The sequence below is a fragment of the Pseudomonas sp. LTJR-52 genome, from assembly GCF_003691465.1.
GTDB lineage: Bacteria > Pseudomonadota > Gammaproteobacteria > Pseudomonadales > Pseudomonadaceae > Chryseomonas > Chryseomonas luteola.
In genome coordinates this window covers 3941814-3998104 of record NZ_CP033105.1, presented here as the reverse complement: position 1 = coordinate 3998104, position 56291 = coordinate 3941814, and the positions used below count along the sequence as shown (strand labels likewise).

The 56291-nt window shown below is 57.2% G+C and carries 56 protein-coding genes and 1 pseudogene (2 of these 57 cut by a window edge); 27 read left to right on the top strand and 30 right to left on the bottom strand.

The genetic code is table 11. The features are described 5' to 3' along the window. From EAW52_RS18615 to EAW52_RS18595, 5 genes are all read right to left on the bottom strand, one after another. A protein-coding gene (locus EAW52_RS18615) for an acetyl-CoA hydrolase/transferase family protein (protein ID WP_122043535.1) crosses the window boundary here: on the bottom strand, positions 1-301 show its beginning. Its footprint begins 1235 nt before the window's first position; 301 of the gene's 1536 nt are visible here — the first part of the coding sequence; its start codon is at positions 299-301; its stop codon lies off the left edge, out of view. 169 nt (positions 302-470) lie between these two features. Next, positions 471-1715 (bottom strand): NADH-quinone oxidoreductase subunit F, encoded by a 1245-nt coding sequence (locus EAW52_RS18610; RefSeq protein ID WP_122043533.1) that lies wholly within the window; start codon positions 1713-1715, stop codon positions 471-473. Beyond that, on the bottom strand, positions 1712-3382 hold the full coding sequence (locus EAW52_RS18605; RefSeq protein WP_122043531.1) for an FAD-binding protein: 1671 nt from the start codon (positions 3380-3382) through the stop codon (positions 1712-1714). Before EAW52_RS18605 ends, EAW52_RS18610 begins: the two co-directional genes overlap by 4 nt. Before the next feature lie 10 nt (positions 3383-3392). Continuing rightward, positions 3393-4028 (bottom strand): 4Fe-4S dicluster domain-containing protein, encoded by a 636-nt coding sequence (locus EAW52_RS18600; RefSeq protein WP_010796963.1) that lies wholly within the window; start codon positions 4026-4028, stop codon positions 3393-3395. A 175-nt stretch (positions 4029-4203) separates the two neighbouring features. After that, complete coding sequence (locus tag EAW52_RS18595; protein WP_010796964.1) at positions 4204-5466, bottom strand: sodium:proton antiporter; 1263 nt, start codon at positions 5464-5466, stop codon at positions 4204-4206. Between the two features lie 280 nt (positions 5467-5746). Here EAW52_RS18595 and EAW52_RS18590 point away from each other — a divergent pair, with 280 nt between their 5' ends. Then, positions 5747-6133 carry an MAPEG family protein gene (locus EAW52_RS18590; protein ID WP_122043530.1) on the top strand — a complete coding sequence of 129 codons (387 nt, stop codon included), beginning with the start codon at positions 5747-5749 and terminating at the stop codon, positions 6131-6133. Between the two features lie 62 nt (positions 6134-6195). Here EAW52_RS18590 and EAW52_RS18585 read toward each other — a convergent pair whose 3' ends face one another. From EAW52_RS18585 to EAW52_RS18565, 5 genes are all read right to left on the bottom strand, one after another. Beyond that, positions 6196-7725 carry a DHA2 family efflux MFS transporter permease subunit gene (locus tag EAW52_RS18585; RefSeq protein ID WP_010796966.1) on the bottom strand — a complete coding sequence of 510 codons (1530 nt, stop codon included), beginning with the start codon at positions 7723-7725 and terminating at the stop codon, positions 6196-6198. Between the two features lie 11 nt (positions 7726-7736). Next, a complete protein-coding gene (locus EAW52_RS18580; RefSeq protein ID WP_122043528.1) occupies positions 7737-8936 on the bottom strand; it encodes an efflux RND transporter periplasmic adaptor subunit in 1200 nt (399 codons plus the stop codon). A 10-nt stretch (positions 8937-8946) separates the two neighbouring features. After that, positions 8947-10434 (bottom strand): efflux transporter outer membrane subunit, encoded by a 1488-nt coding sequence (locus EAW52_RS18575; protein ID WP_372238862.1) that lies wholly within the window; start codon positions 10432-10434, stop codon positions 8947-8949. Further along, on the bottom strand, positions 10418-10888 hold the full coding sequence (locus EAW52_RS18570; RefSeq protein ID WP_122043525.1) for a MarR family transcriptional regulator: 471 nt from the start codon (positions 10886-10888) through the stop codon (positions 10418-10420). The genes EAW52_RS18575 and EAW52_RS18570 overlap by 17 nt, the downstream gene beginning before the upstream one ends. Positions 10889-11081: 193 nt before the next feature. Next, positions 11082-11651 (bottom strand): DUF6436 domain-containing protein, encoded by a 570-nt coding sequence (locus EAW52_RS18565; RefSeq protein WP_010796970.1) that lies wholly within the window; start codon positions 11649-11651, stop codon positions 11082-11084. A 114-nt stretch (positions 11652-11765) separates the two neighbouring features. Here EAW52_RS18565 and EAW52_RS18560 point away from each other — a divergent pair, with 114 nt between their 5' ends. Further along, entirely contained in the window at positions 11766-12710 is a 945-nt protein-coding gene (locus EAW52_RS18560) for an alpha/beta hydrolase (RefSeq protein ID WP_074823245.1), read from the top strand. A 9-nt stretch (positions 12711-12719) separates the two neighbouring features. Here EAW52_RS18560 and EAW52_RS18555 read toward each other — a convergent pair whose 3' ends face one another. Beyond that, on the bottom strand, positions 12720-13451 hold the full coding sequence (locus tag EAW52_RS18555; RefSeq protein WP_122043524.1) for a DUF2059 domain-containing protein: 732 nt from the start codon (positions 13449-13451) through the stop codon (positions 12720-12722). Between the two features lie 215 nt (positions 13452-13666). On the opposite strand from EAW52_RS18555, the gene EAW52_RS18550 reads away from it, so the two are divergent. Both EAW52_RS18550 and EAW52_RS18545 read left to right on the top strand, forming a co-directional pair. Then, on the top strand, positions 13667-14305 hold the full coding sequence (locus EAW52_RS18550; protein ID WP_010796973.1) for a 2OG-Fe(II) oxygenase: 639 nt from the start codon (positions 13667-13669) through the stop codon (positions 14303-14305). After that, a complete protein-coding gene (locus EAW52_RS18545) occupies positions 14306-14797 on the top strand; it encodes a DUF523 domain-containing protein (protein ID WP_122043522.1) in 492 nt (163 codons plus the stop codon). Between the two features lie 57 nt (positions 14798-14854). Here the strand turns inward: EAW52_RS18545 and serA are convergent, their stop codons facing one another. Further along, a complete protein-coding gene (gene serA / locus EAW52_RS18540; protein ID WP_122044861.1) occupies positions 14855-16084 on the bottom strand; it encodes a phosphoglycerate dehydrogenase in 1230 nt (409 codons plus the stop codon). A gap of 153 nt (positions 16085-16237) precedes the next feature. Between serA and EAW52_RS18535 the strand changes: the two genes are divergently transcribed. The 4 genes from EAW52_RS18535 (at position 16238) to EAW52_RS18520 (ending at position 20415) form a co-directional block, all read left to right on the top strand. Then, positions 16238-17629 carry an FAD-binding oxidoreductase gene (locus tag EAW52_RS18535; protein ID WP_122043520.1) on the top strand — a complete coding sequence of 464 codons (1392 nt, stop codon included), beginning with the start codon at positions 16238-16240 and terminating at the stop codon, positions 17627-17629. A 148-nt stretch (positions 17630-17777) separates the two neighbouring features. Beyond that, positions 17778-18443 carry a fumarylacetoacetate hydrolase family protein gene (locus EAW52_RS18530; protein ID WP_122043518.1) on the top strand — a complete coding sequence of 222 codons (666 nt, stop codon included), beginning with the start codon at positions 17778-17780 and terminating at the stop codon, positions 18441-18443. 70 nt (positions 18444-18513) lie between these two features. Beyond that, positions 18514-19413, top strand: coding sequence for an SdiA-regulated domain-containing protein (locus EAW52_RS18525; protein WP_122043517.1), 900 nt, complete (start codon positions 18514-18516; stop codon positions 19411-19413). Between the two features lie 84 nt (positions 19414-19497). After that, entirely contained in the window at positions 19498-20415 is a 918-nt protein-coding gene (locus EAW52_RS18520) for an SdiA-regulated domain-containing protein (protein WP_372238929.1), read from the top strand. A 15-nt stretch (positions 20416-20430) separates the two neighbouring features. Here the strand turns inward: EAW52_RS18520 and EAW52_RS18515 are convergent, their stop codons facing one another. Both EAW52_RS18515 and rpiA read right to left on the bottom strand, forming a co-directional pair. Continuing rightward, positions 20431-22323, bottom strand: coding sequence for an autotransporter outer membrane beta-barrel domain-containing protein (locus EAW52_RS18515; protein ID WP_162997779.1), 1893 nt, complete (start codon positions 22321-22323; stop codon positions 20431-20433). Positions 22324-22595: 272 nt separating this feature from the next. Then, positions 22596-23267 carry a ribose-5-phosphate isomerase RpiA gene (gene rpiA, locus EAW52_RS18510; RefSeq protein WP_122043512.1) on the bottom strand — a complete coding sequence of 224 codons (672 nt, stop codon included), beginning with the start codon at positions 23265-23267 and terminating at the stop codon, positions 22596-22598. A gap of 136 nt (positions 23268-23403) precedes the next feature. Between rpiA and ilvA the strand changes: the two are divergent. The 4 genes and pseudogenes from ilvA to ptsP all read left to right on the top strand — a co-directional run. Beyond that, positions 23404-24936 (top strand): annotated as a pseudogene (gene ilvA / locus EAW52_RS18505) (threonine ammonia-lyase, biosynthetic); the annotation flags it as partial. Positions 24937-25048: 112 nt separating this feature from the next. Then, positions 25049-26563, top strand: coding sequence for an MFS transporter (locus EAW52_RS18500; RefSeq protein ID WP_122043510.1), 1515 nt, complete (start codon positions 25049-25051; stop codon positions 26561-26563). Between the two features lie 276 nt (positions 26564-26839). Then, entirely contained in the window at positions 26840-27313 is a 474-nt protein-coding gene (locus EAW52_RS18495) for an RNA pyrophosphohydrolase (RefSeq protein ID WP_010796984.1), read from the top strand. A 294-nt stretch (positions 27314-27607) separates the two neighbouring features. Beyond that, the gene (gene ptsP / locus EAW52_RS18490) at positions 27608-29887 is read left to right on the top strand and encodes a phosphoenolpyruvate--protein phosphotransferase (protein WP_122043509.1); all 2280 of its coding nucleotides are present in this window, start codon (positions 27608-27610) and stop codon (positions 29885-29887) included. Between the two features lie 12 nt (positions 29888-29899). Here ptsP and EAW52_RS18485 read toward each other — a convergent pair whose 3' ends face one another. Further along, positions 29900-30646, bottom strand: coding sequence for an NRDE family protein (locus EAW52_RS18485; protein WP_122043508.1), 747 nt, complete (start codon positions 30644-30646; stop codon positions 29900-29902). 94 nt (positions 30647-30740) lie between these two features. On the opposite strand from EAW52_RS18485, the gene EAW52_RS18480 reads away from it, so the two are divergent. The 3 genes from EAW52_RS18480 to EAW52_RS18470 all read left to right on the top strand — a co-directional run bounded on the left by EAW52_RS18480 (position 30741) and on the right by EAW52_RS18470 (position 32811). Further along, positions 30741-31523, top strand: coding sequence for a sulfite exporter TauE/SafE family protein (locus EAW52_RS18480; protein ID WP_122043506.1), 783 nt, complete (start codon positions 30741-30743; stop codon positions 31521-31523). Between the two features lie 24 nt (positions 31524-31547). After that, entirely contained in the window at positions 31548-32360 is an 813-nt protein-coding gene (gene lgt / locus EAW52_RS18475; protein ID WP_122043505.1) for a prolipoprotein diacylglyceryl transferase, read from the top strand. Between the two features lie 88 nt (positions 32361-32448). Continuing rightward, positions 32449-32811, top strand: coding sequence for a multidrug transporter (locus EAW52_RS18470; RefSeq protein ID WP_122043504.1), 363 nt, complete (start codon positions 32449-32451; stop codon positions 32809-32811). Between the two features lie 85 nt (positions 32812-32896). Here the strand turns inward: EAW52_RS18470 and EAW52_RS18465 are convergent, their stop codons facing one another. The 6 genes from EAW52_RS18465 to EAW52_RS18440 all read right to left on the bottom strand — a co-directional run bounded on the left by EAW52_RS18465 (position 32897) and on the right by EAW52_RS18440 (position 38395). Then, positions 32897-33148, bottom strand: a complete 252-nt coding sequence (locus tag EAW52_RS18465; protein ID WP_010796990.1) for a YfhL family 4Fe-4S dicluster ferredoxin — start codon at positions 33146-33148, stop codon at positions 32897-32899. 116 nt (positions 33149-33264) lie between these two features. Next, on the bottom strand, positions 33265-33750 hold the full coding sequence (gene coaD, locus EAW52_RS18460) for a pantetheine-phosphate adenylyltransferase (RefSeq protein ID WP_010796991.1): 486 nt from the start codon (positions 33748-33750) through the stop codon (positions 33265-33267). Positions 33751-33962: 212 nt separating this feature from the next. Then, positions 33963-34988, bottom strand: coding sequence for a hydrolase (locus EAW52_RS18455; RefSeq protein ID WP_122043502.1), 1026 nt, complete (start codon positions 34986-34988; stop codon positions 33963-33965). Positions 34989-34998: 10 nt separating this feature from the next. Further along, positions 34999-35571 carry a 16S rRNA (guanine(966)-N(2))-methyltransferase RsmD gene (gene rsmD, locus EAW52_RS18450; protein WP_074823203.1) on the bottom strand — a complete coding sequence of 191 codons (573 nt, stop codon included), beginning with the start codon at positions 35569-35571 and terminating at the stop codon, positions 34999-35001. 2 nt (positions 35572-35573) lie between these two features. Then, positions 35574-37031 carry a pitrilysin family protein gene (locus EAW52_RS18445; protein WP_122043501.1) on the bottom strand — a complete coding sequence of 486 codons (1458 nt, stop codon included), beginning with the start codon at positions 37029-37031 and terminating at the stop codon, positions 35574-35576. Continuing rightward, positions 37028-38395, bottom strand: coding sequence for a pitrilysin family protein (locus EAW52_RS18440; RefSeq protein WP_122043499.1), 1368 nt, complete (start codon positions 38393-38395; stop codon positions 37028-37030). The genes EAW52_RS18445 and EAW52_RS18440 overlap by 4 nt, the downstream gene beginning before the upstream one ends. Before the next feature lie 152 nt (positions 38396-38547). On the opposite strand from EAW52_RS18440, the gene ftsY reads away from it, so the two are divergent. The 8 genes from ftsY (at position 38548) to EAW52_RS18400 (ending at position 44544) form a co-directional block, all read left to right on the top strand. Beyond that, entirely contained in the window at positions 38548-40044 is a 1497-nt protein-coding gene (ftsY, locus tag EAW52_RS18435; protein ID WP_122043498.1) for a signal recognition particle-docking protein FtsY, read from the top strand. Continuing rightward, on the top strand, positions 40041-40712 hold the full coding sequence (ftsE, locus tag EAW52_RS18430) for a cell division ATP-binding protein FtsE (RefSeq protein WP_010796997.1): 672 nt from the start codon (positions 40041-40043) through the stop codon (positions 40710-40712). Before ftsY ends, ftsE begins: the two co-directional genes overlap by 4 nt. After that, entirely contained in the window at positions 40709-41719 is a 1011-nt protein-coding gene (ftsX, locus tag EAW52_RS18425; RefSeq protein ID WP_122043496.1) for a permease-like cell division protein FtsX, read from the top strand. The genes ftsE and ftsX overlap by 4 nt, the downstream gene beginning before the upstream one ends. A gap of 189 nt (positions 41720-41908) precedes the next feature. After that, complete coding sequence (rpoH, locus tag EAW52_RS18420; RefSeq protein ID WP_010796999.1) at positions 41909-42763, top strand: RNA polymerase sigma factor RpoH; 855 nt, start codon at positions 41909-41911, stop codon at positions 42761-42763. A gap of 113 nt (positions 42764-42876) precedes the next feature. After that, the gene (locus EAW52_RS18415) at positions 42877-43173 is read left to right on the top strand and encodes a hypothetical protein (protein ID WP_019363964.1); all 297 of its coding nucleotides are present in this window, start codon (positions 42877-42879) and stop codon (positions 43171-43173) included. Positions 43174-43211: 38 nt separating this feature from the next. Further along, a complete protein-coding gene (locus EAW52_RS18410; protein WP_122043494.1) occupies positions 43212-43469 on the top strand; it encodes a hypothetical protein in 258 nt (85 codons plus the stop codon). Next, entirely contained in the window at positions 43466-44023 is a 558-nt protein-coding gene (locus EAW52_RS18405) for a lipocalin family protein (protein ID WP_019363966.1), read from the top strand. Before EAW52_RS18410 ends, EAW52_RS18405 begins: the two co-directional genes overlap by 4 nt. Before the next feature lie 11 nt (positions 44024-44034). After that, positions 44035-44544 (top strand): YbhB/YbcL family Raf kinase inhibitor-like protein, encoded by a 510-nt coding sequence (locus EAW52_RS18400; protein ID WP_122043493.1) that lies wholly within the window; start codon positions 44035-44037, stop codon positions 44542-44544. Positions 44545-44591: 47 nt separating this feature from the next. Here the strand turns inward: EAW52_RS18400 and EAW52_RS18395 are convergent, their stop codons facing one another. Together EAW52_RS18395 and EAW52_RS18390 are read right to left on the bottom strand one after the other, a co-directional pair. Beyond that, positions 44592-45416, bottom strand: coding sequence for an isochorismatase family protein (locus EAW52_RS18395; protein ID WP_122043491.1), 825 nt, complete (start codon positions 45414-45416; stop codon positions 44592-44594). Between the two features lie 67 nt (positions 45417-45483). Beyond that, on the bottom strand, positions 45484-45909 hold the full coding sequence (locus EAW52_RS18390) for a hypothetical protein (protein WP_122043490.1): 426 nt from the start codon (positions 45907-45909) through the stop codon (positions 45484-45486). A 102-nt stretch (positions 45910-46011) separates the two neighbouring features. On the opposite strand from EAW52_RS18390, the gene pip reads away from it, so the two are divergent. From pip to mdoH, 4 genes are all read left to right on the top strand, one after another. Further along, on the top strand, positions 46012-46977 hold the full coding sequence (gene pip / locus EAW52_RS18385; RefSeq protein ID WP_122043488.1) for a prolyl aminopeptidase: 966 nt from the start codon (positions 46012-46014) through the stop codon (positions 46975-46977). Next, a complete protein-coding gene (gene dtd, locus EAW52_RS18380; protein ID WP_122043487.1) occupies positions 46974-47411 on the top strand; it encodes a D-aminoacyl-tRNA deacylase in 438 nt (145 codons plus the stop codon). The genes pip and dtd overlap by 4 nt, the downstream gene beginning before the upstream one ends. 231 nt (positions 47412-47642) lie before the next feature. Next, positions 47643-49142, top strand: a complete 1500-nt coding sequence (locus tag EAW52_RS18375) for a glucan biosynthesis protein G (RefSeq protein WP_100217696.1) — start codon at positions 47643-47645, stop codon at positions 49140-49142. Then, positions 49135-51735: a glucans biosynthesis glucosyltransferase MdoH gene (gene mdoH, locus EAW52_RS18370; protein WP_122043485.1), complete on the top strand. Its 2601-nt coding sequence runs from the start codon at positions 49135-49137 to the stop codon at positions 51733-51735. Before EAW52_RS18375 ends, mdoH begins: the two co-directional genes overlap by 8 nt. A 65-nt stretch (positions 51736-51800) precedes the next feature. On the opposite strand, the gene EAW52_RS18365 is transcribed toward mdoH, so the two are convergent. The 7 genes in view from EAW52_RS18365 to ubiB are tightly spaced (at most 55 nt apart) and all read right to left on the bottom strand, a layout consistent with a single transcriptional unit that may run on beyond the window. Continuing rightward, entirely contained in the window at positions 51801-52508 is a 708-nt protein-coding gene (locus EAW52_RS18365; RefSeq protein ID WP_019363973.1) for a 16S rRNA (uracil(1498)-N(3))-methyltransferase, read from the bottom strand. Continuing rightward, positions 52505-53296 carry a twin-arginine translocase subunit TatC gene (gene tatC / locus EAW52_RS18360; protein WP_010797011.1) on the bottom strand — a complete coding sequence of 264 codons (792 nt, stop codon included), beginning with the start codon at positions 53294-53296 and terminating at the stop codon, positions 52505-52507. Before tatC ends, EAW52_RS18365 begins: the two co-directional genes overlap by 4 nt. After that, positions 53293-53694, bottom strand: a complete 402-nt coding sequence (gene tatB / locus EAW52_RS18355) for a Sec-independent protein translocase protein TatB (RefSeq protein ID WP_122043484.1) — start codon at positions 53692-53694, stop codon at positions 53293-53295. The genes tatC and tatB overlap by 4 nt, the downstream gene beginning before the upstream one ends. A gap of 9 nt (positions 53695-53703) precedes the next feature. Further along, a complete protein-coding gene (locus EAW52_RS18350) occupies positions 53704-53946 on the bottom strand; it encodes a twin-arginine translocase TatA/TatE family subunit (protein ID WP_019363975.1) in 243 nt (80 codons plus the stop codon). 19 nt (positions 53947-53965) lie between these two features. Continuing rightward, the gene (locus EAW52_RS18345; protein WP_010797014.1) at positions 53966-54298 is read right to left on the bottom strand and encodes a phosphoribosyl-ATP diphosphatase; all 333 of its coding nucleotides are present in this window, start codon (positions 54296-54298) and stop codon (positions 53966-53968) included. Then, positions 54291-54692: a phosphoribosyl-AMP cyclohydrolase gene (gene hisI / locus EAW52_RS18340; RefSeq protein ID WP_122043480.1), complete on the bottom strand. Its 402-nt coding sequence runs from the start codon at positions 54690-54692 to the stop codon at positions 54291-54293. Before hisI ends, EAW52_RS18345 begins: the two co-directional genes overlap by 8 nt. A gap of 55 nt (positions 54693-54747) precedes the next feature. Next, positions 54748-56291, bottom strand: partial view of a ubiquinone biosynthesis regulatory protein kinase UbiB gene (gene ubiB / locus EAW52_RS18335; RefSeq protein WP_122043479.1) — the 3' portion only. Its footprint extends 55 nt past the window's final position; 1544 of the gene's 1599 nt are visible here — the last part of the coding sequence; its start codon lies beyond the right edge, outside the window; the stop codon is at positions 54748-54750.

The window sequence follows — 56291 nt, the reverse complement described above, 5'->3', positions numbered from 1 at the left end:
GGCTGCGCAGCTCGGGGTCGGACTGGAACGGTACACGCAACTCGATACCGTCGACGCGGGCCAGCGCACCGTCCAGTTCAGGTGCAGTGGATGCGCCCGTCAGGACACGAATACGAAACGGCTCGCCTCGGCCATGGGCTTCGGTGATGTGCTGGGCCAAGGCACCAGGAACGGCCTTGGGGTAACCTGCGCCGGTAAAACCGCTCATGCCAACGGTCATGCCATGGCGAATATGGCGAGCTGCCTGCTCGGCAGACATGCGTAGGGCAGCGAACGCGGGGTGGCGGATGCGATCACTCATCAGTGGAACCTCACAGCAAGGATAGAAGCATGCCCGCTTTCCAGTCTTATCATTGTCATGACGGGGCGGAGCTGCGGGCACCGTAGACCAAAACTAACGTTAGCGCCCTAATCAATAGGTCGTATTCTGCCCCATTGATAAGCGCGCTAGAGCGGCCAATTGTCGCAGATTAGTCGATCAGTTGCCGCTGATAATCTTCCCTGAACTGCATTAGTGAGCTACGCACGACTGTTACTGCGCCGTCGATCAAGCCGCAGCGCCCGCTGCTGGGCAGTAACTCGCACAAGCTTTCCAGGGCACGCAGATCACTGTGCAGGCCGCCACCGGTATCGATCCGTCGCAGCAGGCGAGACAGCTGATAAGTGCCTGTTTTACAAGGTGGACATTGCCCGCAGGAACCTGCAGCAAAGAAGTCCACATACTCGGCCACCTTGCGTACGATGCTGGTGCCTTCAGAGATCACAATCATGGCCCCGGTCCCCAGGCTGGATCCGCGTGCCTTCACAGAATCGAAATCCAGCGCTACATCAAGGTGCTGTTCGGTTAACAGTGTATTAGATGGACCGCCGGTAAAGACGGCCTTGAAGGCGCGGCCCTGCAGCATGCCGCCGCCGTGCTCGAAAATGAGCGCGCGCAGCGACGTACCCATCGGCAGTTCGTACAGCCCCGGCTTGAGCACATCGCCGGAAAGCGAGTAGAGCTTGGTACCTGCAGCGCTGCCCATACCCAGATGGCGATACCAGTCTGCACCGTGCCGCAGGATATGCGAGACGTTGGCCAGCGTCTCGGTGTTGTTGATAAGGGTAGGCTTGTTATCCACCCCGCACTCGGCCGGGTAAGGCGGCTTGCGATGGGGGAAGGGAAAGCCTCCGTCGAGGGTGGCAATAACGGCTGTTTCTTCGCCCCCAATGTACAGCCCCGAGCTTTCCACTACGCGCAGGTCAATTGGTCGACCCTGCAGAGCTGCCAGCTCCTGAAAGAGCGGCTCTGTCTGCCATTGCTGTACGGCCTGTCTCAATGACACGACGGACGCGTGCTGATGGGGGTTCACATAGAGCAGTACATGGTTGGCCCCAATGGCCGTGGCGGCAATCAGTGCACCTTCGATGACCTGATGTGGGGATTTTTCCAGCAGTACGCGATCCTTGAAGGTGCCGGGTTCATCTTCATTGCCGTTGCAGACGATGTATTTATCCAGGTATGACGGTTGCGCAGACGCAGGTGCCCATTTGCGATGGGTAGGAAAGCCGGCGCCTCCCATACCCCTTAGGCCAGCTTCTTCCAGAAGGGGGATGATGGCGTGCGGCGCGGCCAGTGCCTGACGTAATCCCTGGCCGCCGCCCTGAGCGAACCAGGCTTGCAGATTGGCTCCGACCTGGGCTGAAGGTGAGAGCAGAACAGGTGTGAAACTCATGACGGTACTCCTCTGGACGGCGTCATGCCGGCCAGCATGGCCTGAACGGCACCGGGTGCGCTGGCACGCAGGGCCACATCGCGGCGCAGATCAAAATTGCCGTAATCAGGAAACAGACAGGGGCCGCAGACATGGGTGGGCAGCCCTGCCAATGTGATTTGTCGCTGCCAGTCGTACAGGTGATACAAACCTACCTTGGGGGCGGGTTTCGGACTGGCTGTCGCGCCTGCATGCTGCCCCGCCCGGCGGCCGAACGCGATGATTTCCAGCAAGGCATTGCCCATCATGCGGTTACGGCCGTGGATGCCACCGCTGATTTCGCCTGCGCAATACAAGCCGGGTATGGCTGTCGCGCCGTGTTCGTCGATTTCCACACCGCCGTTCTGGTAGTGCAGGGTAGGCCGTACCATCATGGGCTCGACCTTGGGATCGATTCCGCAGCGATGGGCCAGATGCCCCAGACTGACCAGTCGCTCTTCCAGGATGCCCGGATGCCTGCGCTCAAGACCGGGGGTATCCAGGAAGACGCCCAGATTACCGTCACGCTCCACCCCACGGCCCTCTGCGCACTCCTTGAGAATGGCAGCGGCCACTACATCGCGTGGTTGCAGCTCATCAACAAAGCGCCTGCCTTCACCATTGATCAGCCAGGCGCCAGCAGAGCGCGCCGCCTCGGAAATCAAGCCGCCAACCAAGTGCGAAGGCCAGGCCAGGCCGGTCGGGTGGTACTGGAACGAATCCAGCTCCCGCAGTCGAGCACCCATCCGATACGCGAGCACCAGTCCGTCTGCGGTTGCACCGTAGTGGTTGGATGTTGGGAAGTCGTTCAGGTGCAGCCGTCCCGCGCCGCCTGTCGCCAGGATTACCCGGCTGGCGCGTACCAGAATGAACCCATGCCAGTCGAGGTTGTACAGCACGGCTCCTACGCATTGGCCGCTCTCGTCGGAGAGCAGCTCTACCAGCGGGCAGCGATTCCACAGCGAGATACGGTCATCCAGCTCCACGGCCTCACGCAGGACGCGCATCAGCTCAAGGCCGGTATAGTCGCGGTAGGAAAGGATGCGGGCGCATGTTGCACCGCCGGGTTTCTTGCGTAAGAGTTTGCCTCCCACTGGGCTGCCTTCGGCCAGGTCGAACAGCATGCCGCGGCTAATCAGCCAACGAATGCAATCAGGTCCCGACTCTGCCAGGCGAGCCACCAGCGTACGGTCTGCACACAGGTGGCCGGCGCGCAGGGTGTCCTCGAAGTGACGCTGCAGGCTGTCCTCTTCACCGACAGCGGCCTGGATCCCGCCCTCCGCCATGACGGTATTGCTGTCACCCAGGCGTAGCTTGGTCGCCAGGATGACGCGTCGCCCCTGTTCGGCGGCTGTCAGCGCGGCCGCACAGCCCGCACCGCCGCCTCCGATGACCAGTACTTCGGTATTGATGACCGGTGCACCTGCCAGATCGGCATCACTGATCTGCGCATTGCTCTGCAGTAGGGCGGCCAGCCGGGAGGGGCATTCATCACCGCGGTTGGCCCCGATGCTCAGGCGAGTACGAGTACCCTCCTGGTAATCCGGGTGATAGCGTTGCAACAATGGTGTTTTGTCCACTGCCGGGGGCGCCATGCCGTCGCACCGGCTCAGGTTCGCCAGGGCAAGTTCGTAGGCAATTCCGCTCATGGCCAAATCCTCAGGTGAGCTCGACGTTTGGATCGACCGGCATGACGCCCAGGTCGATCTGACGTAGTCGCAGCAGCAGGTCGGAAGGACGCAACATCACGGATGCCGTCATCCGGCGAATGTACAGCCCCAGGTGGTTGGGCGAGATGTGTTCCGGGCAGGCAATGGTGCAGAGGTTGCACATGATGCATTCATCGAACACCTTGGCTGCGCTCAAATCGCCCGACGCGGCCAGGTTTACGCCTTTCTGGACTTCAAGATGCTTGGGACAGGCACGGTCGCATCCACCGCAGTGCCGACAGTGGCTGGCTTCGGGAAAGGCGCTGTTGATGCGGTCCAGCAGGTTCCAGGTATCGTCCCAGTCGTTGGTGGTGTAGGTGTGATGGCGGTTCATCGGCAGGTGATCCAGAAAGCTGACCTGCATGCCGTCCTCCACGGCGGTTTCACAAGCCAGGGCCGTCGTGACTTCACGCGAATCCTTGCGGCGCAGCAGCACGCGGCAGGAGCCGCATACACCCTGTCCCATGCAGCCGACACCATCGGTGAGCGGCTGTCCAGAGTCGATCACCGCCTCTAGAAGCGAGCGGCTGGTTGAAGTCTCAATACTGTGGCCGTTGATGGTCACGCGGGCGCTGAGGTCTGTCATAACACCTCCCTGACAGTCAGTGCGGGCGCGGAGTACGCCTTGATTAGCGCAAGGGTAGACAGGTAGCCGTCAGTGCATACTGACCTGGCTCAATAGGCGGGAGGAATGGCTGGGTGACCGACGAAAGGCCACCCGGGCGGTGCTACGGTCAGGACGGCCGTAGCACCGGTGACGCTTAGTGCCCGTGCTGATCAGGCTCCGAGGGAGCGTTACCCGTCACGCGACGTACGACCCGACCGATGGTCAGGCCCTGCATGAGGATGGAGAACAACACCAGTATATAGGTAATGGTCAGGATCAGATCCCGTTCCGGCCCTGCCGGTAGCGATAGGGCCAGCGCCACTGAAATCCCACCCCGCAGTGCGCCCCAGGTCAGAATGCCCATGGTGCCTTTGGCCATGTGTCGCCAGTGCGGCGTCAGCATCACGACCGGTGTCACGCTGATCCAGCGGATAAGCAGGATGGCTAGGGTAAAGGCCACAGCGGCGGCCAGGTGCAGTCCTGTCACAGGCAGTAGCAAAAGCTCCATGCCGATGAGCACGAACAGCATGGCATTGAGGATCTCGTCGATCAGCTCCCAGAAGCCGTCCACATAGCGGCGTGTGGTATCGGACATCGCTTTTTCACGGCCACGATTGCCGATGAACAGGCCGGCCACGACCATCGCAATCGGACCGGATACATGCAGGTGGGGAGCCACGGCAGCGCCGCCAATAACCAGCGCAAGCGTCAGGAGCACCTCAATTTGGTACTGATCGATGCTTTTGAGCATCCGGTAGGTGACATAGCCGATCACCGAGCCGAACAGGATGCCGCCCAAGGCTTCCTCGACAAACAGCATGACAGCGTGCCCGGCGGAGGGTGTCTCGCCGGAGGCGAGAATGCCGAGCAGCACGGTAAATACCACAACGGCAACGCCGTCATTGAACAGGGACTCACCCACGATGGTGATTTCCAGTGATTTTGGCGCCTTGGCTGAACGCAGTATTCCAAGAACAGCAATCGGGTCGGTTGGAGAAATCAGCGCGCCAAACAGCAGGCAATACACCAGGTCTACATGCCAGCCCAGCAAGGGAAAGACGTAATAGGCCGTTCCGCCGATCAGGGCGGTAGAAACGAGAACGCCTAGGGTAGCCAGAAGGCCGATCGGCCAGCGGTAGCTGCGAAGATCCTGAACATTGACGTGCAAGGCACCGGCAAACAACAGGAATGACAACATCCAGTTCATCAATAGTTCGTTGAAGTCGATTCTCTGGATCAGCTGTTCAATGGTTTCCTCCAGCATGGGAAACCCCAGCGCCGACGCAATTTGCAGCAGCACACTGAACACCAGTGCAATCACCATGACGCCGATCGTGGGCGGCAGACCGACGAACCGGTAGTTCACATAAGTGAGCAGCGCAGTAAAACAGATAAAGGCAGCGGCGAGTTCAAGCATTGAACATCCTTTCAATACAGCGGATAGAAAGTTGAGGCCATGATGGCCATTAGGTAATTCTCATTAAGAACACCTATAGACGCGGAAAGTTACAGTTTTTTAGGGCAACGGCTGCGGACAGAAGTCACAACGGTAGCCAAGGCCATGAGGGTGCCTGGATCATCTTGTTGATATGTCCGTCTCGCTGGAAAGCGGATATCAAGCGTGCAGAGTCTGGAAAAGCCCTAACCTTTGGCTTATAAACAGGTCACTATCAGGTCTGCCAATTCAAGGAATTCCCATGACGTTCGGCTACTGGTGCATCCTATTCGCCTACCTCATTCCCTATGGCGCCGCGGCGTACGCAAAGTTTACCGGCAGTGGCTTTACGCCGGACAACAACCGGCATCCACGTGATTTCCTTGCCAAGCTGGAAGGGCCCCAGGCGCGTGCCAACGCAGCGCAGCAGAATGCGTTTGAAATTACACCGCTGTTTGCCGCTGCCGTGATCGTGGCGCATGTCACCGAAGGTGCGGCTCAGGGAACGATCAATTTCCTGGCGCTCCTGTTCGTGGTCAGCCGTATCATTTATACCTGGCTGTATATCAAGGACCGTGCAACCCAGCGCTCCAAGGTATGGGCCCTCGGCATGCTGTGTATTGTTTTTCTTTTCTTCGCTGCGGTCTGATTTGCGTCGACTGATCAATCGCCAAAACAAAAGGCCGGCATGTTTCCATGCCGGCCTTTTGGTCAGTGATCGCCGCCTGCAGGAGCGGGGCCCTTGGCGCCGAAAGGTGGCTTGGCCAGCCAGATGATCAGGAACAGGCCCATGAACATCCAGCCGAGCAACGTGAAATAATCAATGGTGGACAGCATATAGGCCTGACTTTCGACCACGCGATCGAGCTGGGCGTACGTGGCGTGAGAAGGACCCCCCAGCATCGAAATGTAGTCCCGTGTCGCTGGGTCATACACCGTTACCTGCTCGGTCAGCTGAGCATGGTGGAACGTGGCGCGGCGTGCCCAGATCCAGGTCGTCAGTGACGACGCGAAACTACCGCCCAGTACCCGTAAAAATGTCGCAAGCCCGGAGCCGTCCGCAATGTCTTTAGGCGGCAGGCTGGACAACAGAATGCTGGTTGTAGGCATGAAAAACAGCGCAATTCCCAGCCCCATGAACATTTGCACTTCAGCGATATGGCGATAATCAACCTCGGTATTGAACGTGGCACGCATGAAGCACGAGGCACCGATCACCAGGAAAGAGCCACCGGCAAGCAGGCGCAGGTCTGTCTTATGGGCGAACCGGCCAACCAGCGGCGATAGGAACACAGGCAAAAATCCCATTGGCGCAGCGGCAAGACCCGCCCAGACCGGCGTATAACCCAACTGAGTTTGCAGCCACTGGGGCAGAAGCAGATTGATGCCAAAGAAGCCTGAATAGCCCAGTACCAGGGCCAGCGTCCCGAACGTGAAGTTACGGTATTTGAACAGCCGCAGGTTCACGATGGGATGCTTGTCGGTCAGCTCCCAGATGACACAGGCTATCAACGCGATAACGGCAATCAAGCTACCAATGACAATGAAGTTTGATTCGAACCAGTCCAGGTCATTGCCTTTATCCAGTACAACCTGCAGCGCACCGACACCGATTACCAGAAGCGTCAGGCCCACATAGTCGATCGGCTGCCGAATGATCTGCTCCGGCTTTTTGCCCAGCTGTGCCCAAACCACCAGGGTGGCAAAGATACCGATGGGAACGTTGATAAAGAAAATCCAGGGCCAGGTGTAGTTATCCGTGATCCATCCACCGGCAATCGGGCCAATGATGGGAGCCACTACCGTGACCATGGCCAGGAGCGCTAGGGCCATCCCTCGCTTGGCGGCCGGAAAGATTGATAGCAGCAGCGTCTGGGCCATGGGATATAGCGGCCCGGCCACGAACCCTTGCAGCGCCCGGAAAAATACCAGTTGTGGCATCGATTGCGCGATGCCACACAGGAACGAAGTGATGACGAATAGCACCACCGCAGCAAGGAACAGCTTTACCTCACCGAAGCGACGTGCCATCCAGCCGGTCAGGGGCAGGGCAATCGCGTTGCTGACAGCAAACGATGTGATTACCCATGTACCCTGCTCGGAGCTTACGCCCAGATTGCCTGAAATCGTGGTCAGGGCCACGTTGGCAATGGTGGTATCCAGCACCTGCATGAAGGTGGCCAGCGACAGGCCGACCGTGGCGAGCACCAGGCTCGCCGGGCGGAATGCAGAATCGCTCATGTGATCTCCGATTAGCGCTTGGCTACATCACGGGAGGCCGGGCCGTTCTCGTGGATCAGACGCTCGATCAGGCGATCGGCATCCTCCAGCTGGCGGGTATAGACGTCGGTAGCATAACGGGGCTGGGCCAGCGGCTTTTGCGCCAGTACCGGGCCGTCCAGATCATGCAGGTCGACATCGACGTTCATCGACAGGCCAATGCGCAGCGGGTGCTTTTCCAGCGCATCCTGATCCAGGCGAATCCGCACAGGTAGGCGCTGCACGATCTTGATCCAGTTGCCGCTGGCATTCTGGGCGGGCAGCAGGGAGAACGCGCTGCCGGTGCCGACCCCCAGGCTCTCTACCGTACCGTGATACTTCACATCTTCACCGTACAGGTCGGAATGAATTTCAACCGGCTGACCGATGCGCATGTCGCTGAGCTGGGTTTCCTTGAAGTTGGCGTCGATCCAGATCTGATCCAGTGGCACCACGGCCATCAGCGCTGTACCCGGCTGTACGCGGCTGCCAACCTGTACCGAGCGCTGGGCTACATAGCCTGTCACCGGTGCGATGATGGTGCTACGGGCATTGTTCAGATAGGCCTGACGCAGCTGGGCGGCGGCGGCTTTCACATCGGGATGGGACGCGATCACCGTATCGTCTACCAGTGCACGGCTGGTACTGAGTTGTTGTTCGGCGCTGGTCAGTGCATTTTCGGCTGCGTTCAGCGTATCACGGGCGTGGGACAGTTCTTCCTGCGATATCGCACCGCCGCGTGCCAGGTCCTGACGACGCTTGTAGTCAGATCGTGCACGTTCCAGTTCGACCTTGCGTGAAGCTACCTGAGCCTTGTAGCTGTCCACGTTGCTGTACAGGCCGCGGACCTGACGAACCGTCTTGGCCAGATTGGCCTCAGCGCTCTGCAACGCGACTTCGGTGTCGCTCGGGTCAAACTTCACCAGAACCTGACCTTCATGCACCAAGTCACCATCGTCAGCGGTAATGCTGACAACCGTACCGGTCACCTGCGGCATGATCTGGACAACGTTGCCGCTCACATAGGCATCATCGGTACCCTCATGAAAGCGGCCATAGAGCGTGTGATAGAAGTAAGCGCCCACTGCCCCCAGGATGACGAGCAGAAGCAGGAGCAAAAGGAAGAACTTGCGCTTGCCGGATTTGGGCTTGCCGTTCTCGTTAGTGGCGGTTTGTGCGTTTGATTCAGCCATGTCTTACGTCTCAGCGATCCGAAGTTACACGTGGGCCCGGTTGCAGAGCCGGTGTGTCAGAAGAGGGTTCAAAGCCACCACCCAGCGCCTGCATCAGCAGGACGGAGGTATCAATACGCTCCGTCGCGAGGCTGGCCAGCTGGCGGTCTGCCTGAAGCAGTTGTTGCTCGACGCTCAGCGCGTCGAGGTAGCTTCCGATGCCGGCGCCGTAACGCTGCATCGCAATGTCGAAAGACGCCTGAGCAATATCGCGGGCACGCTGCTGTTCCTGAATCTGCTGATTCAGCGAGCGCAGCCGGGAAATGCTGTCGCCGATATCACCAAGGGCATTGACCAGCGTCTGGTTGTACTGGGCGACGGCCAGATCGTAATCGGCGTTGCGGCTGGCCAGGTCAGCCCGGCGACGACCCCCGTCAAAGATCGGCAGCGACAGGGCCGGACCGATATTGAAGAAGCGGCTGGGTGCTCCGAACAGGGCATCACCCAACAGGGCATCGGTGCCGGCTGCGGCGACAAGGTTGAGGTTTGGATAGAAATTTGTCCGGCTTGAATCAATGTCCTGCGAAGCGGCCTCCACACGCCAGCGTGCGGCTACTAGGTCGGGACGACGGCCAATCAGCTCGGCAGGCAGTTGGCTGGGCAGTGCGATTGTCTTGGGTGCAATCAGTTGTGGACGACCAATGCTGGCGCCCCGGTCAGGGCCTTTACCCAACAGGACGGCCAGACGGATCTGCGCACTTTCTACAGACTGCTTGGCAGCGGTGAGCTGCGACTCCGAGGCGGCCTCCAGGCTCTGGGTCTGTTGCAGCTGGAACTCACTGTCCAGGCCCGCCGAAACACGCCGCTGGGCAAGATCGAGCATGCCGCGGGTACGCTTGAGGTCTTGCTCGGCCAGGTCGAGCATGACGTAAGCCTGGCCCAATTGGTTGTAGGCGCGTGTAACGTTGGCGGCCACGGTCAGCTCAGCGGCCTTGCGGTCTACCTCGCTGGCACGGGCGCGGCCCAAAGCGGCTTCCCAGGCAGCACGTTGGCCACCCCAGAGGTCGAAGGTATAACTGCCATTAACGGATAGCTCGCGCAGCGTGCTATAGCGCCCGCCCTGGCCGGTCGGATCATCGCGACGTGACAGCCGGGAGCGGGTTATCGAGGCGTTGCCATCGAGCGTCGGCTGGCGATCGGCGTTTGCAGCAATCACCGCTGCATTGGCCTGACGGGAGCGGGCATCGGCCACCTGGAGGTCCGGGCTCGATTGCAGCGCTTCACGGATGAGGCTGTCGAGTTGGCGATCTCCCAAGGTGTTCCACCAGTCGCTTTTCGGCCAGGCAGCCGGTGACAGGGTAGAACCCGCAACGGTCTGCTCGCTGTGCAGGCTCGCTGCGTCAAGCGCCCGGCCTTCTGTATGCAGGCCTATGGGTGACGCGCAACCCGACAGCACCAGGGCAATGGCCAGGGCTGAGAGAGGGTATTTAAGGCACATGGCGTTATTGTTCTCCTTCATTGGCCGGGACCAGGCCGGCCGGAACCAATATCTTCTTGAGCAGGCGCTCCAGCTCATCGATCTCGGAATGGGTCAGCTCGCCGGTCAGGTCGTTCATGGCGTCAGCTGCAATCTGCGGGATCTGTTTGCTCAAGCTGTGGCCTTGCTCGGTGAGCTCGAGGCGAACCTGCCGTCTATCGGTGGTGCTGCGCACCCGAGCAATCAGGTCCTTGCTTTCCAGCCGGTCGATCATGCGGGTCATGGCGCCACTGTCGAGGGACAGGCAACGGCACAGCTCTGCAGGCGTATCCGCCGTATTGCGTGCCAGCATCAGCAACACCTTGAACTGGGCAGCCGTGATGTCATAAGCGACAAGGTGCTTGTCCAGCAGGCGATCCTTGAGCGAATTGACCAAGTGGATCAGATGGCCGAGCGAGTAACGCAGCGAAAAATTATCTGGTTTGAAACGTGTCATGGCAGTATCTGCCCAGGCAGCTAAGTCCGAGTAGAATACTGCCTAGGCAGCTATCTGTTTAGCAACATCTTGCAAAAGTCTCTGTTGCTAAGAGCGCAACAATGATTAGAAGTGCCTGAGAGGAAGAACAGTGAAAACGAAAAGGCCGGGCAGTCGATGCGATGCCCGGCCTTTGGCGTTACTAGAAAAGGGGTCAGCCCTGCCAGTTGCAGTAGCAGCCTACCGACAAGGTATTGGTCGACCGTACGCTGCGCCCTGACACGAGCGCTTCGAGAATAGGCTCGATAAAGCTGTTACCAGCCGTACAGATCATGCCCTCGCTATAGGGGCCGACATAAGCCAGCTTGCCAGCATTATCCCAGATGGCCACGGCTGGGCTGGCGGGCAGCGTATCGGCTCCAGGAATCGTCGATAGGGCCTTCAGACGTCCATCCAGCATGGACGGCAGCTTTCCTTCGCTCCCTGGTTTCTGCACGCTGTAGAACTCGACGCCCCGATCACCAAAGCGCGCAGTCAGGTTACGCAGGTGCGCCTGGTTGCCTTCGTTGCATGGGCAGTCCGGGTCCCAGAAGTGCACCAGCCGGATCGGTCCCGGGCCCGCAAGCTCGGGCGGGAGTTGTAGATGACTGCCATCAAAAAAGGCGGTCTGCTCGGCAAACGACCGTAAATAGCGCAGCTCGAACCACCAGTAGGCAGCACCCGAACCAGCAATGACAAGGATGGTGAACAGGCAGAGCAGAATAGTGAATCGACGAGAGGGCATGGCATGACTGTTAATGCAAAAGAAGACATAGCTTGCCACGCCAGGGCATGAAGCAGAACATGATTAAGTGTCCAAGCTTTACATGGGCAGGCCTCTCTTTTTAGTGTGACGACCATGACCACGCCGTTTCATCCAGAACAACTGCGACCGCTATTGGCGGAGCTGTCCCTCGATCCTGGCGAGTCTGGCCCGGCCATCCTGGCGTATCAGTCCTTTTATGGACTCGACATGAGCCAGCAGCACCCAGGCGTCCAGGCTCGCCTGGGCCGCATGCGCGTGGCTGATTACGAGATCGCCGTGCAAGGGTGGTGGCATGACCAGCCGCGGGCCACGCTTCTGGTGCTCCATGGCTATTACGACCACATGGGGTTGTATCGCCATGCGATCGACTGGGCGCTGTCGATGAATTTCGCCGTGCTGTCTTGCGACCTGCCGGGGCACGGGTTATCCAGCGGTCCGCGCGCAAGTATTGATGATTTTGCCGAGTATCAAGCGGTATTAAAGGCTCTGCTCGATCAGGCCAGACGCCTTGACCTGCCGCAACCCTGGCATCTGCTGGGGCAGAGCACGGGAGGTGCGATCGTACTGGACCATCTGTTGAACGGGCAGCCCGGTGCGGAGATAGGCGAAGCAATTCTGCTGGCGCCGCTGGTTCGCCCCTGCAGCTGGAAGATGTCTCATCTGACCTACCGGCTGGTTGGCCCCTTTGTCCGGGCATTGCCCAGACGGTTTTCGGCCAACTCCGGTGACGAAGCGTTTCTTACCTTTCTACAGCATCATGACCTGCTGCAACCGCGCGAGCTGCCCAGTCGCTGGGTAGGAGCGCTAGCCCGCTGGATTCCACGTATTGAAAAGGCTTCGCCCAGTCTGCATCGGCCCATCATCATCCAGGGTGAGCAGGACTTCACCGTGGATTGGCGACACAATCTGCAGGTGCTGGAACAGAAGTTCGACAAGCCAGAGGTGCTGCGCCTGCCTGAAGCGCGGCACCATCTGGTCAACGAAACCGAAGCGTTACGCCAGCGCTACTTCGATTTTCTAAGGGAGCGGCTGGCGTAGAGGAAGGGTTTAGTTGCTGCCTGAGCCAAGGCCTGCTCGCAGCGCGGCCAGGGCGGCCTGGTAATAGCGATGGCCCTCAGGCGAGCTGGCAAAGTCGGCAAACTGTGTCAGCTCGTTGTCGGAAAGGGTGCGATAAACGTAGAGCAGCGTGTTTTCCAAGTCGCCATTGTTCATCTGCTGCATGATGCGCTCGCGTTGCTGGCCGATCATGCCCTGAGCCTGACCCATCAGGCCAGGGAGCATCTGGCTCAGGCTGTCAGCCGCCAGACCTGCCAACGCCATGCTGACTTCCGCGCCGGCTTCACGAGCCGGAATCACGGCGGCGATTCGTTTGATCTGTGTCTGACGGGCGGCGCTGGCCTGGATCGTGGGCAGGCCACCCGAGTTGCGGGCGATCTGATCGCTACGGGTGGCGCTGACCTCCGCCGCGACGACCTTCTGGCCTACAGGCGATTGGAAAAACTGCAAGGCAGGATTGGTCTCCGGCAGCGACTGGCGCAGTTGACCAATGGCACGCTGGTCGATGGCATCGGCCGAGAAGCGGCGGTTACTGTTATCCACCAGCGTCTGGTACAACGCTGGCGGCAGGCTGTTCTGGTAGCGCTGCTGTGCCGCTTGCAGCGCATCGCGGAAGTGGCTGCGCTGTTCGGGCCAGCCCGCGGTCTGGTAAAGGGTTTGATAATTATCGGCCAGCGCGGGAAGACCGATGGCGAGTAGCAGACCAGCAATAAAAACGCGCATGAACTCTCCTGCAAGGGCATGCCTTGAGCTGCAGCATGCCAGAAAAAAGACAGTATTCTGGGTAGGTATCACGTTGCTGTCGAGGTTGGAAAGGGCTGATTCGTCGGAGCGTATAAATTTGAGCAGAAGCGTTGACGACTTATTACAATGCCGACGCCGCCAGCCGCTCTTGTCTATGCTGGTTATCTCGTTGCGATGTCTCGCAGGAATTCGATATGCCCATTCGCCCTGATCATCCCTTGTTGCAGCGTATCGTCGATGATCTGGCCGATGTCGGCTGGTCCCATCAGACTGTGTTTCTACCCGATGATCTGACCCGTGCGCTGGCACAAGAGTGCCACAAACGTGCGCAGCACGGACTGTTGGCTCCAGCCGCTATCGGGCGTGGCGACAGCCAGGTCATTCGCGAAGGTGTCCGTGGTGATCAAATTGCCTGGTTAGAGGGCGATGAGTCTTCGCCTGCTATTGCCCGCTATCTGGCGCTTATGGATGCGCTCCGGCTGGCCTTCAATCAGAGCCTCTTCATGGGTCTCGAAGACTATGAAAGCCATTTTGCAATGTATCCGCCAGGGGCTTTTTATGCCACTCACCTGGATCGCTTCAAGGACGACGACAGGCGTATGGTGTCTCTGGTGTTGTACCTGAATGAGGCGTGGCTGCCCGAGCATGGGGGCGCACTGCGCATGCACCTGCCTGACGGACAGACCCGCGATGTATTGCCTGCTGGTGGCAGCCTGGTCTGCTTCATGTCTGGCGATTTGCCCCATGAAGTCCTGCCTGCGACGCGTGAGCGTATGTCATTAACAGGCTGGTTTCGCCGGCGGGGTGAAAACGTACTGGAAAACGTTTTGTAAATGGAAAAGATACTGATCAGCCGCTGCCTGCTGGGCCACCGGGTCCGCTATGACGGGGGCGCTCATGGCCCCTATGATCAGTTGAGTTCCTGGCTGGCGGAAGGACGTGTCGTCGACGTGTGTCCAGAGGTTGCCGGTGGCCTGTCTACACCTCGGCCGCCGGCTGAAATCCCTGGCGGACAAGGCGCTGCCGTACTGGACGGCCAGCAGCCCGTGATGACCGATACCGGTGAGGACGTCAGTGCGGAATTTCTGGCTGGAGCCTGTCAGGCTGTTGAGCTGGTCAGGCAGCATCGTATTCAGATGGCAGTGCTCAAGGCGCGTAGCCCCTCGTGCGGCAATCATGAGAATTACGATGGCACCTTTTCCGGACGTAGAGTCTCAGGCGAGGGCGTAACGGCTGCAGCCTTGCGGCGTGCCGGTGTAAAGGTCTTCAATGAAAGCGAGCTGAACGAGGCTGTAGCCTACCTGCAGGCGCTCGAAGCGAAATAGTTTTCATATATACAAAACAAAAAGGAGGCCAAAGCCTCCTTTTTGCTGGATGAACGCTTAGAACAACACGCGGCAGCGAATGGTGCTCTTGACGTTCTGCAGCTTCTCCTGAGCCATGTCGGAGTAGGCGGCATCTACGTCGACTACCACGTAACCGACCTTTTCGTCGGTCTGCAGGTACTGACCGGAAATGTTGATGCCGTTTTCAGACAGCACACGGTTGATTTCGCTCAGCACACCCGGCACGTTCTGGTGGATGTGCAGCAGGCGATGCTTGCCCGGATGGGAGGGCAACGCCACTTCCGGGAAGTTGACGGAAGACACGGACGTACCGTTGTCGCTGTACTTCACCAGCTTCTCGGCCACTTCCAGACCGATGTTGGCCTGGGCTTCCATGGTGGAGCCGCCTACATGCGGGGTCAGGATGACATTGTCCAGGCCGCGTAGCGGACTGACGAACTCGTCATTGTTGGAGCGCGGCTCGACTGGGAACACGTCGATGGCAGCACCCAGCAGATGTTCGTCTTTGATGGCTGCGGCCAGCGCTTCAAGATCAACTACAGTGCCACGTGCAGCGTTAAGCAGGATGCTGCCTTTTTTCATGGCGCGGATTTCACGTTCGCCAATCATCAGTTTGGTCGAGGGCGTTTCCGGTACGTGAAGCGTTACGATGTCGGCCATGCCGAGCAGCTCGGTGATGGAAGCAACCTGTTGTGCATTACCCAGCGGCAGCTTGGTAACTACATCGTAGAAGTAGACCTGCATACCCAGGCCTTCGGCCAGGACGGACAGCTGCGTACCGATGGAACCGTAGCCGATGATGCCCAGCTTCTTACCGCGAATCTCAAAGGAGTTGTTGGCGCTCTTGAGCCAGCCGCCACGGTGGCAGGAAGCGTTCTTGGCAGGAATGCCACGCAGCAGCAGAATGGCTTCAGCCAATACCAGTTCAGCGACCGAACGGGTATTGGAGTAGGGCGCATTGAACACGACGATACCGCGTTCACGGGCGGCGTTCAGGTCCACCTGGTTGGTACCGATGCAGAAGCAGCCAACGGCGATCAGCTTCTTGGCGCAGTCGAACACTTCTTCGGTCAGTTGAGTACGGGAGCGAATGCCCACAAAGTGCGCATCGGCGATCTTCTCTTTGAGCTCAGCCTCGGGCAGCGCTTTGGAGATGTACTCGATGTTGGAGTAGCCAGCCGCTTTCAGCGTGTCTACTGCCGATTGGTGTACGCCTTCGAGAAGAAGAAATCTGATCTTGCTCTTGTCGAGTGAGGTCTTGCTCATCTGCGTTGAACCCGTAGTCCCGAGGAAGTGTGAATCGGCTGCCGGCTGGCGTCGCCGAAGGGTAGGCATATGCTAGCATGTTCTCCCTTTTCCTTGCCCGGATACGACCTGAGCGGTTCTCAGGACGACCATGAATGCCACGAGAGTTTCAACATGATTGACGCTGCTTTGATCGAATCGCTGAAAACCCTGGTCGAGCCCGGAAAGGTGCTCACGGATGCGGCCTCGCTGGAGTCTTACGGCAAGGACTGGACCAAGCACTTTGCCCCGGCACCGTCTGCCATTGTCTTTCCCAAGACGATAGAGGAGGTGCAGGCCATCGTGCGCTGGGCCAATGAACATCGGGTGGCCCTGGTGCCTTCTGGTGGCCGTACCGGTCTTTCGGCGGCAGCGGTCGCAGCTAATGGCGAAGTCGTCGTGGCATTCGATTACATGAACCGGATTCTCGACTTCAACACGTTCGATCGTACCGTGGTCTGCCAGCCGGGCGTGATCACCGAGCAGTTGCAGGCCTTTGCTGAAGACAAAGGTCTCTATTACCCCGTCGACTTTGCCTCGGCCGGTTCCAGTCAGCTGGGTGGCAACATCGGTACCAATGCGGGTGGCATCAAGGTGATCCGCTACGGCATGACCCGTAACTGGGTAGCCGGCCTCAAGGTCGTGACCGGTACGGGCGAGCTGCTCGAGCTGAACAAGGGGCTGATGAAAAACGCGACCGGCTATGATTTCCGTCATCTTTTCATCGGTGCCGAAGGCACGCTGGGTTTCGTGGTCGAGGCTACGATGCGCCTGGAGCGTCAGCCAACTAATCTGACCGCCTTGGTACTGGGTACGCCGGATTTTGATTCGATCATGCCGGTACTGCATGCCTTCCAGGACAAGCTGGACCTGACGGCCTTCGAGTTCTTTTCCGACAAGGCCATGGACAAGGTCCTGGCCCGTGGTGACGTGCCTGCACCGTTCGATACCCGCTGCCCGTTCTATGCACTGCTGGAGTTTGAAGCAACAACGGACGAGCGCGCCGATCAGGCCCTGGCTACCTTCGAGCATTGTGTCAATGAAGGCTGGGTGCTCGATGGCGTCATGAGCCAGAGCGATCAGCAGTTGCAAAACCTGTGGCGTCTGCGAGAAGACATCTCCGAGACGATTTCCCACTGGACACCGTACAAAAACGACATCTCTGTAACGGTTTCGCACGTGCCGTCCTTCCTGCGTGAGATTGATGGCATCGTGGGTGAGCACTATCCGGATTTCGAGATCATCTGGTTCGGTCACATCGGTGACGGCAACCTGCACCTGAACATTCTCAAGCCTGATGATCTTTCCAAGGATGAGTTCTTTGACAAGTGCAAGGTCGTGAACAAGTGGGTATTCGAGACCGTTGCGAAATACAACGGCTCCATTTCGGCCGAGCATGGCGTGGGCATGACCAAGCGGGATTACCTGACCTATTCCCGTTCAGAAGCCGAAATCGCCTACATGAAGGCTGTCAAGGCAGTCTTCGACCCCAATAACATCATGAATCCGGGCAAGGTCATCGCCTGATAGCCCTTGAGGATCAGGCGATAAACCGACCGTTCCGCTAACGTTCAGGTTCGTGTCGTTATGCTTGGCCGCCTGCCTTGGTAATGCGGCCAAGCTTTTGGTTATAAAGGATTAAACGGGACTTTTCCTCTTTCGGAGTCGGTTCACCATGAGCTACCAACACCAGTACGTCGATGGTACGAAGATCCACTTCCCGCTGGGCAAGGTGGTCTGTATTGGCCGCAACTATGCTGAGCATGCCAAGGAACTGAACAACCCTGTACCCACCGAGCCGCTCATCTTTATCAAACCGGCCAGTTCGGTCGTGCCGATTGAAGGTGGCTTCAGTATTCCTGAAGACCGTGGTTCGGTGCATTACGAGGCGGAAATCGCCGTATTGATCGGCAAGCCCCTGTCACGCACGCCAAGCGAAGAAGAGGTCCGGGATGCCATTTCGGGTTTCGCGCCGGCGCTGGACCTGACCTTGCGTGATGTGCAAGCCCGCTTGAAGGAAAAGGGTTATCCCTGGGAAATCGCCAAGGGGTTCGACGGCGCCTGTGTCCTGGCGCCTTTCGTGCCGGGTGATGCCTACAGCGATCTGGCTGATATCGATGTTCGCCTCACCATCAATGGCGAGGTACGCCAGGACGGTAACAGCCGTGACATGCTCAACCCGATCATCCCGTTGATCCAGCACCTGTGCACACACTTCTCCCTGCAACCCGGCGATGTGGTACTGACCGGTACGCCCAAGGGAGTCGGCGCGTTGAACAAGAGTGAGGAACTGGTCCTGGAGTTGCCTGGCAAAAGCCGCTTTACGAGTCGTGTTCTCTAACATCCACCCTTGAGTAATCCGGAAGCATCAGGCGACGGATCCAAACCGCTAAGCAGTCGAAACCGTCGTCATGCCAAAAGTATTACAACGTCGATCCCTCAGATGGTGGCTGGCCGGCTTTGTGCTGGTCGTCGCCGCCACGCTCACATACCTGTTTCACTGGGACCAGCGCGCCTGGCTCTGGTGGCAGGAACGTAACACGCCTGCCAACCAGCATGCGGACAATATCTGGCTTCCAGGCTATACCGCGGTCATTCAGGCCAAGCCCTTGCCCGGCATGGAAAAGGCCGAGGCATCGGACATCGCCTATAACCCGGCGACCGGCACCCTGTTCATTGTCATGGGCAAGGAGCCTTTGCTGGTGGAAACCAACCTGAGCGGTGACATTCTCAGGCAGATTCCCATAACCGGGCTTTCCAACCCTGAGGGCCTAGTGGTCTTGGATGGAAACCGCATGGGTATTGTCGATGAGCGTCAGCGTACGCTGGCCCTGTTCAATCTGACTCCCGAGACCCGCCAGTTGCAGCCCGCAGATTTCCAGTTTTTCGACCTGGGCTTTGCCGATGCTGGCAACAAGGGGTTCGAAGGCGTTGCCTGGGATGCACGACAGCAACGTCTCCTGCTCAGCAAGGAGCGAGACCCTGCAGCACTGTTCAGCCTGTCCAGCGATGGTGATCAGATCCTGGGTGAGATGAGAGATCTTCCCGATCAGCCCGACCTAATGAATGATTATTCTGCGCTAAGCGTCGATCCCCGTACCGGCCATACGCTGGTGCTCTCGGATGAGTCGCACCTGTTGCTTGAGCTGGACGAAAGCGGAAGGCCGGTCAGTTTCATCAGCCTGATCGGGGGGCTTAATGGACTCAGTAAAAACATCCCTCAGGCCGAAGGTGTTGCGATTGATGAAGAAGGAACTGTTTACATCGTGAGCGAGCCTAACCTGTTCTATGTCTTCCGGAAATCTGACTGACATAAAATATCCGTAGGCTTGTCGTCGAGCGCGGGCATGCAGGTCGCCCGGATGATTGACCCCTCGACGGCAACGGGCCTACCCATGCAGCGTATCTATCCTTACCGCATTCCTCTGGCTGGCCTGCTGATGGCAGTGCTCATCGCAACCATAGCCAGCCAGCAGAGCCCGCTCCTGGCGCGTCTCTGGTATGGCGTTCAGCAGCACTGGCATGCCGATGAGCGCCGTGAGGTCTCGGTTTGGCTTCCTGATTATCATGTCGATATCGAGGCCAAGCCTGTGCCAGGGCACGCGGATTTGTCGGCACTGACCTATGACCCGAGCCGGGGCACGCTTGCGAGCCTAACCAACAAGTCATCCCATTTCATCGAGCTATCACTCGACGGTGAAATTCTTCGGCAAATCCCTATGCAGGGATTCGATGACCCCGAGGCGATTGAGTACATTCGCCCGGGCATTTTCGTCGTGGCAGAAGAGGGCCGGCAACGGTTGGTTCAGATTCATGTTGATGACACAACGAGCGTCATCGATGCGAATGACCCTCGCAATCAGACGCGTCTCTCTCTGGAATTGGCTGCGTTCGACAATCGGGGTTTCGAAGGGCTCGCCTATGACAGTCGACACAAGCGGCTCTATGTAGCTAAAGAAAAGGACCCTGTGCAGATCTACGAGATCGATGGTTTTGCCGACCCTGAGCCCGGCGCACCGGCCAACATTACAATCAGGTCCAATGTGCTGCGTGACAGGGGCCTGTTTGTCGACGATCTTTCGAGCCTCTACTTCAGTGCCAGCACAAACCACCTACTGGCGCTCTCGGATGAGTCGAGGCTGGTCATTGAGCTGGATAGCGAAGGGAAGCCCTTGAGCACCCTGCCGCTCGATGCCGGGCGGCAGGGTCTGACGAAAAGCGTGCCGCAGGCCGAGGGCCTGGCCATGGACGACCAGGGCACGCTGTATATCGTGAGCGAACCGAATCTCTTTTATCGATTCAAGCGTAACTAAACTGCGTTATACGGATCAGAACCGCCACTGGGCACCCAGGCTGTATCCGGTCTGGCTGCCCTCGGAATGGCCCAGGCGACTGTTGATCTCGGCATAGACGCCAATCTCTGGTGTGATCGCCCACTGAGCCCCAATCTGAGCGCGGGCAAAGTGCTTGTCTACCGAATCCAGCGCTGCCGTACGCAGCCGACCATCTCCACGGCTGATAACATCCAGCCGACTCTCGCGGCCATCACTCAGTTCTTCGACCCAGGCGACATGAGCATAGGGTTGTAGGGCCATGCCACGGCTCATGGGGAGATCGCCATAGACCCTCCAACCCAGGCTTGCCTGAATGGAGTCATAGGTCTGATCATCAAATGACATGGCGGTCCGGCGGCTGTCGTCTTCATCGAAGCTATCGATGTGGTAACGGGTATAGTCCAGTCCCAGCTGAGGGCCGGTTCGCAGCTGACCGACCGTCATGTCGTAGCCTCCGGTCAGGCGAGCACCGAAGAAGCGGGCCCTGGTATCGCCAGATAACGTCTGGTTCAGGAGAACCGGCCCGCCACTGGCCTGAAGGAACACGGAGCGATCCGTATCGAAGCGGGTGTGACCCGCGCTCAGCTCACCTGCAGCCCAAAGCGGCCCGCCGTTGCTGACCAGACCATACAGCCCGGCCTGCCATGTCTCGCTACGGACCTTGCCGGAATGCTCCAGGTCATCCTTGCCGCGCTGAATGCTCAGGCTACCGCCTACGGTCAGCCATTCACTGGCCCGGTAATCGCCAATGGCATAGGCAGTGGCCCGCTTGGAGCGCTGGCTCGGGTCCACATCAAATCCATGCTCAGGTTGATACTCGCCCTCGATTCCCACGCTGCCAGTGAATTGGTTGAGTGCAAGTGGAGCAAGCTGAAGGCCCAGCCAACGGCGGTCATGCAGGCGGGTCAGGGTTTCATGCTGGCTGCGCAGGTTGTCTTCCATCGCCCGTGCCAGCGCACCGCTGGAGGCGGTAGAAGCGAGCAGGTCGGCATTTGTCAGCTCCAGCAGGAGACGCGTCAGCAGGCGTGAATAATCACGCAGGCGCTGCTGAATGCGCTCTTCACCAAAGGCGCCGGTTAGCACTGCCTCGTTATCCAGCGAAGGCGTATGCCAAGTAGCACCGCCGGGGATCGCCGGGTTGGTGGTTTGCTCGTAGCCATCCAGATCGCCAATTTCCCAGTTGGTCGCCTCGACGAACAGCACCGGAATGCCTAGCGCCTCGAAGCTTGCAGCATCACTGCAACAGCCGGTGCCGGCAGGGTATTCTGGATTGAGCCCAGGATTCGTGCGCAGATCGATCCCCAGTTCCTGTGCGATACGAAGCGTCTGCTCGCGTATGGACGCCAGGGCGGGATTATCGACGCTGTTGGCACCGGCATGGGCATACATCATGTCGCCCGTGATCAGGCTGTCGAGGTTGATCATGCCCAGCAGGCTGGCCCGCTCGCTATCGCTCAAGCCGGCTACATAGGCGCGTGAGCCGCGCAGGCCCTCCTCTTCAGCTCCGAAGGCAACCACATTGATACCATTTTCCAGCGCGATCCCGCTGAGGTTGCGCGTGATCTCCGTAAGGACGGCGGCACCGGAACCGTTGTCATCCAGGCCTTGGAGTGTCGGGCGGCCAAAGTAGGTATCAAAGTGTGCCCCTAGTACAAGGGTGTTGCCGCTGGTACCTGCCAGCTGAGCCACTATGTTCTGTGAGTTCCGATTTCCGTTCCAGGTGAAAGGCTGGAGAGTGGCGTTGTTACCTATACGCTGCTGCATCCAGGCCGAGGCGCCCTCAAAACTCGTAGTGCCTCGATAACGACCCGGATACTCATTGATCAGAACGTCCAGTGTCTCGTCGGCGTATTCACCAAAGTCATAGGCACCCGCGGTGCCCCCCATCAAGATGCAGCCGATTGCAAGCGCTAGTTTGGAAAAGGAATGCACAAGCGATCCTCATTGTTATGGTTTGTTGTGTTGTAGTTATGGGTAGTGCGGGGCTGCATGGAGCAGATAGCGTGCCGGCTTGAAAGTCGGACAGGCAGGCGACGCCTGGCAGACTGACAGCGCTGCCTGGGCGTAACTATAGATAGGGATGGAAAAAATGCGGGGCAGGCTGTGCACTGTGTTCGTGCACCGCCTGAAGTGCGTGTCTCGTCGTGGGACGTAGGTATTTAACGCTTGAGCGTCTGAACGCCTTCGGCGGTTCCCAGCAGCAGGACATCCGCCGAGCGAGCCGCGAACAGGCCAACCGTGACTACGCCGACGATGTTATTGATCTTGGACTCCAGATCGACCGGGTCAAGGATATGCATGTTATGCACGTCCAGGATCACGTTGCCGTTGTCGGTTTTAACACCTTCACGGTAGACCGGATCGCCGCCCAGCTTGACCAACTCGCGGGCTACGTAGCTGCGTGCCATGGGGATGACCTCGACGGGGAGCGGAAACTCGCCCAGCACATCCACGCGTTTACTGCCGTCGGCAATGCAGATAAAGGTCTGTGCCACGGCCGCTACGATTTTTTCACGCGTCAATGCTGCACCGCCCCCTTTGATCAGTTGCAGGTGCTCGTTGGCCTCGTCGGCGCCATCGATGTAGAACTCAAGATAGTTGACGCCATTGAGGTCATACACCGGAATGCCATGTTTCTTGAGTCGCTCGGCCGTTGCCTCGGAGCTGGCTACTGCGCCGTCGAATTCCATTTTGTGTTGGGCCAGCAGGTCGATGAAGAAGTTGGCGGTGGAGCCGGTGCCGACCCCAATGACGCTGTCACGCGAGAGGTGCGGGAGAATATAGTCCACCGCGGCCTGCGCCACGGCTTGCTTGAGCTGATCCTGGTTCATGATCGATTCCGGCAAAGGAGAAGTAGAGGTTCGATTATAGCCGGGCTGACCCTATCAGCGGTGAACAGGGTGGTTGACGCATTGTGGGTGGCTTGTCGTGCTGCTTGCGCAGTAGACTGACTGTTCCCCGCAAAAGCCCTGCCGAGAAAAGTCGATGCTCGAACAGTACGTCAAGAAAATGCTGACCTCGCCCGTCTACGACGTGGCCGTCGAAACACCCCTGCATCCCGCACACAGCCTGTCGGAGCGTCTGGGTAACCGGATTCTGCTCAAGCGCGAAGACCTGCAGCCCGTCTTCTCGTTCAAGATCCGGGGCGCCTACAACAAGGTGGCCCAGCTCACCGACGAGGAAAAGGCTCGCGGCGTGATCGCGGCATCCGCCGGCAACCATGCCCAAGGCCTGGCCTTAGCTGCTCAGAAGCTGGGTATCAAGGCCGTTATCGTCATGCCCAAGACGACGCCAGAAATCAAGATCAAGGCGGTACGTGCCCGCGGTGCCAAGGCTGTCCTGCACGGCGATGCCTTTCCTGAGGCGCTGGCTCATGCGCTGAAACTGGTAGAGGAAAAGGGATACACCTTTATTCACCCGTACGATGATCCGGATACGATTGCCGGGCAGGGTACTGTCGCCATGGAAATCCTGCGCCAGCAACCAGGTCAGCTGGACGCCATTTTCGTGCCGGTAGGCGGTGGAGGGCTGATCGCGGGGATCGCCGCCTACGTCAAGTACCTGCGTCCTGACATTAAGATTATTGGTGTTGAACCAGACGACTCCAATTGCCTCCAGGCCGCCATGCAGGCAGGCGACCGGGTGGTACTGAGTCAAGTAGGTATCTTTGCCGATGGCGTGGCGGTCGGGCAGATCGGTCATCACACCTTCGAGATCTGCCGACACTATGTGGATGACGTGATTACCGTCAGCTCCGATGAGATCTGCGCAGCTATCAAGGATATCTACGACGATACGCGCTCTATCACCGAACCGGCTGGTGCCCTTGGCGTGGCGGGGATCAAGAAGTATGTTTCCACCCGCGGCGTGAAAGGTGAGACCCTGGTTGCCATCGACTCGGGTGCCAACGTTAACTTCGACCGCCTGCGTCACGTGGCAGAGCGTGCCGAGCTGGGTGAACAGCGCGAGGCTATCATCGCTGTGACCATTCCCGAGCGCCCCGGCAGTTTCAAGGCGTTCTGCGAGGCGCTGGGCAAGCGTCAGATCACCGAATTCAACTATCGCTATAACACTGACAAGGAAGCCCATATCTTTGTTGGTGTGCAGACCCATCCAGAAACCGATCCACGCGGCAAACTTGTCGAAAGCCTGCGAGAGCAAGGCTTTCCCGTACTGGACCTGACCGATAACGAGTTGGCCAAACTGCACATACGGCATACCGTAGGTGGACATGCGGCCCATGTGGATACCGAGCAGGTCTTCCGTTTCGAGTTTCCCGAGCGGCCTGGCGCATTGTTCAACTTCCTCAATCGCCTGGGTGGGCGGTGGAATATCACCATGTTCCACTATCGCAATCACGGCTCGGCTGATGGTCGCGTACTGGCGGCGCTCGAGGTTCCGGAAGAAGAGCGGCACCGTGTGCCCGAAGCGCTGGCGGAGATCGGTTATCGCTATTGGGATGAGACCAATAACCCGGCGTACAAACTGTTTCTGAGTTAACGCTTAGGGTGGCGGCGGGCGTCTGGTAGGGAACCAAGCGCCCGGGCCGTGTTCGATGAAAGGCTGGCCACGTTTACTGGCCAGCTGATACCAGTCATCGAACCGAGTCGGAATGTCTTCACCTACGTTTCCACATCACCGTGGCCTGCTGATGCTCAGCATTACGCTGATGGTCACCGTTTATTTTCTCGACAGCCTCTCCATCGCGCTGGCCAACCGCTATGTATCCGGCGGCCTGGGTGCTGATCAGCGCAGCTATGTCTATGCCACGGCAGCCTATAGCGTCGCGGTCATCGTCTTCACGGCGCCTCACCAGTGGTTTGTACAGCATCTGGGGTACCGGCACCTGATGATGGCGGCGACAGTTGTCCATACCATAGGCCAGCTGCTCTGCCTGGCCGGCGACCACCTGTGGGTCTTTGCCACGGGCAGAGTCTTCATGGGGGCGGCCGCCGCGACCTTTTTCGCCGGTGCGCGGGTGCTGGTGCTCATGTTCTTCCCGGGGCCGCAAACCCCCACAGGCATACGAGCCTTTGCCAGCGGCGTGCCGCTTGGCGCGGCGATGGCTTCTTTTTGTACGGCGCAACTGCTGGCGCATGAGGAGTGGCGCGGTATCTTTGCCGTGCCGCTGGTGGTCTGTCTGGTCATGGCCGTGTGCATCTGGATGGCCATTCCCTCGCGCGTCATACCCGAAAAGTTATCGGCCAGACCAGCACTGCTGCCCATGGCTATCCTGCTGGTTGGAAGCATCATTGTCGAAACCACTATCCAGCGGATGAGTTTTGATTTCTATAGCGATACCTGGGAGCTGCTCGGACTCTTTCTGCTAGGTATCTGCCTCATGGCCGTCTTCATTTATTGTGAGCGGCAGCGGGAGCGGCCAACCCTCGACTTTCGTAACGCCATCAATCCGGCCTTTCTGCTCGGCATGCTGTTCATGATGCTGAACTACTTCATGCTCGGTGCCTACAACTACGTCATTCCCCAATATGTCCTGAACGCCCTGCAGGTGCCAATCTACACCGCTGGAACGGTCATGGCTATCGGCTGGCTGTGTGGGATAGTGCCGCTCATGGCCATTACCTCTGGCACGCTCAAGCGGTATTTCCCGTGGGGTGGCTTCAAGAAGTTTCTGGTGCTCGGCTATTCGCTGCTGGCCGGCTATGGCTTCTGGATGTCCAGCCAGAATGGCGAGGTGCCGCTTGTGCAGCAGCTTCAGCCTGCGCTCATGATGCATGGTGTGTTCCTGATCTCGACCTTTGCCGTGATCATCATGTACACCTTCATGACTATTCCTCCGCGTTATTTCAGCCAGGCATATCAGGTCAAGAACATGACGCAGCAGATCGTCATGCCGCTGGGAATCGTCATGGCCAACGTCTTTCTGCAATGGCGCGATGCGTTCCACGCCAATGTCCTGCGCAGTCACATCACCTCATTCAATCCACTCTATCAGCAGTATAGGGAACAGCTGAACGAGGCGATGGGGCATGCCTCCATGAGCCAGATGGCCTCGCTGGTCAATCGTCAGGCTGCGATCCTGGGCTTCCTGGACTATTTCTACCTGATCGGCTGGGTAGGCGTGATTCTGGCTATCTACATGCTTCTGCAGCGGCACTTTCGCTGATAGGAGTGGGAAACGGGTCATGCTTTACCCGTCAGAATCCATTGATTGCTTGGCTATGTAAGCTTTTGTTCAGCAAGGGCTGAGGATACTGCTCGCGGATTTTCAGGCGCTCCGGCGGGATTACCCCAATGTAATGTCCATATGGACAAGCAGGCAGGAGTGGCACTTGCCAGCGTATTGCCACAGACGGCAAAAATACAGGCAGGGAGCTGCGTTGCCGCTCCAACAAGCTTTATGGAACAATGCAAGTCTATTGACTTTCCAGGGGTGTCAGCCGTGATCGATTCTGATGGTTTTCGCCCGAATGTCGGCATCATCCTCGCGAATGACGCTGGCCAAGTGCTGTGGGCTCGGCGCATCAACCAGGACGCCTGGCAGTTTCCACAGGGAGGTATCGATGATCGTGAAACGCCGGAAGAAGCGCTTTATCGCGAATTGAACGAAGAAGTGGGTCTGAGTCCGGATGATGTCCGGATTTTGGCCTGTACGCGGGGTTGGTTGCGTTATCGCTTGCCCCAACGCATGGTGCGTACGCATAGTAGGCCCCTGTGCATCGGTCAAAAGCAGAAATGGTTTCTGCTCCGGCTGATGTCTGAGGATCAGAGGGTACGCATGGATGTGACAGGCAAGCCGGAGTTCGACGGTTGGCGCTGGGTCAGCTACTGGTACCCATTAGGGCAGGTGGTGACGTTCAAGCGGGAAGTGTATCGTCGAGCCCTCAAGGAGTTGGCCCCGCGCCTGCTCGCCTGATCGATATGTTAAGCCTGTACCATACGTGTACGTATGGAAGACGGAAGAGGCACCGTTTGCATTGCCTCACCGGCCCGCCCGGTTATGCCAGGCCTGCCGTGGACGGAGGAAATGCTGTGGCCATGCTGGATGAACGATTTGTGACGTTGAATGGCAATACGCTGTCAGATAGGCGTTGCTGTCCACCTTCATCGATCGTGGCTATCAGGTCGGTGGCCGGAACTCAATTTGCTCGCGCCTCGAAATCCTTTACCAGGATGTCGTCCAACGTCACCAGAGCCCAGGGCTTCTAGCATGCTGAATACGCTGCGTAAGGTCGTTCAAGAAGTAAACGGCGCCAAGGATCTCAAGACAGCGTTATCGATCATCGTTCAGCGCGTTCGGGCGGCCATGGGCACTCAGGTGTGCTCGGTCTATCTGCTGGACCCTGAAACCAATCGATTTGTCCTCATGTCGACAGAGGGCCTGAACAAGCGCTCCATCGGGCGTGTCAGCATGGCTCCCAATGAAGGCCTGGTCGGCCTGGTCGGCACGCGTGAAGAGCCGCTCAACCTTGAGGATGCCTCCAGTCATCCGCGCTTCCGCTATTTCGCCGAAACGGGCGAGGAGCGCTATGCCTCTTTCCTGGGGGCGCCAATCATTCACCATCGTCGTGTGATGGGTGTTCTGGTCGTTCAGCAAAAGGAGCGGCGCCAGTTCGATGAAGGTGAAGAAGCCTTTCTTGTGACCATGAGCGCCCAGTTGGCAGGCGTTATCGCACATGCTGAAGCCACGGGTACCATTCGTGGGCTCGGACGGCAGGGCAAGGGTATCCAGGAGGCTCGCTTCGTAGGTATTCCCGGTGCTCCCGGTGTTGGCGTGGGTACGGCTGTGGTCGTGCTACCTCCAGCTGATCTGGAAGTCGTTCCTGACAAGACCGTTACGGACATCGAGGCAGAACTGGCCTTGTTCCAGCATGCGCTGGAGTCTGTACGTGAGGACATGCGCCAGCTGTCAGAACGTCTTTCGACCCAGCTGCGCAAGGAAGAGCGCGCCCTGTTCGACGTCTATTTGATGATGCTCGACGACGCGGCATTGGGTAACGAGGTTACTCAAATCATCAAGAAAGGGCAGTGGGCACAGGGGGCACTGCGTCAGGTCGTGACCGAGCATGTTCGTCGTTTCGAGATGATGGACGATGCCTATCTGAGCGAACGTGCCGCTGATGTGAAGGACCTTGGCCGTCGATTGCTGGCTTATCTGCAGCAGGCACGGCAACAATGTCTGGTCTATCCCGACCAGACCATCCTGGTCAGTGAAGAGCTGTCACCCGCCATGCTGGGCGAGGTGCCTGAAGGCAAGCTGGCCGGCATGATTTCCGTGCTCGGCTCTGGCAACTCCCACGTTGCCATCCTGGCGCGCGCGATGGGTATTCCCACCGTCATGGGCGCGGTGGACCTGCCTTATTCAAAAGTCGACGGTATTTCGTTGATTGTCGACGGCTATCACGGCGAAGTCTTTACCAACCCTTCGCCTCAGCTGCTCAAGCAGTACAGCGCTGTGGTCGAGGAGGAACGTCAGCTGACCCAGGGGCTGGAAGCCCTGCGCAGCCTGCCGTGCGAAACCCTGGATGGCCATCGTATGCCGCTTTGGGTGAACACGGGGCTGCTGGCCGATGTTGCCCGGGCGCAGCAGCGTGGCGCGGAAGGGGTGGGGCTGTATCGGACTGAGGTCCCGTTCATGATCAATGACCGCTTCCCCAGTGAGAAGGAGCAGCTGTCCATCTACCGGGAGCAACTGGCGGCGTTCCATCCCCAGCCGGTCACCATGCGCATGCTGGATATCGGCGGAGATAAATCCCTGTCCTATTTCCCCATCAAGGAAGACAACCCCTTCCTGGGATGGCGCGGGATTCGTGTCACGCTGGACCATCCGGAAATCTTCCTGGTACAGGCGCGAGCCATGCTCAAGGCCAGTGAAGGTCTGGATAACCTGCGAATCATGCTACCCATGATCTCGGGGGTACACGAGCTGGACGAGGCTCAGCATCTCCTGCATCGCGCCTGGTGCGAGGTGCGTGATGAAGGGGTCAGTATCCCCATGCCGCCTGTCGGTGTGATGGTAGAGGTGCCTTCGGCGGTCTATCAGGCCCGGGATCTGGCCCGTGAGGTGGACTTTATCTCGGTGGGCTCCAACGATCTGACCCAGTATCTACTGGCGGTAGATCGTAATAACCCACGCGTGGCTGACCTGTATGACTACTTCCATCCAGCCGTGCTGCAAGCACTCAAGAGCGTGGTGGAGGATGCTCATGCGGAAAACGTTCCGGTGAGTATCTGTGGCGAGATGGCTGGCGATCCGGCCGCAGCGGTATTGCTCATGGCCATGGGATATGACTCCCTTTCCATGAATGCAACCAACCTCCCCAAGGTGAAGTGGTTGCTGCGTCAGATGAGCCTGTCCAAGGCAAAGGAGCTCTTGGATCAGTTGCTCAAGATTGACAATCCGCAAGTGGTGCACAGTGCGCTGCATCTGGCCTTGCGTAACCTGGGGCTAGGGCGCGTCATCAACCCGGCTTCCACCGTCCAGAGCTGACAGCACGCCGGACTACAGCGTCCGGCGGCTTTCTCCAAGCGACTTGCCATAGGCTCCAAAGCGACGTTCCGTAATAACGGTCTGTCCGTCTACCTGTTGCCGCAGCACAGTGCTGGCCCGTGTGCCGTAGTGTTCGCTGGAGATGAAAACGCTGGACAAGAGCGTTTCCAGTTCATGGCTGATGCCGGTATGCGGAAGCGTTGCGGGATCAGGTCGCCAGGTGTCGGCCAACAGTGTAAATAAAGCCTCGTCCGAAGGGGTTTCCAGGGCCTGTTCGAGACTTGCTCTGGCTCTGAGCAACTTGGGCCATGGCGTGTTCAAATCGGCATTGGATACGCCGTAAACGCCCGGCGGCAGTCGATGCGGCTTCCGGCTGCGAGCATTCAAGTGCCATAACGATTGGCGATCGCCTAAAAGCAGGTTGAACCCTGTGTATTCATCGCTACGTTGAGCCACTTTATGTACGTACTCTTCGGCCGAGATATCATGTTCCAGAAAGCGTACAGGCAGTTCGCCCCGTGAGCGGTTGGATATCGGCTGACCAGGATCCCTGATGTTGGTCACGGTGGCAAAGCGACCATCCCTTCCTACCGCGAGCCAGGTCCCGCCTGCGGTCAGGTCTCTTCCTCCAATAATGTCTGGTTGATCGTCCCATGTATCCAAAGGAGCGCTGGGGCGTGCATAGAACTCGTCACGGTTGGCGGCCAGGATAAGTGACTCGTTATCTTCAGGGCGCCACGCAAAGACAATCAGACACATCAGTTGGGCTCCGTAAGGCCTTGATCATTGAGGGTTCGCTCGTTTGCATTGGCCGATTGGGCTACCATTGCCGTTTTGTTCGGCAGGATTCGATATGGAATTCGTGCTCTATCTGATTCTTGGCGCATGTGCAGGCGTTCTGGCGGGTCTGTTCGGCGTCGGGGGCGGATTGATCATCGTACCGGTTCTGGTGTTCAGCTTCACTGCCCATGGAATGGATACCGATGTGCTGACGCATCTGGCCGTCGGTACCTCACTGGCAACAATCGTCTTTACGTCAATCAATTCCGTTCTGGCGCATCATCGCCAGAGAGCGGTCCAGTGGCCACTCGTGGTGTGGATGACGGTTGGCATCATCCTGGGCAGCTTTGTCGGCGGGGTTACGGCATCTTATATTCAGGGGCCAATTCTGCAGAAAATAATCGGTACCTTTGCCATCCTCGTGTCGCTACAGATGGTGCTTGACCTTCGTCCCAAAAGCAGCAGACCGTTACCGGGCAAGCCGGTTCTGACGCTCGCCGGTGTGGTCATTGGCTGGGCATCTGCCATCTTCGGCATCGGAGGCGGCTCGCTGACTGTGCCTTTCCTGACCTGGCGAGGCGTCAGTATGCAAAGGGCGGTGGCAACCTCATCTGCGTGTGGGTTGCCGATCGCGCTCTCCGGAACCCTTTCGTTCATGGTGGTGGGCTGGAGTGAGCCTGGCTTGCCTGAGTGGAGTCTGGGATATGTCTACCTGCCGGCCCTGGTAGGTATTGCGCTGACCAGCATGTTCTTTGCCCGTTTTGGTGCGCGTTTGGCGCACACGCTTTCTCCACGGCTGCTCAAGCGGCTATTTGCGTTGTTGTTGTTCAGTGTAGGGCTCAGCTTTCTAGTCTGAGAACCCTTTTATCAAGGAGTCGTAATGCTGCCTTATCCACAGATCGACCCGGTAGCGGTCGCGATCGGTCCACTCAAGATTCATTGGTACGGTCTGATGTACCTCATTGGTATTGGCGGGGCTTGGCTGCTGGCCTCACGTCGCTTGAGCCGATTCGATCGCACCTGGAATAAAGACAAACTTTCGGATCTGGTCTTCTGGGTGGCGTGCGGCGTCATCATTGGGGGGCGGTTGGGGTATGTCCTTTTCTATAACCTGGATGAGTACCTTGCCAATCCCACGCTGATCTTTGAGGTCTGGAAGGGCGGCATGGCCTTTCATGGCGGCCTGCTGGGCGTAATTCTGGCGGTGTGGTGGTTTGGTCGCCGCAACAACAAGAGCTTTTTCGAGCTGATGGATTTCATCGCCCCGCTGGTTCCAATCGGCCTGGGCGCCGGGCGGATTGGTAACTTCATCAATGCCGAACTGTGGGGCAAGCCGAGCGATGTGCCGTGGGCAATGATTTTTCCGCCCTTCAGCGATCCGGCCCAGCTGCCGCGCCATCCTTCCCAGCTCTATCAGTTTGCGCTGGAAGGAGTCGCCTTGTTCGTTATTCTCTGGTTCTTCTCACGCAAGCCACGTCCAACAATGGCGGTATCAGGGCTTTTCGTTCTGTGTTATGGCATTTTCCGTTTCCTGGTGGAATTCGTCCGTATGCCGGATGCGCAGCTGGGTTATCTGGCCTGGGGCTGGCTCACAATGGGGCAGGTCTTGTGCGTACCGATGATTCTGGGCGGGGCCTTCCTGATGGTTCTGGCCTATCGGCATCAGGGAAAGACCAGAACTCTGACGGAATGACCTGATCTTCAGGTGAAAGGTCACTGACAAGTCGAGAGGTGGTGCTTATAGTTAATGGTTAATCGCCTCTCACTTAAAGGACAGAAGTATGAGCCCGTTCCGCGCATTGGCCACCACGTTGGCCTTCTCCATGGCTTTATGGAGTGCTGCCGCACCGGCGCTAGCCGATTCGGGTTATGAGACAGAAACCGTTAATAATGCCAGTGGTGATCCGAATTACGAGGTAGGCGCGCCAAAAGCCTTTTCGATGATTGGTGATCTGCTAATTGCCCGCCCGCTCCTGATTGTGGCAACGGCTATTGGCGCGGGTGCCTTTGTGGTCAGTCTGCCCTTTACCGCTGCAGGCGGTAATGTAGGCGAGGCAGGCAGGGCCTTGGTCGTCGAGCCGGGTAAAGCTGCTTTTGTTCGTTGCCTGGGCTGTACCCGCACAGGATATGGCCAGTCGGACTGAATCCCATAAAAAAGCCGGTCAATTGACCGGCTTTTTTATGGCGCCTGTAAATACCTGATAGTGTCGCGCTGCCAAACAGCCTAGATCAGGCCTGACCGCTGATTTTCAGATACTTTTCGTGCAGTTTTTCCTTGCTCTCGACGTTTTCCGGGTCGAGCGGGATGCAATCCACCGGGCAAACCTGCTGACACTGCGGCTCGTCGTAATGGCCTACACACTCGGTACAGAGGTTCGGGTCGATCACATAAATCTCTTCGCCCTGAGAGATGGCACCATTAGGGCACTCAGGCTCACATACATCGCAATTGATGCAGTCTTCAGTAATCTTGAGGGACATGAATTGCTCCCGCCGCTCACGGATGACGGCGATACAGAAAAGGTAAACGCGAATTGTGCCTTATCGGCGCGCGTGGTGCACGTCTGCGCCGATATATGTGCCCTAACGGCAAAATTTCAAGGGGCTGGCTTGAAACGTTCGGCCAGCGCTTCCTTGACAAGCGGGTGCACGAACTTGGTAACGTCGCCACCCAGTGCTGCAATTTCACGTACCAGCGTTGAAGAGATGTAGGAGTAATTTTCCGACGGAGTAAGAAACATGCTTTCTGCGTCAGGCGCCAGCACACGGTTCATGTTGGCCAACTGAAACTCGAATTCGAAATCCGAAACAGCACGCAATCCTCGCAGGAGGATCGTGGCTTTCTGCTCCTTGACGAGATTGGCCAGCAGGCAAGAAAAGCCAATGACCTCGACATTAGGCAGGTGTGCCGTAACCGCTCGAGCCAACTCTACCCGCCTTTCCAGCGGAAACAGCGGATTTTTCTTCGGACTGGCTGCTACGGCGACGACGACATGCTCAAACAAACGTGAGGCGCGTTCGACGAGATCACCATGACCCCTGGTGATCGGGTCGAAGGTTCCCGGGTACAGCACTCGATTCATCGCGGCGTCCTTACGGTCCGTGGGGGCTTGGATGGTAGCTCAGCCAGATCAGATGTCCAAGTCGAAAGGTGGATAAGCGGCCTGGTATTCATCAAAGGTGAGCTTTAAGCGTTGAGGAGTGTAGAAAAAATTGTCGAAAAACGCAGCCTTCTCGGGTTGCCTGTTTTCATCTGACGCGGATAGCGTTCGCTGATCGGCTATAGCCGCCACGTCTATGTCAGTCTCTCCTGCTGCCACAAGAGCCACTGCGGTATGCGGCGCTCCAGGTAGTAATCAGGGTTTCGCCATGTACCTGCGACAAAGCCTACATGCCCTCCATGAGCATGGCGCTCGAAGCATATCGTATTAGATAGCTCTCCTAGTGTTGGCAGGCTTTCACGTCCAATGAAAGGATCATCTTCCGCTTGAATCATAAGGGTTGGTATTCGGACGTCTTTCAGGTAATAACGGCTTGATGCCTGCTGGTAGTAATCGTGAGCATCCTTGAATCCGTGGAGCGGGGCGGTGATGCGTCCGTCAAAATCCCAAAAGCTCTTCATGTCCTCCAGGTTACCCAAGGCATCCAGCGAGGCTACATGGTCGTGTTGCTGGCGCTGCTGCAAAGCCTCTCGCTTGCGCTTTACATAACTCACCAGCTCTCGCATGAAGTGCGCCTGATACACACGGGAAAACCCAATGGCGATACGGTCTGCGCAAAGGTCGAGCCGGAAAGGAACCGACACGGAGGCAGCCGCCTGGAGCGGGCAATTCAAGCCTGCTTCGCCCAGGTACTTGAGCAGCACGTTACCGCCAAGCGAGTAGCCAACAGCATAGAGCGGTGCCAAAGGGCGCTTGGCCTGAAGGTGGGCGATAACGGCGGCAAGGTCTTCGGTGACGCCTGAGTGGTAGCCCCGCGGTAACAGGTTCGGCTCGCCTGAGCACCCTCGCCAGTTCAATCCAACGCTGGCCCAGCCATGCTCGGCAAGGGCCAGTTGCAAACCCAGAATATAGTGTGACGAAGAGCTGCCTGTCAGTCCGTGGATAGCCAGTACCAGCGGCGCATAAGGATCTTCCGGTCCGTACCAGTCAAGGTCGAGAAAATCACCGTCGTCTAGCCAGATACGCTCGCGTGGGCGCGTCATCAGGGGAAGACGACGCCAGAGCGATCCCCATAAGGTCTGCAAGTGAGGACCTGGCAGCCACCAAGCGGGCCGGAAAGCATCTGCCTGAGCTGATAGGTCCTCCACGATAGGGTGCATGGGCATCCCGTTACGCGGTTCGATGCCAGAGCGCGTAATGCACACTTCCCGCCTTCTTTTCCCTGTGCAGGTGCCAGTTGGCGGGCATGGGAAGCGATGAGGGCTGACTTTCGCTTTCAGTGTAAATCCATGCATCCCTGGCTAGCCAGCCTTGCTCCTCGAGCAGTTGGCAGGCGGGCTCAAGCAGACCTTTCTGGAAGGGCGGGTCAAGGAACACTACGTCAAAAGGCGTGGCCTCATTGTGCTGAAGGTAGTGCAGGGCATCGTTCTGTACGACCTGGACATTGGTGCATCCGAGTGACGCCAGATGACCGCGCAGCGAGCCTACCGCTGCGGGATTCAAGTCCAGCCCCAGCGCCTGACTGGCACCCCGGGACAGCGCTTCAAGCAATAGCGCACCACTGCCCAGGAACGGATCCAGTACCCGTGCACCGGGCACATGGGGCATCAGCCAGTTGAACAGCGTCTCGCGGACCCGGTCAGGCGTAGGTCTGAGCCCTGGTGCTTCTGGAAAGCTGAAGCGTCGGCTGCGCCAGTCGCCTCCAATGATACGCAGCTGGCTGCTGCCTTTACTCTGCGCCATGCTCAATGCTCCGGTACGCTGGGAGGCGGTGTATTGCCGCGCTCAACCGGCGCTGGCAAAGGTTGCTGGGCAACGGTTGGGCCTGCCGTCACGATGACAAAGCCATCAGGATTCAAATGCCGGGCCATGGCTTCGCGCACCTGATCCGTAGTCACGGCTTGCGTCTGCTTCATGAAGGTGTCCAGAAAGTCGAGTGGCAGGTCGTAGAAACCAATCATGCCGAGCTGGGCGACGATCGCACTGTTACTGGCGGTCGAGAGCGGGAAGCTGCCTGATATTTCACGCTTGGCATCATCCAGCTCCTTCTGTGTCGGCCCTTCCTTGAGGTATTGGCGGACGATGTTTTGCACAAGCCCCAATGTGTTCTGGCTCATCTCGGCTCGGGTTTGCAGGCCGATCGTGAAGGGGCCCGCGACCTGCATCGGCGTAAAGCCGGAATAAACACCATAGGTCAATCCGCGCTTTTCGCGGACTTCTGTCATCAGACGAGTGCCGAACCCGCCCCCTCCCAGGATCTGGTTGCCCAGATATAGCGCGGCGTAATCAGGGTCCCGGCGGTCGATACCCTGCTCGGCCAGCATGAGGTGCGTCTGCTGTGAGGGAAACTCGATATGCGTAACGCCCGGTTTAGGTGGTTGCGGCTTGGCTACCGACGGCAGGGCAGGGCCCTTGGGTAGAGCGCGGGATACCTTGGCGGCAATGGCTTCGGCCTGGGGGCGGGTCAGATTACCTGTCAACGCGATGACCACATTGCCTGCTGTATACGCACGCTGATGAAAGGCGCGTAGCTGAGCAGGTGTGATCGACCTCAGCGATTCAGCCGTACCCATGCTGGGGTGCGCATAGGGGTGACTGCCGTAGAGCTGTTTCATCAGCGCATCACCTGCCTGAGCGCCGGGGTCCTGTTTCTTGTATTCGATGCTGGTCAACAATTGATTTCGAATACGCTCCAGCGGGGCGGCAGGAAACGTAGGATGACCTACCACCTTGGTGAAGAGATCGAGCGCCGGGTCACTTTTAGTCGGGTCGGACAAGGTACGCAGCCCGGCAACGGCCATGTCGCGATAGGCACCGTTTGAGAAATTGGCACCCAGGTTTTCGAAGCCGATGGCTATCGCGGTGGTGTCCATGCCGGCAATGCCTTCGTTGAGCATGCCATTGGTCATCGTGGCGATACCTGGTGTGTTGCCGTCCTGGCTGCTACCGGCTGCAAATGTCAGGCGGAGGTCATACATGGGCAGCTCATTGGCTTCCACAAACATGACGCGCGCGCCTTCTGGAGTTCTCCAGCTTTGGATATCGAGCTTGCGGGTAACCGGAGCTGTCTTGCTCAGCGCCTGCAGTGATTCCAGTTTTGGATGGGCCGCTGCACTGTCCGCCACGGGGGAAGTGTTCTGGCAGCCGCCAAGCAGCGTCAGGCTGAGCAAGGTGCCCCATGCATAAGAAAAGCGGACGTTCATGGGCGAGCCTCCTGCTGTGTCTGGGTCTCGGGAATCACGTGGGCGACTGTCAGGCGATCGCGAGTGAAGTAAGTGTGTGCAACACGCTGTAGATCAGCCGGAGTGACAGATTGCAAATCTGCAAGCTCGTTATCCATCTCGTGCCAGGACACGCCGATGCTTTCCAATTGACCAATATTGCTGGCCTGGGCTGTAATCGAGTCGCGCTCATAGACAAGGCTGGCGATCACCTGCGCTCTGACGCGCTCCAGTTCGGCAGTGCTCGGTGGCGTTTGCTTGAGCGCATTCAGTTGCGCCCAAAGGCCGGCTTCGACATCTGCCAGGGTCTTGCCCTTTTGCAGGTTGGGCATGGCGCTGAGCATGAACAGACTGTCGCCGCGAGTGTAGGACTCATACGAGGCCGAGGCGCCGGTAACCAGCTCCTGCTCACGCTCCAGTTGAGTGGAGAGACGGGCACTGTAGCCACCATCGAGCAGCGCTGAGATCAGGCGCAAGGCATGCACATCCCGTTGATTCTCTGCACTGGCAAAACCGGGCACATTGAATCCCATCATGAGGCTGGGGATTTGCGTACGAACGGGAAGGATCAGACGGCGTTCACCTGGTGCCTGGAGTTCAAGCGGGCGCTTGGCCGGTGGTAGGTCTCGCTTGGGAATCTGGCCAAAGTACTGTTGAGCCATCTGTCTTACGTCTTCTCCGGTCACATCGCCCACTACAACCAGGGTCGCATTGTTGGGCGCGTACCAGGATTGATACCAGTGCCGCAGATCGTCGATGTTCATGCGTTTAAGATCAGCAGGCCAGCCAATGGTTGGCGTGCGGTAGCCACTGGCCGGGTAGGCCGCCGCGCTGAAACGCTCGTAGGCCAGTGCCATTGGCTGATCGTCAGTGCGCAGGCGACGCTCCTCCTTGATGACTTCTATCTCGCGGCTGAATTCATCGGCAGGTAGGCGTAAGGTGGCCATGCGATCGGCTTCGAGCTCAAGCGCCACAGGCAAACGATCCTTGGCCATCACCTGGTAATAGGCCGTGTAATCGTCCGTGGTGAAGGCATTCTCGGTTGCTCCGAGATCACGCAGAACCAGGGAGGCCTCTCCAGGACCCATCTTGCTGCTGCCCTTGAACATCATGTGTTCCAAGGCATGGGAAAGGCCGGTCGATCCGGGCGTCTCGTAGCTTGAGCCGATCTTGTACCAGAGTTGTGAAACCACGACAGGAGCACGATGATCTTCCCGAACAACGACTTTCAAACCATTGTCGAGTGTGTATTCGTGCGTGGGTTGGGTCTCGGCGGCCAGGACGGTAAGCGGCGCGCAGAGCAGGCTGAACAGCAGACCAGTAGTACGTCGAGAGAAGACTGTCATCAATCTATGAACTCATTCCAGGGCTTGCCGGTCTTTAGCGCCAGCAAGCGATGAGGTGCTAGGATACGCATCCCTTTTCATGCCGGCCACGCCTGGCAGCACATCTTTATGGATTTGCCACAGCGTGCCCGCCCCTTGAGATAGACCTTTGCATGTTTGGTTCCGACGATAAAAAGTCCCCTCCCGCAGGGGAAAAGAAAGGGTTCTTCAGCTGGTTTCGCAAGAAGCCGCAGGAGACAACCGAGGCCAAGCCGGAAACGGCTGTCGAGCCGGTAGTACACCCGGAGCCGGTCCCCGAGCCGGCTGACGCTATTCCTTCAACCCAGCTGCCGCCTGCTGAGGAGGCCGAAGCGCCCGCACCGGTAGCCGAGCAGGACGAAAGCGTAAAAACCTTTCAGCCGGAGCCGATTCAGGCGCAGCCGGTTGAGCCGCCACGCCAGCCTGAAACGGTGCAGCCTTCTTTGCAAGCGCCTGCAGTTGAGCCAGAGCCAGAGCCTGAGCCTGCTATGCTGGCGCCTGTTGAGCCTGTATTCATTGAGCCCGAGCGGCTGGACGAATCGAGGACAGCCGAGCTCCAGCCTGTTGCTGAGCCTGAGCCTGAGCCAGTAGCCGAGCCTGTCGTGTCGATTGCAGAGCCGGAGCCTGAGCCAGAACCAGGAGTAGACGCAGAACCGGAACCGGAGCCGGAGCAGGCACCACAGCCCGCGACACCGACAAAACTGGGCTTCTTTGCTCGCCTCAAGCAAGGGCTGAGCAAGACCAGCGCCAGCATTGGCGAAGGGATGGCCAGCCTGTTTCTGGGCAAGAAAGCTATCGACGATGATTTGCTCGATGAGCTAGAGACCCGGCTATTGACGGCGGATGTGGGTGTCGAGGCGACGACCACCATCATGAAAAACCTCACCCAGCGGGTAGCGCGTAAACAGCTTGCTGACAGCGAGGCGCTTTATCAGGCATTGCAGGAAGAGTTAACTGGCTTGTTGACGCCTGTTGAGCAACCGTTGGTTATCGATAAGGCTACTCAACCCTTCGTCATTCTGGTTGTTGGCGTGAACGGTGTTGGCAAAACCACGACCATCGGCAAGCTGGCTAAAAAGCTCCAGCTTGAGGGCAAGAAGGTCATGCTGGCCGCTGGCGATACGTTCCGTGCCGCAGCGGTCGAGCAGTTACAGGTCTGGGGGGAGCGTAACCGCATTCCAGTGATTGCACAGCATACCGGCGCTGACTCTGCCTCGGTTATCTATGATGCCGTGCAGGCTGCGAAGGCGCGTGGCATCGATGTTCTGATTGCCGATACGGCCGGTCGTCTGCACACCAAGGACAACCTGATGGAAGAGCTGCGTAAGGTGCGCCGCGTCATTGGCAAGCTGGACGAATCCGCCCCGCATGAGACTTTATTGGTGCTGGATGCAGGTACCGGCCAGAACGCCATGAATCAGGCCAAGCAATTCCATGCTGCCGTTCCGCTCTCCGGCCTTGCGCTGACCAAGCTCGACGGTACTGCCAAGGGTGGCGTCATTTTCGCGCTGGCCAAGCAGATGAGCCTGCCTATCCGTTACATCGGTGTCGGTGAAGGCATTGACGATCTGCGTGAGTTCGAAGCCAAGCCCTTCGTTCGAGCGTTGTTCGCTGAGCGGGAGACGACATGATTCATTTCGATCGGGTCAGTAAACGTTACCCGAACGGGCATATCGGTTTGCATGAATTATCGTTCCGTGCGGAGCGCGGGGAGATCCTGTTCATTACCGGTCACTCCGGTGCCGGCAAGAGCACCCTGATGCGCCTCATCCTGGCGATGGAGCGACCCACCAGTGGCAAGCTTTCGCTGGCTGGACAGGATATTTCGCGGATCAGCAATGCGCAGATTCCATTCCTGCGTCGTCAGATCGGTGTGGTGTTTCAGAACCACCAGCTCCTGTTCGACCGTACCGTGTTCGACAATGTAGCCTTGCCTCTACAGATCCTGGGGTTGTCCAAGGCCGAGATTGCCAAACGTGTGACCATGGCGCTGGAGCGGGTCAGCCTGAAGGACAAGCTCGAAGACTATCCGTCGGACCTGTCTACCGGTCAGCAACAGCGCGTCGGGATCGCGCGGGCTGTCGTACATCGACCAGCCTTGCTGCTGGCGGATGAGCCAACCGGTAACCTCGATCCGCGGCTTGCCTCCGAAATCATGGGTGTGTTCGAGGACATCAACAGCCTTGGCACCACTGTACTGATTGCCAGCCACGACCATGCCCTGATTGCACGCCTGCGTCATCGTATGCTGACGCTGCAGCGTGGCCGTCTGATCGGGGATGAGGAGAGTCCTACATGAGTGCCAAGGAACTTCCACGCGGCGACGTACAGGGTGAAAAACCAGAAAAGCCCAAACGTCGCAAGACAGCCAAGCCGAAGCAGGATTGGCGCAGCCCGTTACATGCCTATTTCGAAGCGCATCTCATTGGCTTGCGTGACAGTCTGTGGCGGATGGGCCGACAGCCGATCGGAAGCTTTCTGACCTGCCTGGTTATGGGAATTGCCCTTGCGTTGCCGATGGGTGTATCGCTGCTGCTGAACAATGTGGAGCGGCTCGGCGGCTCATGGCAGCGCGCGGCCCAAATTTCTGTCTTTCTTGACCTTAATCTGGACGAAGCTCAAGGCAAGCAATTACAGGAACAGATTGCAGCACTACCCGATGTCAGTGAGGTGCACTGGATCGGACGTGACGAGGCTCTGCAAGAGCTTCAACAGCAGGCTGGTCTGGGCGAAGCCTTGAAGGAACTGCCGGAAAATCCGTTGCCTTCGGTGATCTCCGTGACGCCACAAGAGATTGATAAAGGTCGTCTGGACATGTTGCGCAGTCGCCTGGCTGAGCTATCTGGCGTACAGCAGGTACAGCTCGATATGCAATGGGTCGAGCGACTGACCGCCATTCTGAAGCTGGGTGAGCGGTTCGTGTTTGGGCTTACAGTCGTTCTGATCGTAGCCCTGCTACTCGTCATCGGGAATACAATTCGTCTGGCCATCGAAAACCGCAGGACCGAAATCGAGGTCATAAAGTTGGTAGGCGGTACTGACGGTTATGTGCGGCGACCTTTCCTGTACATGGGCGCCATGTACGGGATAGGCGCCGGTATTGCCGCCTGGGCACTGCTGGCTTTTGGCTTGAACTGGCTTAACGAGGCTGTTATCGAGCTGGCCGGTCTTTACGGCAGCGATTTTGCGCTGGCCAGCGTGTCCATGGACGAAGGCATCCAGTTACTTATTGGTGCAATACTGCTGGGTTACATTGGTGCCTGGCTGGCGGTGGCTCGCCATCTGAGAGAGTTGGCGCCCCGATAAGGGCGCCGATGCATGAATCAAACAACTGTCTCAAATTATGATGTAAAGCTATCGATTTGATTGATAGTGACTATTTAAGTGATTGATTTTAAAGGCTATAGGTTCTTTTTTAGGGAACTGTTAGTCTTGTTTTCTGTCTGATTCTTCAGTGATACACTGCCCTGTGCATAAGTGAATCGGAGGATTCGCATGACCAATTCTCTGCAACCTGTTCCAACATTGGTTCCTGGCGCCAGCCTGGAGGCCTATGTCAACTCTGTGAACAGCATTCCCATGCTGACGCCGGAGCGGGAGCGCGAACTGGCCGAACGCCTCTTCTATAACCAGGATTTAGAGGCGGCACGGCAAATGGTGCTCGCGCACCTGCGTTTTGTCGTACATATTGCCAAAAGTTATTCGGGCTATGGTTTGGCCCAGTCAGATCTGATCCAGGAAGGTAACGTCGGCCTGATGAAGGCTGTAAAGCGTTTCAACCCTGAAATGGGTGTTCGTCTCGTATCGTTTGCTGTCCACTGGATCAAGGCTGAGATACACGAGTTCATCCTGCGTAACTGGCGCATCGTGAAAGTGGCTACCACCAAGGCCCAGCGCAAGTTGTTCTTCAACCTGCGCAGCCAGAAGAAGCGTCTTGCCTGGCTGAACAATGACGAGGTTCAGGCGGTTGCCAGCACGCTGGGCGTCGAGCCGCGTGAAGTGCGCGAAATGGAAAGTCGTCTGACGGGCCAGGATATGGCTTTTGATCCAGCTTCCGATGCAGACGACGATACGGCGTTCCAATCGCCCGCGCAGTATCTTGAAGACAATCGCTACGATCCGGCTCGTCAGCTGGAGGAGTCTGACTGGAGCGATAACTCTTCGGCCAATCTGCATGAGGCGTTGGAAGGCCTAGATGAGCGTAGCCGTGACATCCTTTACCAGCGCTGGCTGGCTGAAGACAAGGCTACACTGCACGAGTTGGCTGCCAAGTACAACGTATCGGCTGAGCGTATTCGTCAGCTTGAAAAAAATGCAATGAACAAGCTCAAGGGCAAGATCGCTGCCTAAGGGTTGATTCAAAAGCGAACCCCGCCTCAAGCGGGGTTTTTTATTGCCCGGAAATACCGAACCCCTTGTATAAGGTTAGGTTCTAAATGCTGCTGAGGGAGATGGGGACTGCTATGAAATCATTTTTACTGATGCTTTTTACATCGGTTCTTCTCGCCGGTTGTGGCAGTCATGACGATTTTGAAGGCAAGTGGAAAAGTCTCAATGCAGGTCAGGTCAAGTTGCAAATCGCGCCGGAGGAAGTCGCATGGCGTGTGACGGTCACGGGCGATGCGCTTTCCCCGCAAACCTATGGTGCCACCCTGGTCGATGAGGGGCTGCGCGTCGATATGCCGCCTACTTCTGAAGTCTGGACCATAGATGATAACGGGCATTTGAAAGGGCTCGGTCAGGAGTTCATCAGAGAGTGAGGATGGTGTCAGCCCTCCGGTCCAGGTTAGGAGTCAGAATGAAGTTTCGCGTGTTCGCAGTGATGCTGAGTTGCTTGTGGCTGATCAGCTGCAGCAAGATCAATCAAGAAAATTACAATCGGCTCAAGGCTGGCCAAAACAAGGCCGAGGTCGAAGAGCTATTGGGCAAGCCTACAGAGTGTTCCGGTGCGTTGGGGTTATCAAGCTGCACATGGGGTGATCAGTCTTCCGCGTTCATCAGCGTGCAGTATGTCAACGACAAGGTTGTCATGTATGCAGGACAGGGGTTGCGATGAAAACATCTACCAAGCTTTTACTACTGGCTGGCGCTGCAGGATTGTTGGTCGCCTGTGCCAGTTCGACCAAGACACCACCGCCTGAAACCGTCGGTTCGCTTGATCTGAAGCGCTATCAGGGGACATGGTATGAGCAGGCGCGCCTGCCCATGTTTTTCCAGCGCAGCTGCGTTCAGTCCGAGGCGCATTACCATCTGCGTGACGATGGGAATGTTGCGGTGCTCAATCGCTGTCTGACGAACTCTGGCGACTGGGATCAGGCGACCGGTGTTGCCTCGCCAATAAAGCCTGGTGTAACGGACCGACTGGAAGTGCGCTTCGATACTTGGTTCAGCGGCGTATTTCCCAATATAGCCAAGGGCCCTTATTGGGTCTTTTATATTGACCCTGAATACCATAATGCCGTGGTAGGGAGCCCTGATCGCAAGTATCTCTGGTTCCTATCTCGCTCAGCCGAGATCACCCAGCAGCAGCGCGATACCTTTCTTGGCATCGCTAAAGCCAAAGGATTTGATACATCCAGGCTGGTCTGGCGAGGCCAGTCATCCAACTAAAGGGGGCAAGCATGGCCGATTCGGAGTTTCGCCTGTGGACCGATGCGTTCGCTGATAATGGTTTGATGTCAAAGCGCCAGGAATTTGATGTCGAGGCCTTTGGCGTATCGGGTGAAAATATTTCACCTGTGCTCATGTGGGAGAATCCTCCGCCGGGAACCAAGAGTTTCGCCTTGACGGTGTACGATCCCGACGCTCCAACCGGCAGCGGGTTCTGGCACTGGGTTGTGGTGAACATACCTGCCGATGTCACAAACTTGCCGGAAGGCGCAGGCCACGCGGATGGAAGCCTGCTGCCAAAAGGGGCTCTACAGCTGCGCAATGACTATGGAACCGTTGGATTTGGTGGTGCCGCGCCGCCAAAAGGCGATAAAGCGCACCGGTATATCTTTCAAATCCATGCGCTGGCAGTCGAAAGCCTGCCTGTGCCGGCAGATGCTACCAATGCAGTAGCACGGTTCATGACGCATCTGAACCAGATCGCTTCCGCAACTTATACCGGTCTGTATGAGTTGAAATAAAGCGTGTCGGCCATTGCACGAAGCGATGGCCGATCGTTATGTACGCTTTATGACGCGGCGAGTAGGGGCTCAGCCTCTTTGCTAGTCAGGCATCTGACGCCCTTGCTCTTCATTTCTTCAATAAAGCATTCCGCCAGATGTTCGAAGCCGGGTACTGCATGTGAGCAGTCGGTGAGCAGCACGAGGCGGTGAAGGTTGGTCTCGCCCAAGTGATCCGCGATATCTCTAACGGTTCCTGCGACGCAGTGAGAGAGGGCTTCGCCAGCGATCAGTACAGTCTGAGCCTGTTCCAGTTGATTCAACAGATGGGTATTGGATCGTGTACCTGGATCGTCAGGATCTGGCACTTCAGCGGCAATGGCGGAGTAATGCTCTGTGTTGGGATTGCTGCCCTTCGGAATGTAATGGACCGTCTTCAAGCGCGTCCTGCCCCATTCGTTGAGTGCTTCGAGCAGGGGCGTATAGACATTATGACCCCAACTTCCGACCAGGCAGTGCTCCGGCCATATGGTCAACTGATATCGCCCACGCTTGGCCAGAGCTTTCACATATTCAAGGCTATAGCTCTGCTTTTCCGACACGCAGGCTGTCCAGCGGCCCTGCTCGATATCATCTACAGAAATAACCGTGAACGGAGGAGGGGTGTGCCCTTCGGCATCCTGCCACCAGGACGGATGCGCTATGTGCAAAGTTTGGTGAGAATCCAGCGTGACGTGAATGGCGTCCAGTCTGTGTCCCCACATGTGGACTAAGCTGGCAACCTTTCGGAGATCAGCACTTGCCTCTGGGACAGGAAGCGCAGCATCCTCAATATCACAAAAGTCATTTTGTGGATCGATAATCAGCAGGTGTACAGAGTCGGCTGAAGACATGGAAACGTTCCGATCAGAGAATGAGTGTGTCTCGTACGTGAGTGTACACGTGGGGTATAACAATCATTTACTGCCAATCCGCTCGCGCCAGCTTCCAGTCGTCGCCTTCTTTCCACCACTCCAGCCTTACACTGTAGTGGCGGGCCGCATCAGGCAGAAGGCCTTCAGCCCCTGTCATGCCTACCTCGGCATCCGTATAGCCTTTGTTCTGGTAAGTGGCGTCGATCTGGCTGTGTTTGCGGAAGGTAACGATATGGATATTGCGATATTTTAGAAACATACCTGCCATGGTTTGGCGGGCCCACGCACGATCGTTCTGTTGCTGGGCCAGAAACTGTGGGTGCAGTTGTTCATATACCGCTCCGGTTTTCTTGGCTTCCAGGTTGGCTTGCAATTGATCAGCTGCCTTGTCGAGTGCTTGCTGAGGATCGCTTTTGCAGCCCACGATAAATAACGGAAGTGAAGAAATGAGCAGACAGGTGGTCAAACGCATCACGAGAATTCCTTTTCCTGGTTAGGTTAGCGCTATGATGGCTATAGCACGGACAAATATGACGATGCTTTATCGCCACTGACAAGCCCGAAGGGGAGTAACATGCACAGCCTCTATCCGGAAATCAAGCCATACGCCCGCCACACACTTGCTGTAGATGATCCTCATGTCCTTTATCTGGACGAAAGCGGTTCACCGGATGGCCTGCCTGTGCTGTTCATTCATGGAGGACCCGGTGCAGGCTGCGACGCGTTGAGCCGGCGGTTCTTTGATCCAGGCCTTTACCGGATTGTCACATTCGATCAGCGCGGGTGCGGGCGTTCAACCCCTTATGCCAGTCTGGAGCGCAATACAACCTGGGACCTGGTTGCTGACATGGAGCGTATCCGTGAGCATCTGGGAATTGAAAAATGGGTGCTTTTTGGCGGCTCCTGGGGGTCGACTCTGGCGCTGGCCTATGCGCAGACGCACCCGGATCGTGTACATGCCCTGATCCTTCGAGGCATCTTTCTATGTCGGCCTGAGGACTTCCACTGGTTCTATCAGGATGGGGCGAGCCGTCTGTTCCCCGACTATTGGCAGGACTATCTCGCACCGATTCCTGAACAGGAGCGAGGCAACCTGATGCAGGCCTATTACAAGCGGCTCAGTTGCCCTGATGAAATTGCCCAGATGGGCGCTGCCAGAGCTTGGTCCTGTTGGGAGGGGCGTACGGCGACGCTTCGACCAAATCCTGACGTGGTCGAGCGATTTTCAGAACACGCATTGTCCATTGCGCGTATAGAGTGCCACTACTTTGTCAACAATGCATTTCTTGAGCCCAACCAATTGATCAGGGATATGCCCAAGATCGCCCATATTCCCAGTGTTATCGTTCATGGGCGATATGACGTGGTCTGTCCGCTGGATAATGCCTGGGCCTTGCACAAGGCCTGGCCTAATAGTGAGCTGCAAATCGTGCGCGACGCTGGTCATGCCGGTGGCGAACCGGGCATCTGTGATGCCTTGGTACGCGCAACCGATGCTATGGCACGACAGTTGCTCGATGTTCCCCCGGAGGCTGAATGAAAGTCCTTATACAGCGCGTCACGCAGGCGCGTGTAGAGGTAGATGGTGAGATAGTCGGTGAGATCAACCAGGGGCTTCTGGCCTTGGTGGGTATAGAGCCGACTGACAATGAAGTAACTTGCGAAAAAATGCTGCACAAGGTTCTTAATTACCGGGTTTTTTCGGACGCGGAAGGGCGAATGAATCGCTCGCTTACGGATGCAGGAGGTGGGTTGCTACTGGTTTCGCAGTTTACGCTGGTGGCGGATACGCAAAGTGGTTTGCGTCCGAGCTTCTCGACCGCAGCGCCGTCTGCACAGGGCGCAGCGGTGTTCTCGCATCTGGTAGGGCTTGCACGTTACCGCCATGCCCATGTGGCAACAGGTCGTTTTGGGGCCGATATGCAAGTTTCACTGACCAATGATGGTCCGGTAACATTTTTATTATCTATTTGAGCAACAGACTCTTACAGGTTTTCTGGAAGTGTCTATGATTGCGCAGTTTGGAACGACCGACACGCTTTGTGCGGAATCATTCGCGATCTTGTCAGTCCGACGACTGCTTATCCGTGAATGGCCATGCGTCGTTCAACGATTCGTACGCTGATTAAGGGGGCTGCGTTGTATTTGAATACTAATTCCAAGCCAGGTAAGGCTAAGGCCATCGTGCTGAGTTTTACGGCCATCATGGCAATGTTTGGGGCCAAGGCCTGGGCGTTTAGCCTCGATGACGTATCAGTGCAGGCCAAAAGCCTTGCCGAACAAAAATTCGCTGCGCCCAAGAGCAATCTGCCTGCCGTTCTCCGTGACATGAAGTTCGCTGATTACCAGCAGATCCGTTTCCGCCAGGACAAGGCGCTCTGGTCTGGAGAGAAAACACCGTTCCAGCTGAACCTCTATCATCAGGGCATGCATTTCGACGTGCCAGTGAAGATCAATGAAGTCACGGCAACGGGTGTCAACGAGGTCAAGTACGATCCATCCTATTTCGATTTCGGCAATCTGCAGCTGGATCAGGCTGCCCTCAAGGATTTGGGATTTGCCGGTTTCCGCATAACCTATCCGCTGAACAAGCCCGACAAGCAGGATGAGTTTGTGACCATGTTGGGCGCCAGCTATTTCCGTGTAGTAGGCAAGGATCAGGTGTATGGCCTGTCTGCGCGTGGCCTGGCGATCGATACCGCCCTGCCGTCCGGCGAAGAATTCCCTCGCTTCCGTGAGTTCTGGGTCGAGCACCCACAGCCGGACCGCCGTAACCTGGTGATTTACGCCCTGCTGGATTCTCCCCGTGCTACGGGTGCCTACAAGATGGTCGTTACCCCTGGTAGCGACAGCACAGTTGATGTGCAGGCGCGCGTTTACCTGCGCGATAATGTAGGCAAGCTGGGCATTGCGCCACTCACCAGCATGTACCTGTTCGGGCCTAATCAGCCAAGCCCACAGGTCAACTATCGTCCAGCCCTGCACGACTCCAATGGCTTGGCCATTCATGCGGGTAATGACGAGTGGATCTGGCGTCCGCTGAATAATCCCAAGCGTCTTTCCATCAGCACCTATACAGTCGAAAACCCCAAGGGCTTCGGTCTTCTACAGCGCGGCCGTGAGTTCAGCCGTTACGAAGATCTGGATGATCGTTACGATCTGCGGCCAAGCGGTTGGGTTGAAACCAAGGGTGACTGGGGCAAGGGCAAGGTCGAACTGGTCGAGATACCGACACCAGACGAAACCAACGACAACATCGTTGCCTTCTGGACACCAGACACCATACCTCAGGCCGGTGAGCCGATTGATCTGAGCTATCGTCTGCATTTCACCATGGACGAGCCTGCTCTGCACTCGCCTGATGTGGCCTGGGTTCAGCAAACTCGCCTCTCGACCGGCGACGTCAAGCAGCCCAATCTGGTTCGCCAGGCAGATGGAAGCACCGCCTTCATCATTGACTTTGAAGGCCCGGTTCTCAAGAACCTGCCGGAAAGTGCACAGGTGGCCTCGCAGGTCAGCCTTAACGACAATGGTGATCTGATTGAAAACAATGTTCGTTATAACCCTGTCACCAAAGGCTGGCGTTTGACGCTGCGTCTGAAGGTCAAGGACGCTACCAAGCCCGTAGAAATACGTGCTGCGTTGGCGGAAGGCGATAAGACGCTGACCGAAACCTGGAGCTATCAGTTGCCTGCCAATGAATAACCGTAAAGAAACAACACCCGTTCAGGACTACCTCGAGCGCTTACCGCTCGGGGAGGCCGAGCGGCAGCAACTCGCGAGCGGTGTAGGCAGTACCGACGCTGAGGGCCTGGCTTCCCTGCATGGAAAGCTTGCGTCCACTGAGTCTGTTGGAAATGATCCTGCACTGAGTTCTGTAGAAGCACGCTTGAAAATGGGTTGGGGCGATGCCCTCTCCGAAGGTGACCTGCTTACCGTTGATGCTCAGGGGCGGGCCAATATCCGTACCATGCCTGCCATCACGCGGTCCCAGATGTTGCCGGAGCCATGGCGTACCAATCCCGTAGTACGTATATGGCATCGTCTGCTGGGTCGCAAACAGGAGGCTCGTCAGGTACCTGATGAGGAGGCGGACGCACACGCACACTGGCGCAAAGTAGGGGCTTTCCGTCGTTTCATCCTGCTGGTGCTCATGCTCCTTCAAACAGGTATCGCTACCTGGTACATGAAGGCTGTTCTGCCTTATCAGGGGTGGTCACTGGTCGATCTTGGAGAGGTCTGGGACCAAGGGCTTCTGGAGTCTGCCAGGCAAGTGCTTCCCTATGTGTTGCAGACCAGTATTCTTCTGCTGTTTGCAACCTTGTTCTGCTGGGTTTCTGCCGGTTTTTGGACAGCCCTGATGGGATTCTGGCAGCTACTGACCGGACGGGATAAGTACAGTATTTCCGCCAGTACTGTCGGGGATGAAGTGATTGCGCCCGAGGCGCGTACCGCCATTGTCATGCCGATCGCCAACGAAGACGTCGCCCGGGTGTTTGCCGGTTTGCGCGCGACCTATGAGTCTGTAGCGGCGACCGGGCAGCTTGAGCATTTCGACTTCTTTATCCTGAGTGACAGTAACAATCCGGACAAATGTGTTGCCGAGCAGAAGTCTTGGCTTGAGCTCTGCCATGCGGTAAAAGGTTACGGCAAGATTTTCTATCGCCGTCGTCGCCGCCGTGTGAAGCGCAAGAGCGGTAATATTGATGACTTCTGCCGCCGTTGGGGCAGCCAGTACCGCTATATGGTCGTGCTGGATGCTGATAGCGTCATGAGCGGTGAATGTCTCACGGGCCTTGTGCGCCTGATGGAAGCTAATCCGCGAGCAGGTATCATCCAGTCCGCACCCAAAGCCTCAGGTATGGATACGCTCTATGCGCGTCTCCAGCAGTTTGCTACCCGGGTGTACGGGCCGCTCTTCACGGCGGGCCTGCATTTCTGGCAGCTGGGTGAATCCCACTATTGGGGACATAACGCAATCATTCGCGTGAAGCCGTTTATCGAGCATTGCGCATTGGCGCCTCTACCCGGTAAAGGCTCGTTTGCAGGTGCCATCCTTTCCCACGACTTTGTTGAGGCTGCATTGATGCGTCGTGCAGGGTGGGGAGTCTGGATTGCATACGACATGCCCGGTAGCTACGAAGAGCTTCCGCCTAACCTGCTGGATGAGCTCAAGCGTGACCGCCGTTGGTGCCATGGCAACTTGATGAATTTCCGGCTGTTCCTGGTAAAGGGTATGCACCCGGTACACCGGGCCGTGTTCCTGACCGGTGTGATGTCTTATTTGTCGGCACCGCTCTGGTTCCTGTTCTTGGTGCTATCCACTGCACTTCTGGCCGTACACAAGCTCATGGAGCCGCAGTACTTCCTGCAGCCAAGGCAGTTGTTCCCAGTCTGGCCACAGTGGCATCCCGAGCAGGCAATTGCCTTATTCTCGACCACGTTGATTCTGTTATTCCTGCCAAAGCTGCTCAGTGTCATCCTGATCTGGGCCAAGGGGGCAAAAGAATTCGGCGGCGGTTTCAAGTTGCTGTGTTCGATGCTCTTGGAAATGCTGTTCTCGGTTCTGCTGGCGCCTGTACGCATGCTGTTCCATACGGTATTCGTGACTGCTGCCTTCCTGGGCTGGTCAGTGCAGTGGAACTCGCCTCAGCGTGACGATGACGCCACGCCTTGGAGCGAGGCCTTCAAGCGTCATGGCTCACAAATGCTGCTAGGTATTATCTGGACGGCCGGTGTAGCCTGGTTGGACCCACGTTTCCTCTGGTGGCTATCGCCTATCGTGGTGTCACTGATGCTTTCCGCTCCGGTGTCAGTCATTTCAAGCCGTACCAATTACGGCATGGCGGCGCGTCGTTCCAGCTTCTTCCTGATTCCGGAAGAATACAATCCGCCTCGTGAGCTGGTGGCGACCGACGAGTACTTGCAGCAGAACAACCAAACCGTTCTTCGTCATGGTTTCCTGCAGGCCGTAGTCGATCCGCTGATTAACGCACTGGCATGTGGAATGGCCAAGGCAAGACATGCCAAGGTTGTGCCTCAGGCCGAAGCACTACGTCAGCAGCGCTTAGAAAAAGTACTAGCAGACGGTCCCGAGAAGCACTCGGATGCACAGTGGGCTATCTTGAGCGATCCTGTTGGAATGTCGCGTCTGCATCTGCAGGTGTGGCAATCAGGTGAAGCACATGATCGTTGGGTGGAGGCGTACCGACGCATTCTGCCCGTACCTGCATCTGCCGAAACAAGTGCGCTTCCTGATAAAAACAGTGCTTCGCTTGCAGTAAATCCTGCTCGCTAAGGTTGAGAAGGCATATGAAAGCCCCAGTCAGAATATGGCTGGGGCTTTTTTATTGGCGACAGATGTTAGAACAGGCGGGCCAGGAGCGCTGTAACGGCTGTTTCTACACGCAGGATACGTTCACCCAGTTGAACAGGGTCAAGCCCTGCCTCTTGCAGCTTATCTACCTCATAAGGGATCCAGCCGCCTTCCGGGCCGATTGCCAGCGTTACGGGGCCTTTTACTTCACGAGGGCAGGGTGGGTAATAACCAGGATGGCCAGTCAGCCCAATCGTCCCTTTTGCCAATGATGGAAGACGATCTTCGACAAAGGGCTTGAACCGTTTCTCGATGATGACTTCAGGTAAAACGGTATCTCGTGCTTGCTCCAAGCCAAGAATCAGCTGCTCTCGAATAGCGGAGGGGTCAAGAAAGGGGGTTTGCCAGAAGCTCTTTTCAACCCGATAGCTGTTGATAAGAACCAACCGGGCTACACCCATCGAAGAGATGCCTTGCAATACTCGACGCAGCATCTTGGGTCGCGGCAGCGCCAAAATGAGTGTTATTGGCAGTTTAGGCGGGGCAGGTTGGTGCAGCTGGAGTTTGATGCGTGCTGAATCAGGCGTGAGGTCAAGAATTTCGCCTTCGCCCATCAAACCATTCAACATGCCGACCCTCAGTGAATCACCACGCTCAGCTTGGTGAATGTCTTTCAGGTGGGCAAAGCGCCGGTCTTTAAGGAGGACTTCATTGTCTCCAACAAAGTCCTCCTGTTCTAGCAGCAGCAGATTCACGAATGAGTCGCTGGGGGCTGATCCTCGTGCGAGGTCTTTTCTTCGTGTGGCTCACGTTTTCGAACGAAGCGTCCAAACAGGAGGCCAATTTCAAACAGGAGCCACATGGGAATCGCCAGCATGGTCTGGGAAAGCACATCCGGTGGCGTCAGGATCATGCCTACTACGAAGCATCCGATAATGACGTACGGACGTACCTTCTTGAGGTAGGCCACATCGACGATACCGATCCAGATCAGCAGAACGGTTGCGACAGGGATTTCAAAGGCAGCGCCAAATGCAAAGAATAGCGTCAGGATGAAATCCAAATAGCTGTTCAGGTCCGGCATCATCATGGCGCCTTCCGGCGTGATGCTTGAGAAAAAGTGGAAAATCAGTGGGAAGACCAGGAAATAGGCAAACGCCATTCCAGCGTAAAACAGCAAAATACTTGAAATCAGCAAGGGAAGCGCGACACGCTTTTCATGCTTGTAAAGACCTGGCGCAATGAATCCCCAGACCTGATAAAGGATGACGGGCATTGCCAGAAACAGGGAAACAATAAGCGTCAACTTGAAGGGCGCAAGGAACGGCGACGTGACGTCTGTCGAGATCATCGTGGCGCCTTCGGGCAGAAACCTGCGGATAGGTTCCGACGCGAAAGCGTAGATCTTCTGGGCGAAGTAGAACAGACAGGCGAAAATCAGGAACGTCGCCAGCACACAGCGCAGCAAGCGTGACCGCAGTTCAGTCAGGTGAGAGACCAGAGGCATTTCTTGGTCTTCATATTCAGGTTTTTTTTCGCTCATGGGGCTCGCGGTGGAGAAGGCTGATCCTTTGACTCGCTGGGGGGCGGAGTCACGTTACTGGGCGGAGCCGATTTGATGACAGGTAAGTCATCCTTGACGACAGATGAGTCATCGCTAGGCGGCGTAGGTGTTTCAGCCGACGGGGCTGGATTACCTGTCTCCTGCCGGGCCTTGTCGCGTTGCTCCCAGGACAAGAGATTCTCAGTGTGAAGCTGGCGCCGTATTTCGTCGGCACCAATTTCACGTTCCACCTCTTGCCGTATGTTATTGAAGCTACGCTTGAGACGACCGATCCATAGGCCTGCAGTGCGTGCAGCGCCTGGCAGGCGCTCTGGGCCTAAAACCAGCAAGGCGACCAGGCTTATCAGGGCTAACTCACTGAAGCTGATGCCAAACATAATAGGTACTCAATCCTTACGGACGGGCTCTTCAACCTTGTGGTGTTGAGCGTCAATCGTATGGGGCTGATTGAGTGGAGGCTTCTGCTGATCTTGCGCAGGCTTCTCCTCTTCTTCCGTATTCATCGCCTTACGGAAGCCCTTGATCGACTCGCCTACATCGGTGCCCAGGGTTTTAAGGCGTTTGGTACCAAATACCAGTACCACAACGATCAGGATGACGATCCAGTGTTTCCAATCAAAAATACCCATAACATTACCTCATCAAGAATCAGGATTCGGATCGAGCAGCTTTTTCAGCGTGTCCAGATAGCCCAAAGCGGCGATCCAATTCATCAAGCACTGCCTGCGGATGTTGGCCTAGCGCAGCCAGCATGACCATGCTATGAAACCAGAGATCTGCCGTTTCATAGATAAGGTCCGTCGAGTCTCCATTGCTGGCCGCATCTTTGGCCGCCAGGATGGTTTCTATGGATTCTTCTCCTACCTTTTCAAGGATCTTGTTCAGCCCCTTGTGGTAAAGGCTGGCGACATAGGAGCTTTCAGGCGCTGCGCCCTTGCGGGATTCAAGCACCTCTGCAATTTTGTTTAGCGTATCACTCATGGCTATGACCTGGCGTGTATATCGCGTCGGGATCTTTCAGAACCGGGTCAATCGTTTTCCAGGCTCCCTCTTCAAACCGACGATAAAAACAACTTTCACGTCCTGTGTGACAGGCAATACCACCTAACTGCTCAACTATGAGGATGACGACATCAGCATCGCAGTCCAGACGCAGCTCATGCAGCTTCTGTACATGCCCCGAGTCCTCCCCCTTACGCCATAGCTTACGCCTTGAACGTGACCAATAGATGGCACGATTCTCAGTTACAGTCAAAGCGAGGGACTCACGGTTCATCCAGGCCATCATCAAGACGCGCCCGCTCTGATAATCCTGAGCGATTGCCGGTACGAGTCCGTCACTGTTCCAGTTGATTTCTTCAAGCCAGTCTTTCATGGTCTACCCGGCAAATTACACACATTATTAGTCTGACAGCGCTGGCACGACCTGCCTAGCCACGAATGACCAGATAGATGCCTGTTACCAGCATGATCCAGGCGGGCCAGCCTTCAGGTGTGGACTGAAATCCAGTCTGGAAGGCACCGCCAATCAGCAGGACACCAAATAGCCGGGGCAACCAGGCGTTGTCTCGTCTTCCCCACGGGTTGGGTGGATCATTGCGGTGGGGTTGGGTGATGCGCTCCAGTGTGTCACGGGTCATCTGGGCCAAGTGCGGGATCTGCTCGATCTGCTGCTGGATATTGCGCAGTACCTGGGTAGGTCCCATGCGTTGGCGCATCCAGCGCTCAAGATAGGGTTTGGCTGTCGCCCACAGGTCCAGGTCAGGATAAAGCTGGCGTCCAAGCCCTTCAATATTCAGCAGCGTTTTTTGAAGCAGTACCAGCTGAGGCTGAATCTCCATGTTGAACCGGCGTGCCACTTGGAACAGACGCAGTAGCAATTGGCCAAACGAAATATCTTTCAGTGGTTTTTCAAAAATCGGCTCGCACACGGTTCGAATCGCTGCTTCGAACTCGTTGACCTGCGTAGTTGCCGGCACCCAGCCTGAATCGATATGGAGCTGGGCTACCTTGCGGTAGTCGCGCTGAAAGAATGCCATCAGGTTTCTGGCCAGATAATTCTGATCCTCGGGTGTAAGGCTCCCGATGATGCCGCAGTCTACCGCGATGTATTTCGGATCCCAGGGGTGCGCCGTACTGACAAAGATATTGCCAGGATGCATGTCCGCGTGGAAAAAGCTGTCGCGAAACACCTGGGTAAAAAAGATCTCGACCCCTCGCTCGGCCAGGAGCTTGAAATCTGTGCCTTGGTCTCGCAGGGCATTCAGGTCAGTCACAGGGATGCCATAGATGCGCTCCATGACCAGTACCCGAGGGCGGCACCAGTCCCAGTAAACCTGCGGAACGTAAAGCAGAGAAGAGTCTTCGAAGTTTCTTTTGAGCTGACTGGAGTTGGCTGCTTCACGTAAGAGATCGAGCTCATCGTAGATGGTCTTCTCATAATCCGTGACGACTTCGACGGGGTGCAGACGGCGCGCTTCGGCCGAAACGCGTTCTGCCATACGTGCCAGCAGAAACAGCCAGGCCAGGTCTTGAGAAATGACAGGCTTCAGGCCTGGTCGCACGACCTTGACGACTACCTCTTCACCTGTTCGGAGCTGTGCTGCATGTACCTGAGCGACGGAAGCGGAGGCCAGCGGCGTGATATCGAAGCGGCTGAAAACCTGGGCAATGGGCGCGCCCAGTTGAGACTCGATCAGCGCAATGGCTTTCTCCCCAGGAAAGGGAGGAACCTTGTCCTGGAGAAACATAAGCTCATTGGCCACGTCTTCCGGCAAAAGATCGCGGCGCGTAGAAAGGATCTGGCCAAACTTGATGAACACAGGGCCCAGACCTTCTAGCGCAAGGCGCAACCGAGCACCTCGGGACAGCGACTTGCGAGGGCGAGGCAACCAACGCCATGGCAGAAAGTAACCTGTCAGGCGTAAATACCAGGGCAGTGGAAGCGCATAAACCAGATCATCCAGGCGGTAGC

Bases quoted from the DNA above. Each gene is read 5' to 3' on its own strand.
- rpiA (WP_122043512.1), bottom strand. From the start codon at position 23,267: ATGAACCAGGATCAGCTCAAGCAAGCCGTGGCGCAGGCCGCGGTGGAC.
- EAW52_RS18350 (WP_019363975.1), bottom strand. From the start codon at position 53,946: ATGGGTATTTTTGATTGGAAACACTGGATCGTCATCCTGATCGTTGTG.
- rsmD (WP_074823203.1), bottom strand. From the start codon at position 35,571: ATGGCGCAGAGTAAAGGCAGCAGCCAGCTGCGTATCATTGGAGGCGAC.
- EAW52_RS18405 (WP_019363966.1), top strand. From the start codon at position 43,466: ATGAAAACATCTACCAAGCTTTTACTACTGGCTGGCGCTGCAGGATTG.
- EAW52_RS18570 (WP_122043525.1), bottom strand. From the start codon at position 10,888: ATGACACGTTTCAAACCAGATAATTTTTCGCTGCGTTACTCGCTCGGC.
- EAW52_RS18535 (WP_122043520.1), top strand. From the start codon at position 16,238: ATGATTGACGCTGCTTTGATCGAATCGCTGAAAACCCTGGTCGAGCCC.
- EAW52_RS18455 (WP_122043502.1), bottom strand. From the start codon at position 34,988: ATGCACCCTATCGTGGAGGACCTATCAGCTCAGGCAGATGCTTTCCGG.
- EAW52_RS18550 (WP_010796973.1), top strand. From the start codon at position 13,667: ATGCCCATTCGCCCTGATCATCCCTTGTTGCAGCGTATCGTCGATGAT.
- EAW52_RS18515 (WP_162997779.1), bottom strand. From the start codon at position 22,323: ATGGGGGGCACCGCGGGTGCCTATGACTTTGGTGAATACGCCGACGAG.
- rpoH (WP_010796999.1), top strand. From the start codon at position 41,909: ATGACCAATTCTCTGCAACCTGTTCCAACATTGGTTCCTGGCGCCAGC.
- EAW52_RS18555 (WP_122043524.1), bottom strand. From the start codon at position 13,451: ATGCGCGTTTTTATTGCTGGTCTGCTACTCGCCATCGGTCTTCCCGCG.
- hisI (WP_122043480.1), bottom strand. From the start codon at position 54,692: ATGAAAGACTGGCTTGAAGAAATCAACTGGAACAGTGACGGACTCGTA.
- EAW52_RS18600 (WP_010796963.1), bottom strand. From the start codon at position 4,028: ATGACAGACCTCAGCGCCCGCGTGACCATCAACGGCCACAGTATTGAG.
- pip (WP_122043488.1), top strand. From the start codon at position 46,012: ATGCACAGCCTCTATCCGGAAATCAAGCCATACGCCCGCCACACACTT.
- EAW52_RS18445 (WP_122043501.1), bottom strand. From the start codon at position 37,031: ATGAACGTCCGCTTTTCTTATGCATGGGGCACCTTGCTCAGCCTGACG.
- EAW52_RS18345 (WP_010797014.1), bottom strand. From the start codon at position 54,298: ATGAGTGATACGCTAAACAAAATTGCAGAGGTGCTTGAATCCCGCAAG.
- ptsP (WP_122043509.1), top strand. From the start codon at position 27,608: ATGCTGAATACGCTGCGTAAGGTCGTTCAAGAAGTAAACGGCGCCAAG.
- EAW52_RS18400 (WP_122043493.1), top strand. From the start codon at position 44,035: ATGGCCGATTCGGAGTTTCGCCTGTGGACCGATGCGTTCGCTGATAAT.
- serA (WP_122044861.1), bottom strand. From the start codon at position 16,084: ATGAGCAAGACCTCACTCGACAAGAGCAAGATCAGATTTCTTCTTCTC.
- EAW52_RS18520 (WP_372238929.1), top strand. From the start codon at position 19,498: ATGCAGCGTATCTATCCTTACCGCATTCCTCTGGCTGGCCTGCTGATG.
- EAW52_RS18590 (WP_122043530.1), top strand. From the start codon at position 5,747: ATGACGTTCGGCTACTGGTGCATCCTATTCGCCTACCTCATTCCCTAT.
- EAW52_RS18565 (WP_010796970.1), bottom strand. From the start codon at position 11,651: ATGCCCTCTCGTCGATTCACTATTCTGCTCTGCCTGTTCACCATCCTT.
- EAW52_RS18530 (WP_122043518.1), top strand. From the start codon at position 17,778: ATGAGCTACCAACACCAGTACGTCGATGGTACGAAGATCCACTTCCCG.
- ftsY (WP_122043498.1), top strand. From the start codon at position 38,548: ATGTTTGGTTCCGACGATAAAAAGTCCCCTCCCGCAGGGGAAAAGAAA.
- EAW52_RS18605 (WP_122043531.1), bottom strand. From the start codon at position 3,382: ATGAGCGGAATTGCCTACGAACTTGCCCTGGCGAACCTGAGCCGGTGC.
- EAW52_RS18545 (WP_122043522.1), top strand. From the start codon at position 14,306: ATGGAAAAGATACTGATCAGCCGCTGCCTGCTGGGCCACCGGGTCCGC.
- ftsE (WP_010796997.1), top strand. From the start codon at position 40,041: ATGATTCATTTCGATCGGGTCAGTAAACGTTACCCGAACGGGCATATC.
- EAW52_RS18440 (WP_122043499.1), bottom strand. From the start codon at position 38,395: ATGACAGTCTTCTCTCGACGTACTACTGGTCTGCTGTTCAGCCTGCTC.
- EAW52_RS18415 (WP_019363964.1), top strand. From the start codon at position 42,877: ATGAAATCATTTTTACTGATGCTTTTTACATCGGTTCTTCTCGCCGGT.
- EAW52_RS18610 (WP_122043533.1), bottom strand. From the start codon at position 1,715: ATGAGTTTCACACCTGTTCTGCTCTCACCTTCAGCCCAGGTCGGAGCC.
- EAW52_RS18585 (WP_010796966.1), bottom strand. From the start codon at position 7,725: ATGAGCGATTCTGCATTCCGCCCGGCGAGCCTGGTGCTCGCCACGGTC.
- EAW52_RS18485 (WP_122043508.1), bottom strand. From the start codon at position 30,646: ATGTGTCTGATTGTCTTTGCGTGGCGCCCTGAAGATAACGAGTCACTT.
- coaD (WP_010796991.1), bottom strand. From the start codon at position 33,750: ATGAATCGAGTGCTGTACCCGGGAACCTTCGACCCGATCACCAGGGGT.
- ftsX (WP_122043496.1), top strand. From the start codon at position 40,709: ATGAGTGCCAAGGAACTTCCACGCGGCGACGTACAGGGTGAAAAACCA.
- lgt (WP_122043505.1), top strand. From the start codon at position 31,548: ATGCTGCCTTATCCACAGATCGACCCGGTAGCGGTCGCGATCGGTCCA.
- EAW52_RS18465 (WP_010796990.1), bottom strand. From the start codon at position 33,148: ATGTCCCTCAAGATTACTGAAGACTGCATCAATTGCGATGTATGTGAG.
- EAW52_RS18500 (WP_122043510.1), top strand. From the start codon at position 25,049: ATGTCTTCACCTACGTTTCCACATCACCGTGGCCTGCTGATGCTCAGC.
- EAW52_RS18560 (WP_074823245.1), top strand. From the start codon at position 11,766: ATGACCACGCCGTTTCATCCAGAACAACTGCGACCGCTATTGGCGGAG.
- EAW52_RS18390 (WP_122043490.1), bottom strand. From the start codon at position 45,909: ATGCGTTTGACCACCTGTCTGCTCATTTCTTCACTTCCGTTATTTATC.
- EAW52_RS18595 (WP_010796964.1), bottom strand. From the start codon at position 5,466: ATGCTTGAACTCGCCGCTGCCTTTATCTGTTTTACTGCGCTGCTCACT.
- tatC (WP_010797011.1), bottom strand. From the start codon at position 53,296: ATGAGCGAAAAAAAACCTGAATATGAAGACCAAGAAATGCCTCTGGTC.
- EAW52_RS18575 (WP_372238862.1), bottom strand. From the start codon at position 10,434: ATGAAGGAGAACAATAACGCCATGTGCCTTAAATACCCTCTCTCAGCC.
- EAW52_RS18375 (WP_100217696.1), top strand. From the start codon at position 47,643: ATGGCAATGTTTGGGGCCAAGGCCTGGGCGTTTAGCCTCGATGACGTA.
- EAW52_RS18580 (WP_122043528.1), bottom strand. From the start codon at position 8,936: ATGGCTGAATCAAACGCACAAACCGCCACTAACGAGAACGGCAAGCCC.
- dtd (WP_122043487.1), top strand. From the start codon at position 46,974: ATGAAAGTCCTTATACAGCGCGTCACGCAGGCGCGTGTAGAGGTAGAT.
- tatB (WP_122043484.1), bottom strand. From the start codon at position 53,694: ATGTTTGGCATCAGCTTCAGTGAGTTAGCCCTGATAAGCCTGGTCGCC.
- EAW52_RS18410 (WP_122043494.1), top strand. From the start codon at position 43,212: ATGAAGTTTCGCGTGTTCGCAGTGATGCTGAGTTGCTTGTGGCTGATC.
- EAW52_RS18525 (WP_122043517.1), top strand. From the start codon at position 18,514: ATGCCAAAAGTATTACAACGTCGATCCCTCAGATGGTGGCTGGCCGGC.
- EAW52_RS18480 (WP_122043506.1), top strand. From the start codon at position 30,741: ATGGAATTCGTGCTCTATCTGATTCTTGGCGCATGTGCAGGCGTTCTG.
- EAW52_RS18395 (WP_122043491.1), bottom strand. From the start codon at position 45,416: ATGTCTTCAGCCGACTCTGTACACCTGCTGATTATCGATCCACAAAAT.
- mdoH (WP_122043485.1), top strand. From the start codon at position 49,135: ATGAATAACCGTAAAGAAACAACACCCGTTCAGGACTACCTCGAGCGC.
- EAW52_RS18470 (WP_122043504.1), top strand. From the start codon at position 32,449: ATGAGCCCGTTCCGCGCATTGGCCACCACGTTGGCCTTCTCCATGGCT.